The following is a 56,690-nucleotide window of genomic DNA, read 5'->3' as shown; positions in this document are numbered from 1 at the left end:
CAGCACCATGGCCGTGAAGACCAGCAGCAGAACGCCGGTGCCGATGAGAACCGTCGTATGAGCCATCGAGACGAGCCGGTCGACCCAGGTGCGATGGTCATCCAGCGTCGCCTGCGGGATCTGGGCCTTCAGCAGGCTGCGCATGGCTTCGAAATCCGGCGGATGCGTCTCGTCGATGGTGACGATGACGAGGCGTGGAACCGGCAGTTCCTTTATGTCGAGGCCGGCGCCGAGCCAAGGCTCGAGAAGGCGGGCGGTGGCCGCCTCATCGACGATCTGGCCCGACTTCGTGCCGACGAAGCTGAGCGCGATATCGCGGGCGCTCGCCAGCGCCTTGTCCATATCGAGATTGTCGTCCGGCTTGATCTGGATCGTGATCTCGCGGGAAATCTGGCTTTCCCAGCTGGCGGCCGTTGCCCGCACCATGCTGACCGCGCCGAGCGTCAGGCAGGCGAGAAAGGCCATGATGGCGATGACGACGATCAGCGCGTTGCCCTGGATATTCGAGGAGGGCACGATCGGTCCAGTCGGGCGCACGCGCATCTCCGGGCGCTTGCGCTCCGGCTGCTGGCCGGTCGACGCCTGCTGCGGCTGCGGAGCTTTTGCGTTCGGGCTGTTCCTGCGGGGAGCTTGCTCAGTCATAGATATCGAGATGCCCTCCCGACAAGATCATGCGCCTGGCTTCGATCTGGTCCATCAACGCGAGGTCGTGCGTCGCGATGACGACAGCGGTGCCGAGACGATTGAGCTCCAGAAACAGATTGAGCAGCCGGCGTGCCATCGGCGGATCGACGTTGCCCGTGGGCTCGTCGGCGAGCAGGATTTCAGGACGGTCTATGAGGGCACGGGCAATCGCGGCGCGCTGCTTCTCGCCGCCTGACAGCACCGGCGGCAGCACATTGATGCGCTCGCCAAGGCCGACCCATTTGAGCAGCTCCAGCACGTCGGTGCGATAGGAGCTTTCGTCCTTGCCGCGTACGCGCAGGGGCAGGGCGACGTTTTCGTAGGTGGTCAGATGCTCGAGCAGCCGGAAATCCTGAAAGACAATGCCGACGCGGCGGCGCAGCAGCGGCAGTTCGTTGCGGGGGATCGACGAAATCTCGCGATCGAACATGCGGATCAGCCCACGGGTCGGCTGCAGCGACATGAACAGCAGTCGCAACAGCGTGGTCTTGCCGGCGCCTGAGGGGCCGGTCAGGAACTGGAACGATTTTCTCGGAATGTCGAAGCTCAGGTCGCGGAGGATTTCCGGACCCATGCCGTAGCGCAAACCGACGTTCTCAAAGTGAATCAACGGGCAGTCCAGTCTTCCGCAGTGTTCAATCAGGCGACTTGTTAACCACTGGCGTTAACAGCCGGTAAATTTTTCTGGAAAGGCGCCCGATTCATGGCGATCTTTGCGAAACATTAACCAATAAAATTTACGACTGGGCGGGATTCGTTTCAATGCCCAGACTAGGAATGGGCGTCGAAACCATGTGGATCACCGAAACGGGAGGTCATCATGGGCGCTTTTCGCCACCGTCAGCAGCGGGCGGAGCTGGTTTATGACCTTATCCCGCCAGAACGCGGACAAGGGGCCGGCCAGGTACATCGCTTTGCGCCGAAACCGGACATCGTCGATGCCGAGTTCGTCACGGTATCCGGTGGCCGTAACCGAGGCACCTCTGGCGTCAACATGCGCTATGAGCGGCCGGCCGAAACAAGGCAGCGGCTGCGACCGACACGTTCGAACTGGCTTTCACGCATCCTGGCTGCATTCCGATCTATCGAGAATATTCTGCAGCAGGCTTCGCGCCGGAGTTTCGTCGCGCTCATCGTCTCGCTCGCCGTGCTGATCTTCGGTCTCTCCGGTGGATTTTCCGGTCTCTCCAGCGCCCCGATCGACCCGAACGGGGAGCCGCTGCAATTTTCGCATGTGACGCTGACGCCGCGTGATGAAAACGGCCTGCGGGTGCTGACATTGAACGGCATTGTCGAGAATGCCAGCGGCGCGACGCTTTCCGTTCCGCAGGTCCGCGCCAATCTTTTTGCCGGTGATCATCTGGTCAGAAGCGTTGTCGTGAATGTTTCGATCGACCGGCTCGGGCCACACGAAAGTCGTGGATTCTCGACGCGATTGCAGCATCCCGGCGGAAAAACGCCGGATGTTCGGCTCTCGTTCATGCCTTAAGGCATGATGCCGAAAAGTGTCGCCAGTTTTCGGGCGATACTGCGAGGTAGCCATTCGAATCCCGGGTGGAATCGGATTTTAGGTCGAATCGGCCTAGAATCATCCGACTCTGGGGGTGTGTCGGGCTTGCTGATTGTGCTACGGGCTAGAGCTTGATCGGCGGCCAAGGGCCGCAAAGCCATGGAGCATGCCAATCAATGCCTGTCGTACGCGGGAAAAATATCGAGCCGCTTTTCACTGCCGAGCAGATTGCTGAGCGCAATCAAACCATGGCGAAGCAAATCGCCAGCGGGCCGACGAAGGATCTCCTCGTCATCGCAGTCCTCAAGGGCTCCTTCATTTTCGCAGCCGATCTGTTGCGTGCGCTGCACGAGACGGGCCTTGCTCCGGAGGTCGAATTCATCACTCTTTCCAGCTATGGCGCCGGCACGACCTCGCAGGGCGTGCGCATCGTCAAGGACATCGACAGCGACGTTAAGGATCGCGACGTTCTGCTGATCGACGATATTCTGGAATCGGGCCGCACGCTGCGTTTCGCCAAGGAACTGCTCTATGAGCGCGGTGCTCGCCACGTCAGCCTGGCCGTGCTGCTCGACAAGAGCGTGAAGCGCCAAGAGGAATTGGAAGCGGACTATGTCGGCTTCGAATGCCCGGATTATTTCGTTGTCGGATATGGCATGGACGTGGCTTATGCCTTCCGCGAACTGCCCTTCGTCGGCGTCGTCACCGGCGACGCTACCTCCTGAATCGACGTTAACGGAGACAGCTGTCACGGCTGTCCCATTCTGCTCCAGTGATGACGACTCATTAACCACGGAGCCCAATCGCCCCCTGTCGTTTACCTATCGCAAACGGAATTCTGGTGATTTCGGTCGCGGAACATGACGGACCAGGAGCATTGGGCCATGGCAAAAATTCTGATCACGGAAGACGAAGATTCGCTTCGCACCTTCGTCGCACGCGCGCTGCGCCTGGACGGCCACGAGACCGAAGAGGCCGCCGATGGCGCCGAAGGTTTGGAAAAGCTGCGGGAGGGCGGTTACGACCTGCTTCTTTCGGATATCCGCATGCCGGTCATGGACGGCATCGAGCTTGCGCACCAGGCGCATTCGACATGCCCAGGGATGAAGATCCTGCTGATGACCGGCTATGCTGAGCAGCGCGAGCGTGCCGACGACCTGATGGAAAAAATCGTCGATGTCGTCGCCAAGCCATTTGCACTGCCAGATATCCGTAAGGCCGTTGCACGCGCATTGGCTGCCTAAGGCTTTTCGACGTTTCCTCGAATCGCGACAACGTCCTAGCTATTATTTCTGCGCATGCCGGACGAAACACGGCGGCGCGCTTTTCCTGCAAATATTCTCGATGACAAGCTTCGAAGCGCTGATCCGTTCCAGCGCTTCGCGTTGACGCATGTCCGGACGGATGGCTCCGGGCGTCTCTCTTGAGATTGATCCAAGCCGTTCCCGCTTGTCCTACTGACCCAGATTCAGCAGTCGTTCGAGATAGCGCCGTTCGTCGCTCAAGGTAGGATTGTCGCTTAACCGTTCGCGTATTGCGTCGAGGATTTGGCGGGCGCGTTGGGCATCGATGACATTCGGGACCATCTCTCTGTCAGGATGATCTATGGGACCATCCAGCGGTCGGCCCAGCGGATCACGGTCGTTCTGACCCTTTGGACCCGTTGAGCCTGGCATTTGGCCCTGACCTTGGCCCTGTTGCTGCATCTGCGCCATCAACTGGTTCATCATGTCGCGGGTGCCCTTGCGCAAAGCGTCAAGTGCACGCCCCTGGCCCTGCACGGCGCCTTCGCCGTTGCCTTCAGTCAGCTGGCCTGATGCGCCCTTCATTTCCTGCTGAGCCTTGCCGTAATTCTGGTTCGGCTTCATACCCAGCGAGCCGAGGTTTTTCTGGAGTTCGCCGAGCTGCTTTGCGAGATCGTCCTGCTGCTGGCGCAATTGTTTCAGTGCGTCGCGCAGCTGATCGGCTGTCATACCATCGGTCGGGTCGTTGCCCTTCTGACCTTTCTGATTCTGGTCTTGCTGGGGATCCTGCTGAGCCTGGTTGCGTTGCCCCATGTCCGGCCGCGCCTGGTCACCGAGGTTGGGTAGCGGCTGGTCCATCAAGCCGTCGCCGTCCTCGTTGGAATCGCCGCGCTGCATGCGGTCGCGCATGGCCTGATCGAGCTTGAAAGTCTGGTCCATCAGCTTCTGCTGGTCGCGCATGATGCGGCCGAGCTTGTCCATCTGCTCGCGCATCTTGTCATTCGCCTGGCCCTGCTGCTGCTGTCCGGGTTGCGGCTTGCCGGCCTGCAGGCTGTTCATCAATTGCTGCAGCTCGGAGAGCATTTGTTGCGCCGCTTGGCGATTCCCGGAGCGGGCAAGGTTTTCGATCTGGTCCATCATGCGCTGCAGGTCCTGCTGGCGCAGGATGTTGGCGGAGCGCTGGTTAGGTTGAGCCGGCATGTTGCGCATGCGCTCGGCCAGTTCTTTCATATAGGCGTTCATCGCCTTGCGGAGTTCGTCGGTGAGCTTCTTGATTTCCGCATCGGAGGCATTGCGCTGCAGGGCGTCGGAGAGCTTCTGCTGTGCGTCGCGCAGCGCCTTTTCCGCATCGGTCAGCTGTGCGTCTTCCATGCCGAGTGCGATCTGCCAGAGATAATCGGCCGCATCCTTCAGCGAAGCGTCACCACTTGCGAGCTTCATGCGCGTCAGCGCGGATTTGATCGCCAGGAAATTGCCGAGGCCGGGAATGGCTTCTTCCGGGCGAATGGTCAGCGACTTGTTGAGCTCGATCGCCTCCGGCATCTTGCGGGTATCGAGGGCGAAGACCTGGCGCTCTTCGGCAACGGCAGCCGCCAGTGGCTGGCTGAAATTGCGTGAGGGAAGTACCATTTCATAGGGAGCGCTGCGGCCGGTCTGTCCTGCGCCGTCCTTGGCGACAAGCGTGAGGCGAACGCGCTTGCCGGCAAGCGGATCCTGCGTCAGGTCGTGGCTTGCCAGGCCCTTGCCGTTGCGGCGGTCGCGACGGGGAACGTCAAGCTTGTATTCGGGAAGGCCGTAGAGCGGGGTGGCTGCCGCATCGGACTCCACCGGCACGATCTCGGCATGGGCTTCTTCGACGCCGTAATCGTCCTTGACCCGGAAGCCGAGTTCCAGGGCGCCGCTGGCAGACGCATGCGGAATGCCGTCAAAGGCGATCTCGGGCGGCTTGTCGACGACCACATTGAAGGTCCATGACCGGCCGTTGACGGTCAGGGAGCCGGCTTTTTCCAGTTTCAGGACATGGGTACGGGAAATCATCCCGTCAGCGGCAGGGGAAACGACATTGCCAGGAGCTGCGAGTTGCGCGGCGGCGGGACTGCTGCCGGTCGTCGACGCCTGCTTTTCGGCGTTGGTCGTCTGTTCCGGAACTTCGATTCCCTTGTCGGTGCCTGCCGTCTGGAACAGGACTTTTTCATCTGCGGAGGTGCCGGTTACACGCACCGTCAGCTCGGAGAATTGTGGCACGTTGAGGTTATCGCTGGCATTGGCGACATTGCCGGTGAGATAGACCGGCGCCTCGCCCGTATAGTAGGGCGGCGTGACCCAGGCATCGACACGGACATCCGGATTGCTCGACATGGAAGCCGGCGGTGTGAAGACGTCGCTCAGCGAGCCGCCGCTGTTGGACATCGAAAAGCTGAAGGCCGTCACCAGCAGCAAAGCCGGAATGGCGCGCAGGGCGAAACGGTCGTAGCGCGCAATATCCGGTCGGGGCAGGCCGGCATCCAGTGCGGCAATGCGCTCCGCCATGCGGGTCTGGTGTTCGCGCCAAAGTGCTCGGGCGAAGGGGGTGTCGAGCGCCGGCTCGTCCTCCTGCACGGTGACGGGCTGATGCGCAAGGCCGTTGCGTTCCTCCAGAAGCCGGTCGGCTTCGGCGATCGTCGGCCGACGCAGGCCGCGCAGCGGGTTGAGGGAGAAAACGAAACCGACAACGAAGACGGCGAGCAGCGAGAAACGCAGAACATCCGGCGCGATGCGGAAAATGCCGAACCATGCGGCAGAGAGGAACAGCGCAAGAATGGATGCCGGCAACAATAGCCGCGGCAGAAGCTGCTCCGAGACCAGCACGATCTGAGCAAACAGACGCTTGACCGCAACCATGCGCGCCAGCGCCGGACGGGTAGCGAAAGCACCCTTCTTAGGGTTGCTAGGGCTGGTCATCGGTCCGGTCTACTCCCGATCTGACGTTGATGGCCAATATATTTTCACAATTCCTCGAAATGCGAAGATATATTGGCGTCCTGCTTGTTTATGCATTCCGGACGGAAAACCGCTACGCACTTTTCCTCGAAATGCTCAAATTGCCTGTTGACTATGGCCGGGCGTCCCACACGTCCATGCTCGCGGCGCCCGGCTAGAGACCAATTGAACAAAGATAACATTCTTTGTGGCGAAGACGAGGGCAAGCGCCATGAAAGGCTGTTTTTTCATCGCACTTCGCCGAAACGTGATCGTTTCGGCAGGGTCGGACGGGATAGTTTGTTCCCGCCCGAATCCGTGGAACAAGCCGACTATCCCTCGAGCCAGGCGGGAATGGAATCCAGCGCGATCAACTCCTCGTAGGTGCCGCGCGGGCGGATAACGTGGAATTCACTGCCCTTCACCAGCACTTCCGGAACGAGAAGCCGGCTGTTGTAGGTGCCGGCCTGTACGGCCCCGTAAGCGCCGCCCGAGCTGACGGCGAGGAGATCGCCGGGCTTCGGCGCGGCCATGTCACGGTCAAGCGCCAGATAGTCGCCGGTTTCGCACACGGGGCCAACGACGTCTGCCTTGATGCGTGGGGCATTGGCATCGTCGAGCGCAACCGGGCGGATCTCGTGATAGGCCTCGTAGAGTGTTGGGCGGATCAGGTCGTTCATCGCGCCGTCGACGATGACGAAGCTCTTGTCGCCTGCATCCTTCACATAGATGACCTCGGTGACGAGAATGCCGGCATTGCCGACGATCAGGCGACCGGGCTCTGTGACGATCCGGCAGTTGAGGCCGCGCAGCTGGTTCTTGACGATATGCGCATAGGCTTCCGGCAGGGGCGGCGGATTGTTGTCGTCGCGATAGGGAATGCCGAGGCCGCCGCCGATATCGACGTGATGAATGTCATGGCCATCGCCGCGCAGCGTTTCCACGAGATCGCGCAGCAGCTTGAAGGCGTCGTCGAAAGGCTGAAGTTCGGTAATCTGGCTGCCGATATGCATATCGATACCGGTAACCTTGATCCCCGGCAGGCTAGCGGCGCGGTTGTACACGTCACGCGCCCGCTCCCAGGAAATGCCGAACTTGTTTTCCTTCTTGCCGGTCGAAATCTTCGCATGGGTGCGGGCATCGACATCGGGGTTGATGCGGAAGGAAACGGGGGCGATCTTGCCGGCGCGGACGGCGCGCTGGTTCAGTACTTCCAGCTCGGGCTCGGATTCGACGTTGAAGCAGTAGATGCCGGCTTCGAGCGCGACGTCCATTTCCTGTGCGGTCTTGCCGACGCCGGAAAACATGATGCGGCCTGCCGGGATTCCGGCGGCCAATGCACGGCGCAGCTCACCCACGGAAACCACGTCGACGCCAGCGCCGAGGCGGCCGAGCGTCTTCAGCACTGCCTGGTTGGAATTGGCCTTCATGGCGTAGCACACCATGGCGTCGACATCGTCGAACGCTTCGGAGAAGACCCGGTAATGCCGCTCCAGCGTCGCGGTGGAGTAGACATAGAACGGGGTGCCGACCGCCTTGGCGATCTCTGGAACCGGGACATCCTCAGCGTAGAGGATGCCATCGCGATACTGAAAATGGTTCACGGCCGATGCCTAATTAGAGAAGCGGATCGAGGAAAAACTTCTTGTCTTCGGTGCCTGGCTGTTTGGTCGCCTTGCTGCTATCGCCGCCCTTCGTCGCATGAACACTCGGCGGGTCGAGATCGCCTTTGCGGCCACATCCGACGACGGCAAGGCCGATGACCGAAAGCACCACGGTCATGCGGATGATATGCGGCATGTTGATCTGCATCGAAATCCTCTTGGGCGACAGAACGCGAAAGTCACCCTTCTTAGCGAAGTTTCCGCGTCTTGTGCACCCTGATTGTTGGAGTGCGGTTTCGGTACAGCATCGGCCCGAAAATCGGCATCGATTCTCGGAAAGCCTGATGCGTAGATTCAAATAGATAGAGCGTCCTTTGCGCTTCCGAAAGGAAGCGCGGCGCTCTAGTCTTTTCAGTTGCGAGCTCGCCAGAACGCGATCTGCTTGCGCACTTCGGAAGGTGCCGTGCCGCCGAAGCTCTTGCGGCTGGCGACCGACGCCTCGACCGTCAGGACGTCGAAGATCTTGTCGGTGATATCGGGATGGATCGCCTGCAGGTCCGCAAGCGAAAGCTCCGCCAGCTCGCAGGATTTGCTTTCTGCGAGTGCTACGGCGCGTCCCGTGACATGGTGAGCATCGCGGAAGGGCAGGCCCGCTTCGCGCACCAGCCAATCGGCAAGGTCCGTCGCGGTCGAATAGCCGGAGCCGGCAGCAGCCTTCATGCGGGCGGTATTGATCGTCAGGTCGCGTACCATGCCGGTCATGGCGGCAATCGCCAGTTCGAGGCTTTCTGCGGCGTCGAAGACCTGTTCCTTGTCTTCCTGCATGTCCTTGGAATAGGCGAGCGGCAGGCCTTTCATGATCGTCAGCAGGGCGATCAGCGAGCCGTTGATGCGGCCGGTCTTGGCGCGAACGAGCTCGGCTGCGTCCGGGTTCTTCTTCTGTGGCATGATGGAGGAGCCAGTGGAGAAGGCGTCCGACAGGCGCACGAAGCCGAATTGCGGCGTCGACCAGATGACGATCTCTTCGGCGAGGCGCGACAGATGCATGCCGGCAATCGCCGCTATCGACAGGAACTCGATGGCGAAATCGCGGTCGGAGACGGTGTCGATCGAGTTGCGGGTCGGTTCGCGGAAGCCGAGAGCCTTGGCCGTCATATGACGGTCGATCGGGAAGCCGGTGCCGGCAAGGGCGGCAGCGCCGATTGGGGATTCATCCATGTGCTCGATGGCGTGGCGCACGCGCGAACGGTCGCGGCCGAACATTTCGACATAGGCCATGCAATGATGGCCGAAGGTGACGGGTTGTGCCGTCTGCAGATGGGTGAAACCCGGCATGACGGTTTCGGCATGTTCTTCAGCGCGGTCGAGGAAAGCTGCGATCAGCTCGGTTAATGCCTGCTCGCACTTCTGCAGCTCTTCCTTCACCCAGAGGCGGAAATCGAGCGCCACCTGGTCGTTGCGCGAGCGGGCGGTGTGCAGGCGTCCGGCGGCGGGGCCGATCAGGGTCGCAAGCCGTGCCTCGATGTTCATGTGGATGTCTTCGAGGCGGCGCGAGAACTCGAAATTGCCGCTTTCGATCTCTGACAGGATCGTGTTCAGGCCGTGAACGATCTTGTCTTTATCCTCGGTCGAAATGATGCCTTGATGGGCGAGCATGCCTGCATGCGCGATTGAGCCGCGGATATCCTGTGCAAACAGCTTCTTGTCGAAACCGATCGAGGCATTTATCTCCTCCATGATCGCCGCGGGGCCGGAAGCGAAACGCCCGCCCCACATCTGGTTGGAGGATTTGGTGTCCGTGCCGTCAGTCATGAGATGCCCACCTGGAGAATGTAATGACAGCAAAGAAGCCGTTCGGTCTGCCGTCCATGAAACTCGTTCTGTTTGCCGCCGTCGCTGGGGTCATTGCCGGTGCGGCAGCGGTATACGTGAAGGAGGCGGGGTATGGCAATGGCATTGGTGAAACGGCCTCCGCCGATCAATGCGCGGCGGCCAAGGATCGCGGCGCGGCGCTGACGCCTTTCACCAAGGGGCAAGTCGCCGCGATGAGCGCCCCGCCCGCGCCGGTCTCGCTCCGCGACATCGCCTTCAAGGGGCCGGAGGGGCAGCCGCTGACGGTCGCGAGCTTTGCCGGCAAGACGCTACTCTTGAATGTCTGGGCGACATGGTGCGTGCCATGCCGCGAGGAAATGCCGGCATTGAACGCGCTGGAGAAGAGCGTCGGAGGCGACAAGTTCGAAGTGGTCGCCGTCAATATCGATACCGGCGACGAGGAAAAAACCAAGGCGTTCCGCACGGAATATGCCATCGACAAGCTCGGCCATTACCGTGACAACACCATGGGCGTGTTCAACGTGCTGAAGAAGCAGGGGCTGGCTTTCGGTCTTCCGGTGACGCTACTCGTCGACGACAAGGGCTGCCTGATTTCGGCAATGAACAGCCCAGCCGCTTGGGATAGCGACGACGCCAAGAAGCTGGTGAAGGCGGCTGCGGGGATCTGACGCCTTCCGTTCGTCGTCTTGGCGGGTGAAGCTCCGATGTCGGTTCATCTCGCTCCTCGAAAAGCTATGAGCGCTGTTCAAGGGGCTGTTGGCGACTGGTGGCGACTACTGATTGCCGTGCAGGTAGTCGCTTCCATAGTCGCTGAACTGACTGTTTATTTCGCGGCGACCCCATATGAGATAGCCGGGAACCTGGCGCGTGTGCTTGTGCTGCAAACTGGCCACGGCCGAGATCTCCGCGGCAAATTGCGCTCGCGTCAGTCCCGGGCCTTCACCTTTGTCAAAGCCCTTGGTTTGCGCCGATATCGCAAACCAAACGGGGCGCTCATAATGGTGTGCTTGAAGAGCCGACCAGATGTCGCTTACCGAACCGGCGCGATACGCCTGAGGCGAAATCCAATCGCTGCCTTTCAACAATGCGCCGTGGCTATTGAGATAAGTCTCTGCAACGCTTAATCCGAGCTGGCTGCGAGGAGATATCTCCCTTGTCATCGCAACGAGCTTTGCTTCCGCCTGCTGCGAATTGATCAGCGATTTACAGGATTTGCCAAGCGCTTTCTGAAAGCCATCGGTCCAGTTCGCCTCCATATCATATTCGATATCGACGGGCTTCTTTGCGTCTCGGGCTATCAGAAGCGGGCCATGGGCAAGGGAATCAAGATAGGTTTGCGTCGTCACCCAAGGGCTGATCGTCAATGCGACATGAAACCCGGCGGATTGCAGCGCCGCCACGAACTTGCCCGCTCTTTCCCGATTCCAGTCGCTGCTGTAAGCGAATGTCTGGTCGCATCGGATATCCCGTTGCGTCCGGGGCTGGTCATTCAACCAGATGTGAACCCGTTTGACGCCCATGGCTTTCAAGTCGGCGAGGGCCGCGTCGGGATTGTCGAGAGAAGCGCCGTCTAGGCCGTAGTTCCAACTATAATCCCAATAAATCCCTCGGTCTGGGGGTAGGGTTCCGGCGTATGAGCTGCTTGTGAGAAGTACACAGGTAAGAAGGAAATAAAATATACCGCGCATGCCGAGCCTCCGACATTCTTCTGGCGCCATATATATTCTCAGCTTGAAGCAAAAAGCCATACTCTCTGTGAAAGGCTTAAGTCTTTCACAGAGAGTATGGCTTTTCTATCACGTCACCCTCAGCGCGTCGGAACCGGCACTTCGCCGCGATAGTCGTAGAAGCCGCGGCCGGATTTGCGGCCGAGCCAGCCGGCTTCGACATACTTCACCAGGAGCGGGCAGGGGCGATACTTCGAATCGGCCAGGCCGTCGTGCAGCACCTGCATGATCGACAGGCAGGTATCGAGGCCAATGAAGTCTGCGAGCTGCAGCGGTCCCATCGGATGGTTGGCGCCGAGTCGCATGGCGGTATCGATGGCGTCGACCGTGCCGACACCTTCATAAAGCGTGTAGATCGCTTCGTTGATCATAGGCAGCAGGATGCGGTTGACGATGAAGGCGGGGAAGTCTTCCGCGACGGTGATCGTCTTTTCCAGCGAGCTGACATATTCCTTGGCAGCCGAGAAGGTGGTTTCATCGGTTGCGATACCGCGCACCAGTTCCACCAGTTTCATGACCGGGACCGGGTTCATGAAGTGGATGCCCATGAAGCGCTCCGGCCGATCCGTGGCGGAGGCCAGACGGGTGATCGACAGCGACGACGTGTTGGTGGCGAGAAGTGCTTCGGGCTTCAGCACAGGGCAGACCTGCGAGTAGATCTTGCGCTTGACGCTTTCGTCTTCGGTTGCGGCCTCGATGGCGAGGTCGACCTGGGCGAGATCGTTGAGATCGTTCGAGCCGGTAATGCGGGCGAGCGCTGCCTTGCGGTCCTCGTCGCTGGTCTTGCCTGACGTAACCTGCCGCGCAAGATTGCCGTTGATGGTGGCAAGCCCGCTTTCGATGCGATCCTGCGACAGATCGTAGATGTGAACCTTGTAGCCGGCCATGGCGGATACGTGGGCGATGCCACAGCCCATCTGGCCCGCGCCAATAATACCGATCGTCTTCAGCGAACTCATTGCCAACTCCCCGGCGCGCTCCTGGCCTTGCGCTATGCTCTTAACCTAAATTTGCCGGGCCATTTCTAGCCCGGCAAAGATTGATAGACCTATAAGAGACGATTTTCCAGTCTCTCGCAACTGCGAGAAAAATAATCGGCGCGATCAAAGCGCCTTTTGCAATTCCGGCAGCGCTTCGAAGAGGTCGGCGACGAGACCATAGTCGGCGATCTGGAAGATCGGCGCTTCCTCGTCCTTGTTGATGGCGACGATGACCTTCGAGTCCTTCATGCCGGCCAGATGTTGGATAGCACCGGAGATGCCGCAAGCGATATAGAGCTGCGGTGCAACCACCTTGCCGGTCTGGCCGACCTGCCAATCGTTCGGGGCGTAGCCGGCATCGACGGCTGCGCGCGAGGCGCCGACCGCGGCACCGAGCTTGTCGGCGACGGGCAGGATGACTTCCTTGAACTTCTCCGCAGAGCCGAGCGCACGGCCGCCCGAGATGATGATCTTGGCGGAGGTCAGTTCCGGACGATCCGATGTCGACAGTGCATCGCCGACGAAGGAGGAAAGAGCCGGGTCGGCAGCGGCCGATACGCTCTCGATCGCCGCATTGCCGCTTGCATCTGCCGCCGCGAAGGAGGCTGTACGCACGGTGATGACTTTCTTCGCGTCGGTCGACTGTACGGTCTGGATGGCGTTGCCGGCATAGATCGGCCGCTTGAAGGTGTCGGCCGAGATCACCTCGATGATTTCCGAGACCTGGGCGACGTCGAGCAGGGCGGCAACGCGCGGCAGCACGTTCTTGCCGACCGAAGTCGCTGCACCGATGATGGTGTCATAGGCGCCGGCAAGCGAAACGATCAGCGCTGCCAAAGGCTCGGCGAGATTGTTGGCAAGGCTTGCATCCTCGGCAACCAGCACCTTGGAAACGCCCGACAACTTTGCCGCCTGTTCAGCTGCAGCCTTAGCGCCTGCGCCTGCGACGAGCACATGTACGTCGCCGCCGATCTTGGCAGCAGCCGTCAGCGCCTTGGCGGTCTGGTCGGAGAGGTGGGCATTGTCGTGATCAGCCAGAAGAAGAATGGCCATGATGTCTAACTCCTCGTTCGGACTGGGTTACAGGACGCCGGCTTCGGTCTTGAGCTTTTCGACGAGCTCTGCAACCGACTTGACCTTGACGCCAGCCTTGCGGCCGCCCGGCTCTTCGGTCTTCAAAACCTTCAGACGCGGCTCGGTGGAGACGCCGAAATCGGCCGGCGACTTCTTGTCGAGCGGCTTCTTCTTGGCCTTCATGATGTTCGGCAGCGAGGCGTAGCGCGGCTCGTTCAAGCGCAGGTCCGTGGTGACAACGGCCGGCAGCTTGACTTCGATGGTCTGCAGACCGCCGTCGACTTCGCGGGTCACCTTTGCCTTGCCGTCACCGATCTCGATCTTGGAGGCGAAGGTTGCCTGCGCTGCGCCGAGCAGCGCCGCCAGCATCTGGCCGGTCTGGTTCGAGTCGTCGTCGATCGCCTGCTTGCCAACAATGATGAGGCCTGGCTGTTCGGCTTCGGTGACACCCTTGAGGATCTTGGCAACGGCCAGCGGCTCAACGGCATCGTCGGTTTCCACGAGAATGGCGCGGTCGGCGCCCATGGCGAGTGCCGTGCGCAGCGTCTCTTCGGCCTTGGCAGGTCCGATCGATACGACCACCACTTCTTCGGCCTTGCCGGCTTCCTTCAGACGCAGCGCCTCTTCGACCGAGATCTCGTCGAACGGATTCATCGACATCTTCACGTTCGACAGCTCAACGCCAGATCCATCCGGCTTCACGCGGATCTTAACGTTGTAGTCAACAACCCGCTTAACTGGCACCAGTATCTTCATGGAATCCTTCCTTCAACATGACCGCCCGAGAGCATGCGCTGTTTAGCGCCACTCCATTTGTCGAATGGCGACATGGATACGCGTTTTTTTCCCAATTACAACGCTTCCAGGCCGCAGAGAGACGAATTGCCCCAAAGGCATAAATAACGTTTACGTCAACGTCAATATGGCGATGGTAAGTAAACCAGGCCGGCCGTTAGCGATTCTGGCCGGGAACCCAGAGCACATCGTCGCGCCCGCAATCATTGGCATGGCGCGCCGCGACAAACAGGAAATCGGACAGCCGATTGACGTATTTCAGTGCCGCCGGGCTGACCCTCTCGCCTTCGCTGCGCGAAAGCGCCACCATCAGGCGCTCGCCACGACGCGCAATCGTGCGAGCAAGGTGCAAATGGGCCGATGCCGCGCTCCCGGCGGGTAGAACGAAAGACCTCAGAGGCTCAAGATCTGCATTCAGCAGATCGATGTCGCGCTCGATGCGCTCGACCTGATGATCGACGATACGCAACGGTTCATAGGCTGGCGGTTCGTCCGTTTCAGGTGTCGACAGATCGGCGCCGAGATCGAAGAGATCGTTCTGGATGCGTATCAGCATGGCGTCGAGATCGGGCATATCGGTGGTGTGCAGCCGCGCGACGCCGATGGCGGAATTGGTTTCGTCGATGGTGCCGTAGCTTTCGACGCGCAGATCGTGTTTCAGCCGTCTCGGGCCGGAGACGAGGCCCGTGGTGCCGTCATCGCCGGTCTTGGTATAGATCTTGTTGAGCTTGACCATCGTCTTCCTGCGGATAGAGCCTTTTCGCTTTACCTTCGGATTGCGAAACGCTCTATCCCTTTGTTTTCGCACAATTCCGGACGGAAAACTGCTCCGCACTTTTCCTGGAATTGCTCTAGGCCGGGCGGCCGCCGCCTGTCAGCCACAGCGTCAGCATGATCAGGATGACCGCGACTGCCTGCAGCAGAACGCGCAGCTGCATCAGCCGGTTCGAGAGATTGGGATTATCGCCTTTCATCATGTTCAGCAGGCCGCGAATGAGAACAATCGCGACGAGGCCCATGACAATGATGGCGGCAACATAAGTAACGGTCGACATGGCTCCTCCACCCTTGTCTGCGCGGCAACCCGGCTTTTCATGGAAGCTCGGAGTTGCGCTATATCATCGTTTCCGAGCAATCACGGAGGAAAACGCTCTGCAATTTTCCCTGGATTGCTCTAGTCCAGCCGGCGCATCAGACGATAGAAAAGATTAGCCGGCAATAGCCTTTTCAAGAGAACACCCTGCTTGGCGGGTGTCGTTACCAGATAATGTGGGCGTGGATTGCTCACATTCAAAGCTGATTTTAGCACATCATAGACCGCTTCGGGGCCCAATTTATGTTTGTTGATCGGCCCGGAACCATCCAGGCGCCGCAACTGCCGCCGATATTCGGCGGCATGGACAGAGCCTTCGAGGTCGATATGCTCGTGAACCTTGGCGAGTGCATTGGCGGTGAAGCGTGTCGCAATCGGACCGGGCTCGATCAGGCTCACATGGATGCCGCTATCCTGCAGCTCCATCCGGAGTGTGATCGTCAGTCCCTCCAGGGCGAATTTCGAGGCGGTATAGGCACCGCGGAAGCGATAGGGGATCAGGCCGAGAATGGACGAGCAATTGACGATACGGCCGTGACCCTGCTTGCGCATCAGCGGAATGATCTGGCGCGTCAACTCGTGCCAGCCGAAGAAGTTCGTTTCGAACTGCGCCCGCAGCACATCGGTCGAAAGGTCTTCGACGGCGCCGGTCTGGCCGTAGGCGCCATTGTTGAAAAGGGCGTCGATACGGTCGCCCGTGCGCTCGCGCACCGTTGCAACGGTTGCGGAAATCGTCTCCGGCCTGGTGTAGTCGAGGAGAAGCGCTTCGATGCCGTCGGCCTCCAGCGATGCCAGGTCCTCTTCCTTGCGCACCGTTGCAAAGACACGCCATCCATCTGCCTTCAGCGCCCGCGCGCAATAGGCGCCGATTCCAGACGAGCAACCAGTCAGCAGGATAATGCGTTGTTCCGTCATGGGATGATTCCTGTACAAAGCACGTCTCGTTTCCCATATTCAGGGACCTGATACAATCGACAACCGGCGGATGAATGCCGATGTCAGCGGAGATGGAATGCCGACAGCCCTGCGGACGATTTACAAGGTGATCTACGACGCGGTGTTCCACTTCGTCGAGGATGACGGGTTCGCCATGGCAAGCCATGTAGCGCTTTCGACGCTGCTGGCGGTTTTCCCCTTCCTTATCTTCGGCACGGCGCTGGCAAGCTTTCTCGGCGCCAGCCAATTTTCGTCGACGGCAGTGCATCTGATCTTCGATACCTGGCCGGAGGCGATCGCCAAGCCTTTGGCGGATCAGGTCGTGCAGGTCCTGACGATTCCGCGCGGCGGCCTTTTGACGGTCTCCGTGCTCGCGGCAGCCTACTTCGCCTCGAACGGCGTCGAGGCACTGCGCATATCCCTCAATCGTGCCTATCGCGTGCCGGAAACCAGACCGTGGTATTTCAACCGCCTCGCCAGTCTCGGCTATGTGCTGATCGCGGTGTTGATCTTTGCCATCCTCAGCATCCTGCTCGTCGCGGTGCCGCTTGCGCTCAACTACACCCGGCAATGGCTGCCGAAACTTGCCGATATCCTCGACATCGTCTTCAGCTGGCGGATTTACGGTACGATCTTCCTGCTTCTGGCAGGGTTGATGATCCTTCATCTTTGGCTTGCAGCCGGGCGAAGGCGATTGCTCGACGTCATCCCCGGCGTCTTGCTGACCTTGGTCTTCTGGTCGGTCGGGGCGCTGCTCTTTGCCTATTATCTCTCGACCTTTGCCAACTACACCGCCACCTATGCCGGCCTGGCGTCGGTGATGATCGTGCTGATCTTTCTTTATATGCTGGCGGTGATCTTCATCATGGGGGCGGAAATCAATGCGGCCCTGATGAAGTTCCGCGTGCGGCGGCTGCTCTTCGGTAAGGTGGCGAGTCGTGCGGTAGAAGGCCCACCGGAAAAGCCGGCGTCAGAGGCCGATGCGGCGGCGAAGCTCCGCCGGTGACCAGCCCTGCCGGCGCCATTCGGCAATGCCGGTATCGCCCATGCTCTTGGAGAGCTTCTTGCCGTCGCTGCCGAGGAGGAGGCGATGGTGGTGATAGAGTGGCTCGGGCAGGCCAAGCAATGTTTGCAGCAGGCGATGGATCGATGTGGCGTGGAAAAGGTCGAGCCCGCGCACGACATGGGTAATGCCCTGCGCCGCATCGTCGACGACGACTGAGAGATGATAGCTTGAGGGCGCATCGGAGCGCGACAGCACGACATCGCCCCAGGTCGCCGGGTCGGCAGAGATAGCGCCCCTCTCGCCATCGCCGCTCTCTTGCCAATGAAGCGGTTCGACTATTGCTGCCAGCGCCTTTTCCATGTCGAGACGCCAAGCATGTTTCACGCCTGACGCCAGCAAGCGCCGCCGTTCATCATCGCTGCGCTCGCGATCGTCGGGGGGATAGAGCGGTGTACCATCGGGGTCGAGCGGCCATGGCGCGCCATTCGCTTCAAGGGCGGCAACGCGTGCCTTGACCTCGCCGCGCGTGAGGAAGGCGGGGTAGACGAGGCCGCGCTCGATAAGGATCTGTAGCGCTTCCTGATAGGCAGGGAAATGTTCGGACTGGCGACGCACCGGCTCCTGCCAGCGAAGCCCGAGCCAGGAAAGATCAGTATAGATGTCCTTTTCGAAATCGGGTGTGCAGCGCGTCTGATCTATGTCTTCGATGCGCAGCAGGAAATCGCCGCCCGCCTTTTCCGCCATCTCGCAATTAAGGATGGCCGACAGGGCGTGGCCAAGGTGCAATGGGCCGTTGGGGCTTGGAGCAAAACGGAATTTCGGTTTTTGACGGGGAATCTCGATCATGCTTTCTTCTGCCACGAAATCGAGTCGGGGACTACGAGACACCATGCAGATCATACGCGACGACTGCGACATCGAACGGGGGCTGGCCGCACTCTTGGAGCTTGATCCGCGCCTGCGGCAGGTTGCCGCAGAGGCCGGCGCCTTGCCGCTGCGGCTGCGGCAACCGGGCTTCGAAGGGCTTGCCCATATCATCGTTTCGCAGGTCGTTTCGCGCGCCAGCGCCGATGCGATCTGGGGCAAGATGATTGCCGGGATGGGGCAGGTGACTGCCGAAGACTATGTCGGCCTCGAGCCGGAAGCCTGGCGAAGCTTCGGCCTGTCGCGAATCAAGCATGATACGCTGGCGCGCGTCGCCGATGCCGTTGCCGACGGCAGCCTCGATCTGCATGCGCTCAGCGCCGAAACGCCGGAAAAGGCGCTTGCCGAGCTGACGTCGATCAAGGGAATCGGCCCCTGGACGGCTGAGGTTTACCTGATGTTCTGCGGCGGTCACGCAGATGTGTTTCCGGCCGGCGATGTGGCGCTGCAGGCGGCCGTCGGCATGGCCTTCGGCCACCAGGTCCGGCCGGTTGCCAAGGCAGTTGCCCGGGAAGCCTTGATTTGGGCGCCTTGGCGCTCGGTCGCGGCCCGTCTTTTCTGGGCCTATTACGCCGTGAAAACGCGGCGGGATGCGCTGCCCATAGTCTAATCGACCGCCCTTGCGGATCGGCCTGTACGCACTGAATTTATTGGACTTCACAATCCTGTAACAACCGGCCTAATATACAGGTGTAGATGCCGAATCGATCAGGAGGGTTCCTTGACGATTGCAGTCTCCCCGCAGTCCCTGCCGGCGCTCGTGCTGAACGCTGACTACAGACCGCTGAGTTATTATCCCTTGTCGCTGTGGTCCTGGCAGGACGCGATCAAGGCGGTTTTCCTTGACCGTGTGAACATCATTGCAGAATACGATCACAGCGTTTCGTCACCGAGCTTCTCGATGCGGCTGCCGAGCGTCGTCTGCCTGAAAACATACGTGCAGCCGTCCCGCAATCCAGCCTTCACCCGGTTCAACGTCTTCCTGCGCGACCGGTTCGAATGCCAGTATTGCGGCACCCATGACGACCTGACTTTCGACCACGTCATTCCGCGCGCCCATGGCGGCGAGACGACCTGGGAGAACGTGGTGGCCGCCTGCTCGCCATGCAATCTGCGCAAGGGCAGCAAGCTACCGAAGCAGGCCGGTATGTTCCCGGCGCAGAAGCCATATCAGCCGACCGTGCAGGACCTGCACAACAACGGTCGTCTGTTCCCACCGAACTATCTCCACGACAGCTGGCTCGACTATCTCTATTGGGATTCGGAACTGCAGCCGTAAGGGCTTTTCTGTTGGTGCGAGTATCGTCTCGGCGGCTTTACGCAAGGAGAGTGTGGCGCGCCCCTTTGTCGCTGTCGCGACATCTCCCCCACAAGTGGGGAGGTCGGTAACTCGCGGTACCTTCCCGACCTAAATCGACATCGTATCTGCTGTTGTTGAGCTTATTTCGTTTTGTAGCGAGGTGCAGCTCATTCCCACCAATCTTCCCCTTGTGGGGGAGATGTCACGAAGTGACAGAGGAGGGTATCAGAGCTACCTCATACGAGAGGACCGTCGCTCGCCCAAAGATTCAAGCAGCCTTCTTTGCCCCAACAAAAGCAATGGCAGCCAGAATCACGCTTGCGATGACATTCCAGCCTGCCATGGACAGGCCGAGAACGCGCAGTGCCGCTTCCGTGCAGGACGGACCCTTGATGGTGCTGAGCTCGCTCAGGAGGTTGCCGGCGTTCTGCGTCATGCTGCTGGCTGTCGTCGAGCAGGTGGTAGGGCCTTCCCAGAAATGCCATTCGACGCCGGCGTGATAGACGCCGATGCCGCCGCCGACCACCATCATCAGACCGGCGATGATCAAAAGGCCGCGGGTGATCCAGGAGGGCAGGCCGGCGATTGCGCTCAGCGCGGCGACGATCGCGACCGGGATGCCGTAGTAATAGGGCTGACGCTGCTCCAGGCAGAGGGCGCAGGGGATATAGCCGCCCTTGTATTGGAACGCGAGCGCGGAACCGATGACGACGATCATGCCGATCGTCAACAGCGTGCTATAGCCGAGGCCGGCGCGGGAGGAGGTCGAGGTCGTGGACATGTGTGGGGCTCCTTGGTCAGCTTGCCAGGGCAAAATGGAAGACTGCGTAGAGGGCGATGAGAATGGCGGCGGCTGCCATGGCAATCTGGCCCAGGCGCTTCTCGATGAAATGGCGGATGGATTCGCCGTAGCGACGCAGCAGGAAGGCCAGCAGGAAAAACCGCGCGCCGCGAGCGACGATGGCCGAGATGATGAACAGGCCGAGATCAATATGGGCGACGCCGGACAGGATCGTCACCACTTTGATCGGCGGCAGATGCGCCAGGCCTGAAGTGACCAGCAGCAGCAGGACCCATTCATAGGTGACGCCGGCGCTCATCTGGTTGAAGGCGTCGAGCTTGCCGTAGAATTCGAGAATCGGCTTGGCAATGGTCTCGAAAGCGTAATAGCCAAGCGCCCAGCCGGCAATGCCGCCGAGCACGGAAGCGACCGTCGCCGTCAGCGCATAGCGCCAGGCGCGCTCAGGCTTGGCCAGCGACATCGGCAGGAAAAGCACGTCGGCCGGAACGAGAAAGATCGAGCTTTCGACGAAGGCGATAACAGCCAACCAGATTTCTGCCGATTTGCGGCCGGCAAGCGACATGGTCCAGTCGTAAAGTCTACGAAGCATGAAGGCCCCTTTTTGCTGCGTTGCAAACCTTTAGGGGGCAGGATTATGGCTGTAAATGGTCGGGGGCTGACGGAAGCCGCACAAAATCAAAATTTTTCGTGATGGAGGACCGCAGGCTCCGGAGTTTACCGAAGGTCCGGGCATGATCGATGGAAGCTATCGACCACCTGAAATGAACATGCTTGGTCACCGCATTCGCGTTTCGATCGTTCGACAACCGCAAGCCAATTCCTTGGCCATGCGGAATGGTCGATATGGAACCTAAACTGATAAAGGGGTTCGCGTGATCGCAGGCAGAGGTTGTTTTGCAGGTATCGGACTTCAACAAATCATGTTTGAAGTGGTGCCCCATGCCGGAGTCGAACCAGCACTTCTTTCGAAACTCGATTTTGAGTCGAGCGCGTCTACCAATTCCGCCAATGGGGCAACGGATCATGACGAGGCGGCTGTCTAGCATGTGATCGGCTCGGCGCGCAAGCCGGGTGCGGCAGATATTGCGAGTGTTTCCGCAGGGTTGCGGTTTGGCCCATGGCGCAGGTGGGCGCCATGGGTTTTTTGCCGCGTGAAGCTCAGTGAGCCATAGCCGGGCCTTTGCTGGTGGAGCCGGACTTTTGCAGCGTGATCGCGAGGATCGCGGCGAGCAGGCAGAAGGCGCCGGCGACGAAGAAGGCGGGCAGGTAGGTGTTCAGCTCCGTGCGGGTGAGGCCGGCGCCATAGGCGGCGGTGGCCGCACCCAGCTGATGGCCGGCAAAGACCCAGCCGAAGACGAGGCCGGCCTTTTCGCGGCCAAAACGGTCGGCGGCGATCTTGACGGTCGGCGGTACGGTGGCGATCCAGTCGAGGCCATAGAAGACGGCGAAGATCGACAGGCCGTAGAAGGTGAAGTTGCTGAAGGGCAGGTAGACTAGCGACAGGCCACGCAGGCCATAGTACCAGAAGAGCAGCCAGCGATTGTCGAAGCGGTCGGAAAGCCAGCCGGAGCCGATTGTGCCGAAGAAATCGAAGATGCCCATGACGGCGAGAACGCTGGCGGCCGCCACCGGCACGATGCCGAAATCGCCGCAGAGGGTGACGAAATGCGTCTGGATGAGGCCGTTGGTCGACAGACCGCAGATGAAGAAGGTGGCAAACAGGATCCAGAAGGTCGAGGTCGTGGAAACTTCCCGCAGAATGGCGAGCGGTGAGGCGAGCGCAGCCCCCAGGTTCCTTGTGGCCGCCGGTGGGGGGGTGATGTGGACCTCGCCGACCAGCGGCAGATTGACGTCCGAGGGGCGGTCGCGCATCAAAAGCAGCACGATCAAGGCGGCGACGACGATCATGCCGCAGACGAAAAGCACCGTGGTGCGCCAGCCGTAGCGTGTCGTCAGTTCCGCCATCAGCGGCAGGAAGACGAGCTGTCCGGTGGCAGAGCTTGCCGAAAGCATGCCGATGACGAGGCCGCGATGCTTGGTGAACCAGCGCGTCGACACGGTTGCCGCCAGCACCATGGCGGTGAGGCCGGTGCCGAAGCCGATGATGATGCCCCAGCACAAAAGCAGCTGCCAGACCTGCGTCATATAGAGCGAGCCGATGAAGCCGACGCAGATGGTCGCCAGCGCAAAGACGATGACCTTGCGTATGCCGAAATGGTTCATGAAGGCGGCGGCGAAAGGCCCCATCAGGCCGAACAGAACGAGGCGGACGGCGAGGGCCGACGAAATGGAGGATGTGCTCCAGCCGAACTCGTCTTCCAGCGGCTTGATGAGCACGCCAGGTGCGCCCATGGCGCCGGCCGTGACGAGCATGGTGAGGAAAGTGGCGGCGACGACGACCCATCCATAGTGGATGTTGCGCCGGGCGAGCGTCGAAGCAAGGGCAGTGGAAACCATGAGCTGCGTTCCGATAGGTTGTGTGGCTTGACGTCTGGTACGGGGTCGCTGCGAGAGCGCGAGATCACGGACGGCCAGGGGGTACCGTATCCGCTTCTAGCGTCTTGCCGTTCTCCCGGCTTGAACGTTTGTGCAAAGGCATTTACATGATTGCTATCATATTTGTTTTGTATTGATGATGGTCATCATGTAAATTGTCAATACAGATTTATTGATGCCCTGATGGAGTTTTTTGATGAGAGTGAGCCGGGAAAAATTCGCTGAGAATCGCGAAAAGATCCTTGCCGTGGCAGGTGAGCTTTTCCGCGAGAAGGGTTTTGACGGCATTGGCGTCGCCGAAATCATGAAGGCGGCGGGGCTGACGCATGGCGGCTTCTATGGCCATTTCGATTCGAAGGACGAGCTTGCCTGCGAGGCGAGCAAGGCGCTGGTGGCACGCTCGCTGGAGCGCTGGAAGCAGGTGGCGGCGAGCTCACCCGAGCAGCCGCTGGAAGCGCTGCTGGCCCATTATCTCTCTCACCGCAATGTCGTCGAACACGCAACGGGCTGCGTCTTTGCGGCGCTGACGCAAGAGGTCAGCCGCCACGGCCCGGAAATGCAATCCACCTTCACCGGCGGCCTCATCGGATTGGTAGAGGTGCTGGAGGATATCGTGCCGGGCGAAACCCCCGAGGATCGACGGCGCAAGGCGTTCGCCAGCCTCTCGGCCATGGTCGGTGCCGTCATTCTGGCGCGGGCGATGGATAGTCCGGAGCTGTCGCAAGAGTTTCTGGCGGCAACCCGGCAGGAGTTGACGCCGCAGCCGGGTACGAACGAGTCGGACAAGAGCGAGGCTTAGGCTGGCGACGAGCGGAGCAGCGAGAGGTTTCGCCCCACCGCTCCGCACCCACAAGTTCAATCGCGGAACGCGAGCAGCCCGTTCGCCTCGACGATCTCCGTGAATTTGCCATCGGGAGCGGCTGCAAGCAGCTTTTCACGAAGCGCCGCCTCGAAATCGACTGCCTTGTCGCCGAGCGCCTGTGGCGAGGTTGACGACATCGAAAAGACGCGGCCGACGATGTCCTCGATATCCCTTGTATATTCCGAGACGATGCCGATGCGCTCGAGATTGCGGAAGGGGGAGGCCAGCAGCATGGCCTCATGAGGTGCCCATGCCTTGCTCTTGCGCAGCAGCCGGTCGGCATTGCGTTCGGGCGAGTAGGTTTCCGCCAGCAGCTCGACGATCCCGCGCCAATCCGGCTCCGCCAGAACACTTTTGTCATGGAACAACACGACGGCGCCGCCGGGCTCGATTAGCCTGTCGAGCGCCTCAAGCGTTGCCGGCCTGTCCATCCAGTGAAAGGAGCGGCCCATGACGCAGAGGTGCAGTTCGCCGATATCAGGCCCGAGATCGTAGGAGGAACCTTGGCGAATGGTGACATCGACGCCGGCCTTCTTCGCGCCGGCCTCGACTTCGGCGAGCATTTCCGGTTCCGGATCCATGGCCGTAACGGCTGCCCCCCGCAGCCGGGCAAAGGCGATCCCGAGCTGGCCGGGGCCGCAGCCGAGATCCAGCACACGATCGCCGGCTTTCAGGCCGCTGCGCTCGGCAACACGGGCAATCAGCCTGTCCGGATAAGGGATGCGATAGCGCAGGTAATAGGCCGCGGTCGATTGAAAGCGCCGCGCTTCGAAGGGAACTGTGATCATAGGATATCATCCTCGGGGGGAAGGAATCTCGATCCAGTTAAGCCCCAACTATGACCTGCTCGTGAAGTCACTTTTGCGCGATTTGCCGCGGGCTCAATCGACTTCGGAGGGCTGGGCTGAGGGCCCCTGCGCGGCGATGCGTCATCATTGCCCTTGCTTGGCCGCCCTCGAAGCCCTCACTTGAACCCGGCGACCCCATGTGGAACGTAGGGGCTCTCCAGCGCCTCGATTTCCTCCGGCGTGAGTTTGACCTCCAGCGACGCCACGGCATCCGTGATGTGGCCGGGCTTGGAGGCGCCGACGATCGGTGCGGTGACGGCGCTCTTTTGCAGAACCCAGGCGGTTGCGACCCGGGCGCGCGGAATGCCGCGTGCCTTTGCGACAGCGCCGACGGCATCGACGACCCTGCGGTCGGCTTCCAGCGCCTGGGTGTAGAGCGTCTTGCCGAACTCGTCGGATTGGGTGCGGGCCGTCGCCTCATCCCAGTCGCGGGTCAGGCGGCCGCGGGCGAGCGGGCTCCAGGGGATGACGGCGATTTTCTGATCCTCGCAGAAGGGCAGCATTTCCCGCTCCTCTTCGCGGTAGAGCAGGTTCAGGTGGTCCTGCATGCTGACGAACTCCGTCCAGCCGTTGAGGCGGGAGGTGTAAATCGCCTTGGCGAATTGCCAGGCGTACATGGAGGAAGCACCGATGTAGCGGGCCTTGCCGGCCTTGACGACATCATGCAGTGCTTCGAGCGTTTCGTCGATCGGCGTCGTATAGTCCCAGCGATGGATCTGGTAGAGGTCGACATAGTCGGTGCCGAGGCGGCGCAGGCTGTTGTCGATCTCGTCGAAGATCGCCTTGCGCGACAGGCCGGCGCCGTTCGGGCCGGGTCGCATGCGGTTGAAGACCTTGGTCGCGAGCACGATATCCTCACGCCGTGCGAAATCCTTGATGGCGCGACCGACAATCTCCTCCGATGAGCCGTCGGAATAGGTGTTGGCCGTGTCGAGGAAGTTGATGCCGGCTTCGATCGCCTGGCGCAGCAGCGGACGGCTGTCCTCCTCCTTCAGCGACCAGGCATGCGTGCCCTTGTTCGGATCGCCATAGGTCATGCAACCCAGGCAGATGCGCGAGACTTCAAGGCCGGTCCTGCCAAACTTTACGTATTCCATCGATATTCTCCGTCCATTCGATCATTTGATGCAAGGAGACCCATCGTCGGAAGGGCGATGGGAATGGTGCGCCGCGAAAGGCAAATTGGCGGGTAACGCCGCCAGCGGACGCATCGGTTCGTGAAGAGCTTCGAAGTATTCTTCAATAAATAAGGCGATTCGCGCACGTGGGAAGACGGCAATTTCAAATGTTTCCTTGAACCCTGGAGGCGACAGGTGTTAGCTGCGCTGCACCATTTTTGGAATTCCGCATGAAATTGCCCCCGCGAGATACTTATGAAGCCCTCTATCGTGACTTTCGTTGGGAGATTCCGGCGAAATTCAACATAGGACATGCTGTTTGCGATGCCTGGGCGGAACGTGAACCCGATCGGGTCTGCCTCCAACATTTCAATCCGGACGGCAATCACTTTTCCATGACCTATGGGGAGTTGCGGGACCGTTCCGCGTCTTTCGCCAACGCACTCTTGGCGCTTGGTGTGCGGCGCGGGGACCGCGTGGCGCTGCTGCTGCCGCAAAGCTTCGAGACCGTCGTTGCACATGTGGCGATCTACAAGATGGGGGCGATCGCACTGCCGCTGGCCTTGCTGTTCGGTGCGGAGGCGCTGGAATACCGGCTCCAGGCGTCGGGGGCATCAGCTATCGTCACCAACCGCTTCGGTCTCGATCGGCTGCGCCCGATCAGGGACCGGCTGCCCGGGTTGACGCAGATCATCAGTATCGACGGTGCGGAAGATGGCATCTGCGGCTTTGCCGATCTGGTAGCGGCATGCCCGCCTCTTTTCGAGGTGGCGGATACAGCCCCTGACGATCCGGCGTTGATGATTTTCACTTCCGGCACGACTGGGCCACCCAAAGGCGCACTGCACGGCCATCGTGTGCTGCCGGGGCATATTCCGGGCATGCAGTTTGCCCATGAAGGCCTTCCCAAGGCCGGTGACCGGCTCTGGACGCCATCGGACTGGGCCTGGGCTGGCGGCCTTCTGAATGCGCTTCTGCCGAGCCTTATGCTTGGCGTTCCCGTCGTTTCCTCACCGGCGCAGAAGTTCGATCCGCATATGGCCTTCCGCATCATGGCCGAAATGGAGGTGCGCAATGCCTTTATCCCGCCAACGGCGCTGCGACTGCTAAAGGCTGTCGACAACCCGCGAGCCCGCTACGACCTCAAGCTTCGCACCATCGGCTCGGCAGGCGAGGCGCTAGGCCGCGAAACCTTCGAATGGGCGCGCTCGGTGCTCGGTGTCAGCGTCAACGAGTTTTTCGGCCAGACGGAGTGCAATTTCGTGCTCGCCTCCAGCGAAGTCTTCGGCGTCAGCCGCGCCGGAGCGACGGGGAAAGCCGCGCCCGGCCACCGTGTGGCGATCGTCGATGCCGATGGCGTCGAGGTTCCCATTGGGGAGAGCGGGCAAATCGCCATCAAGCGGCCCGATCCAGTGATGTTCCTGGGCTATTGGCAGAACGAGGCGGCGACGGAGGCGAAATTCGCCAATGATTGGCTGCTGACCGGCGATATCGGCCGGCAGGATGCGGATGGCTATATTTCCTTCGTCGGCCGCGATGACGATGTCATCACCTCGTCCGGCTATCGTATCGGGCCTAGCGAGATTGAAGATTGCCTTGGCGGCCATCCGGCCGTGCAGCTTGCCGCGGCGGTGGGCAAGCCGGATGCGGTGCGAACCGAAATCGTCAAGGCCTATGTCGTTCTCGTGCCTGGCCGCGAGCCGAGCGAGGTATTGGCCGCCGAAATCCGCGACTGGGTGAAAACGCGGCTCTCGATGCATGAGTATCCGCGCGAAATCGAATTCGTCGATGCATTGCCGCTGACCACCTCAGGCAAGGTCATCCGCCGCCTGCTGCGCGAGCGGGCGACCGAAGAAGTCCTACACGCCGAAAGTTAGCGCGACCCTCGTAGGTTCCGATGAGCGTGCAAGGACGTTCTATCCCGTCGTTTTCCTGCGTATTTCGCGCTGGGAAACGCTGGGTGCTTTTCCTGGAAACACTCTAGCGCTTCGTCAGCGACAGGATCTTTTCGCGCAGCAGTTTCGCCATGTTGCGGGTGCTGCGGTACATGTGCAGCTGTGTGGTGATCTGTCTGATATCGCGGTCGCCGTTCGGCGTCAGGCCGATGATCAGGGTGCCCATGTCCTCACGCTCATGCCAGAAGCGGCTCATGATCGGATGATCCGCGATGGCGCAGGAATCGGACCGGACGACGTTGGCGTCGTCGAGGTGCCATTCCGTCAATTCTCCCATCAGAAGCTTGCCCGGCGAATAGCGGGCATAGGCCTCGTCATAGGCCGTCTTCCAGGTATAGGCCTCGCCGCCCATGATCAGCACGATCATCGAGGCGATGGCCTTGCCGTTCAGATCGATCGTGTGAATACGAACGGCGTCGATCGCCGCGAGATTGGAGATGGCTTCGCGGGCGAATGCGGCGTGGTGGCGATCCGTGACCAGAGCCGTGCGTTTCTTGCCTTTCCAGCCGCTTGCCTCCAGCGCCAGGAATTCCTCCATACGCAGGTGAATGTCACGGGCTTGGCGCGCGACATTGTAGGAGACGTCGCCCTGGTTTTCCAGCAGCCGCCATTGCCGGCGCATTTCGCGCAGGTGCGCATTGGAAATGGTCCGCTTCAGGTATGCGATAGCATCCTCGTTACTGTCGAGCATGGGACGCTGGAAGGGGTTTGCAACGGCGAAGGGCAGGTTGCGGCCGATGGCCACGACCTTGGCCATCTGCGCAAAGCGGCCGTTCAAGCGCAGGTCGGGCAATACGAGCGCCGTCGGCAGGCGCAACTCAGGCCGTGCGAGCCCTTCGAAGAGATTGTCGAGCGTTTCCCCTGCATCCTCGGCATCGACAAGCGGCGTGCCCAGAGGGCCGAAGGAGTTGGACCAGATGCGAATGATCGAGGGGCCGATCGCAAAGCCCGGCTTGTCGACCGTAAACGGCATCAGCAGGCGGATACGGCTGCGGGTGCTGCTATTGTCGCGCATCAGGGCCAGACGGACGTGGCGGTCCTCCAGACGGGGCATGGCGGGCGCCAGAAAACGACCGGAGAAGAAGACGTTCGGCTCCATGGCGCGATTGGATAGAAAGTCCAGTTCGTCCTGCAATTCATAACCGAGCTTGCCGGGGTAGAGGCAAAGCTCACGGCCGGACCGGCCAACCTCGACCCTCGCTTCGGCCTTCGGCGTTTCGAAGTGCAGCGCTGCGAGTGTGTGCGTCAGAGCATTGACCTGGCTGTCGGTCGTTTGGGTATAAGGAGGGCGCGTCATGATTTAGGGGGCCCCGTGTGTTGTCGATGGCACCGCTGGGCGGCGAATGAGGGCGAAAAGTGTAATGCCGAGCGTTTTGCGCACGGCAATGTGCAGGAGCAAGGCTTCGAGCGCCATGGCAGCGGCTCCAGCCATGGCGGCGCCTTCGATGCCGAAACGAGGGATCAGGATGACGTTCAGGCCGATATTGGCGCCGAGCGCAGCGGCATAGAGATAGACGCAGATCATCTGCTTGTCTGCCATGGTCAACAATACCTCGGCTGGACCGACCAGCGCTTTCGCAAGAATGCCGGCGAGAAGGATAGCCATGACGATCTGCCCTTCCGTGAAGGCAGAGCCGAAGAGCGACAGCAGCAGCTGGCCTGCGGCCAAGACCGTGAGGCCGATGGCGAGGGCCGGAAAGAAGGTCCAGCGGGTTGCCTCGGTGGCGAAGGCGGCCAGTTTTGTCTGGTCCTTCTCGGCCATGATGGCCGCAAAGCGCGGGCCGATGGCGGCCTTGACGGCGAAATAGATGAAATGCACCAGAGCCATGGTCTTGGCCGCGGCGAAGTAGACGGCGACCTCGTCCGGATCGAGAAAGATCCCGACGACGATGACATCGGAATTGGTGAAGAGATAGCCGACGCCTTCAACCAGAAATATCGGGAAGGCGACGGACAGCCAGGCCTTGAACTCGATGGTCCGCGCGCCGTTCGGATAGTGGCGGCGCAGACGGAAGGTAACGGCGAGGTACTGAAGCAGGACGCTGGTAAAGGCACCGGCCACTGCAGCCATCATGGCCGTGATGGCGTCCCGCGGCGCACCGGCCAGAACGGCGATGACCATGAACAGCAGGATCAGCGACGGGCGGATGAGGAAGGTCGGGCTCAGTGCCATGATCGGCCAATGCTTGGCGCGGGCGGTGCCGTCGAGAACGTCCCCGAGCGCGATCATAGGCACGGCGATAAGGCCAAGCAGGATCGGCGTGAGATAATAGTGCTCGATCGTGCCGCGCAGGGCATAGGCCAGAGCGGCTCCGAGCAGTGCCAGCGCGCCCGAAAGCCCGACGACGAACAGGCGCGCCGTCGTGTTCAGCCCGCGAAGGGCGGCATGGTCGCCTCTTGCATCATATTGCGGCAGGAAGCGGATGATCGCGGTCGGAAAGCCGAGACAGGCAAGGTTGCCGAACAGGATCATCAGCACCCAGACGAAGACGAAGACGCCATAGTCGAAGCGGCCCATCAGGCGGGCGAGAATGATCTGCGACAAGAAGGCGAGGGCGGCGCCGACGATGCGGATGGTGAAGGCGATCAGCGCCATGCGCTGCGAAACGGCTTTTTCATCGTTGCTGGTAAGGATGTTGGCAAGTTTGCGCAGATATGGCGTCGCTACAGCCCGCAATGCGGACGGCAGCATTCTCTCCGCTGTTTGAAAGACCGCCATGATCAACACGCAATACTTTAAATATGATCCGAACCTCACGATAGTCTTGGCAGAGGAGGGTTAAGAATAGGTTCTTTCAATCCTTCGAAAGCAACGGGGCGAAGGGTCGTTCCAAAAACGAAAAATGCCGCCCTGAGGGCGGCATCCAATTGATTCTCCAAAAGGAACGAAGTCTCACACGACTTCGGTGCTTTCGAAGGCGCCGTGGCAATGCTTGTATTTCTTGCCGGAGCCGCAAGGGCAGGCTTCGTTGCGGCCGACGCGACCCCAGGTTGCCGGGTTGCGGGGATCGCGATTTTCCGGCGGCACGAAGTTTTCGCTTACCAGGCTGAGCGGAGAGAATTCGTCTTCGCCTGTCGTGGCGTCAATATGACGGCCCTGCATCGGCGGGGTTTCCGGTTCAGACGGCTGGTGGACGAGTTCGACGCGCGAAAGCTGGGCGGTGACTGCCTGGCGCAGGTTGTTCAGCAGGGACTGGAACAGCTCGAAAGCCTCGGCCTTGTATTCCTGTAGCGGGTCGCGCTGGGCATAGCCGCGGAAGCCGATGACCGAACGAAGATGGTCGAGGTTGACGATGTGCTCGCGCCAGAGATTATCAAGCGTTTGCAGGACGATGGAGCGCTCGACATAGGTCATGATCTCGGGGCCGAAGCGCTCTGCCTTTTCGGTCGCGGCCTTTTCGGCAGCTTCGGTCAGGCGGGCGCGGATGTCGTCCTCGGCGATGCCCTCTTCCTTGACCCAGTCATGCACGGGCATGTCGAGGTCGAAGAAGTTGGCGACGCCTGCCTTCAGGCCGTCGGCATCCCACTGTTCGGCATAGGCACGCTCAGGGATATGTCTCGTGACGAGATCCTCGATCACCTCATGGCGCATGTCGCCAACGGTTTCGGAAAGGTCGGTCGCATCCATCAGCTCGACGCGCTGCTCGAAGATAACTTTGCGCTGGTCGTTCAGCACGTCGTCATACTTCAGCACGTTCTTGCGGATATCGAAGTTGCGGGCTTCGACCTTCTTCTGGGCGCGCTCCAGGGCCTTGTTGATCCAGGGATGGACGATGGCTTCGCCTTCCTTGAGACCGAGCTTCTGCAGCATGCCGTCCATGCGGTCTGAGCCGAAGATGCGCATCAGGTCGTCCTGAAGCGACAGGTAGAATTTCGAGCGGCCAGGGTCGCCCTGACGGCCGGAACGGCCACGGAGCTGGTTGTCGATACGACGGCTTTCATGGCGCTCGCTGGCGATGACGTAGAGACCGCCGGCGGCAAGAGACTTCTGTTTCAGTTCCTTGATTTCTTCGGCGATTCTGGCGATTGCGGCGTCGCGCTCCGGACCGGGCTCGACGTCATGCAGATCGCGCTCGACACGCATTTCAAGGTTGCCGCCGAGCTGGATGTCGGTACCGCGTCCGGCCATGTTGGTCGCGATCGTGACAGTACCGGGAACGCCGGCCTGGGCGACGATATAGGCTTCCTGTTCGTGGTAGCGGGCGTTCAGAACCTGGAAATCGTTGAAGCCCTGCTTGCGCATGAGCTCGGCAAGAAGTTCCGATTTTTCGATTGACGTTGTACCGACGAGTACCGGCTGGCCGCGCTTATGCGCATCCAGGATCTCGGCGATGATCGCCTTGTATTTCTCTTCATGCGTACGATAGACCTCGTCGTCCTCGTCGATACGCTTGATCGGCAGGTTGGTCGGCACTTCGACCACGTCAAGACCGTAGATGTTGCCGAACTCTTCCGCTTCCGTCGATGCCGTACCGGTCATGCCGGCGAGCTTGTCGTACATGCGGAAGTAGTTCTGGAAGGTGATCTGCGCCAGCGTCTGGTTTTCCGGCTGGATCTGTACCCGTTCCTTGGCTTCGAGCGCCTGGTGCTGGCCGTCCGAATAACGGCGGCCCGGCATCATGCGGCCGGTGAATTCGTCGATGATGACGACTTCGCCGTTGCGGACGATGTAGTCCTTGTCGCGCTGGAAGAGCTTGTGGGCCTTAAGGGCATTGTTGATGTGGTGAACGATTGCGACGTTCTCGACGTCGTAAAGCGATTCACCCTTCAGCAGGCCGGCTTCGTTCAGCATGTTTTCCAGCTTCTCGGTGCCTTCTTCGGAGAAGTTGGCCGAGCGCTGCTTTTCGTCGATTTCGTAGTCTTCCTTCGCAAGGCGCGGGATGAAGGCGTCGATCGTGGTGTAGAGGTCGGAGCGGTCGTCGAGCGGACCTGAAATGATCAGCGGCGTACGCGCTTCGTCGATGAGGATCGAGTCCACTTCGTCGACGATGGCGAAGCTGTGGCCGCGCTGAACCATCTGTCCGCGATCATACTTCATATTGTCGCGCAGATAGTCGAAGCCGAGCTCGTTGTTGGTGCCGTAGGTGATGTCACAGGCATAGGCGTCGCGGCGCTCTTCGTCGGACAGACCATGGATGATGACGCCGGTAGTCAGCCCGAGGAAGCTGTAGAGGCGACCCATGGTGGCGCTGTCGCGCTGTGCCAGGTAATCGTTGACGGTGACGACGTGCACGCCCTTGCCGGCCAGCGCGTTCAGATAGACCGGCAGCGTGCCGACGAGCGTCTTGCCTTCGCCGGTCTTCATTTCTGCGATCGCATTGGAATGAAGGATCATGCCGCCGATGAGCTGTACGTCAAAAGGTCGCATGCCGAGAACGCGGCGCGATGCCTCGCGTGCCACCGCAAAGGCGGGAACGAGGAGGTCGTCGAGCGTCTTGCCGTCGGCGAGCTGCTTGCGGAACTCAACCGTCTTGGCGGCCAAAGCCTCATCGGACAGCGCACGCATCTGCTGCTCGAGTGCGTTGATGGCAACGACATTCGGCTGGAACGACTTGACGCGACGGTCGTTGGACGAGCCGAACAACTTGCGGGCAATTCCACCTAGGCTGACCATGTGACTGGTCCTTTCTGAGATTTCATCCGGCCGTTCCCTGCTTTATCCATTCCCAAAAAAACGGGACTATAGCACAAAACGGCCGGAAACTGTTCTGGACGCGAGGTTGCGTGACAGATAAGAGGGGGGTCGATTGATGTCAACGGGAATTGGCCGATACACAAAGGCCACATTCTCCTGCTGAAGGCTTTTTCACGCCGGATTCCCATCTGTCGAGCCGGTCGAGATCACCGAAGGGTTATTTTATGTTGAAGTACAACAAACTTGCTGCGGTTGCTTTCGCAACAGTCATTACCTTCCAGGCGCCGGCCTTTGCTGCTGACGCCAAGGATGCCGTCGTTGCCAAGGTTGGCAATGTCGAAATCCATCAATCCGAACTTGACCTGGCGATTGCCAACCTCGATCCGCAACTCGGCCAGCTCCCGGACGACCAGAAGAAGGTTGCTGCCCTTTCCGCTTCGATCGACGTGAAACTGCTGTCGCAGAAGGCTGCTGCCGAGAAGCTCGACCAGACTCCGGATTTCCAGGCGCACATGGCCTATCTGCGTGACCGCGAGCTGCACAATGCCTACTTCAAGGCACATGTCGCGGACGCCATCAAGGACGACGAAGTCAAGGCTCGCTACGACAAGGAAGTCGCAGCCCTGCCGAAGCAGGAAGAAGTTCACGCCCGCCACATCCTGGTGAAGACCGAGGACGAAGCCAAGGCGATCATCAAGGAACTCGACGGCGGCAAGGATTTTGCTGCACTCGCCAAGGAAAAGTCCACCGATCCGAACAAGGCTGACGGCGGCGATCTCGGCTATTTCGGCCATGGCCGCATGGTCAAGGAATTCGAAGAGGCGGCTTTTGCCCTTCCCGTTGGAACCTACACCAAGACCCCGGTCAAGACCGATTTCGGCTGGCATGTCATCAAGGTCGAGGACAAGCGCAACGCTCCTCCTCCGGCTTTCGATCAGGTCAAGGAACAGGTTCGTCAGCTCGTCATGCGCGACAAGTATCTTGAGCTGCTGAACAAGGCCAAGCAGGATGCCAAGGTTTCCATCAGCGACCCGGCGCTCAGCAAGGCCTACGAAGATGCGCAGAAGCAGCAGGATGCGGCCCCGGCAGATGATGCCGTCGCGCCTGACGCTCAGCCGCAGCAGTAAGCAATTGTAAGCAGGATCATCAGGGCCTGGGTTTCCAGGCCCTTCACTGGAGCCGGATGATTTTAGGTCGCATCGACCTAAAATTTGAATCCGCTCCAGAATTAAAGAAGCAGAGCATGATGCCGAAAACCGCATACGCTTTTCGGCATCATGCTCTTTTCAGGTGGCTCTCATGTCCGGTTCCGTTTCTCCGCTCGCTCCCAAAACCTTTGCCTCCATGCCCGCTCTTCGCGGCGTGCGCATGACCACGGCATCCGCCGGTATCAAGTACAAGAACCGGACCGACGTCTTGCTGATGGTTTTCGATAAGCCCGCAGCTGTTGCCGGCGTCTTCACGCGCTCGAAGTGCCCTTCGGCTCCCGTCGATTTCTGCCGGAAGAACCTGGCCCACGGCAGTGCCCGCGCCGTCGTCGTCAATTCCGGCAATGCCAACGCCTTTACCGGCCTGAAGGGCCGCCAGGCGACCGAGCTGACCGCCAAGTCTGCGGCTGCTGCCGTCGGCTGCGGTGAAAACGAAGTCTATCTCGCCTCCACCGGCGTCATCGGCGAGCCACTTGATGCCACCAAATTTGCCGGCGTGCTCGACGCCATGGCCAAGGGTGCCGTCAACGATTTCTGGTTCGAGGCCGCCAAGGCCATCATGACCACGGATACCTATCCGAAGGTCGCGACGCGCAGTGCCGACATCGGCGGCGTCAAGGTCACCATCAACGGCATTGCCAAGGGCGCTGGCATGATCGCGCCCGACATGGCGACGATGCTCTCCTTCGTCGTCACGGATGCCGATATTTCCTCTGCCGCTCTTCAGTCGCTGCTGTCCGACGGCGTCGGGCCGAGCTTCAACTCCATGACCGTTGATAGCGATACCTCGACCTCCGACACGCTGATGTTGTTCGCCACCGGTGCTGCCGCAGCCGACGGTCAGGCGCATATCGATCGCTCCGACGATCCGAAGCTTGCCGGCTTCCGCGCAGCGCTCAACGAGCTGCTTAAGGATCTCGCCATTCAGGTCGTTCGCGACGGCGAAGGCGCCACCAAGATGCTCGAAATCACCGTGACGGGCGCCGAGAGCGATGCCGCTGCCAAGCGCATCGCGCTGTCGGTCGCCAATTCGCCGCTGGTCAAGACCGCGGCTGCCGGCGAAGACGCCAATTGGGGCCGCGTCGTCATGGCTGTCGGCAAGGCCGGCGAGATGGCGGATCGCGACAAGCTCGCCATCTGGTTCGGTGACGTTCGCGTTGCTGTCAACGGCGAGCGTGACGCTTCTTACTCCGAGGAGGCTGCCTCCAACGTCATGAAACAGCAGGATATTCCGGTGAAGGTCGATCTCGGCCTCGGCAATGGTCGCGCAACGGTCTGGACCTGCGACCTGACGAAGGAATATGTTGCCATCAATGGCGACTACCGGAGCTGATATCTAGCAGATGCATGCGCAGTCCACGATAAACAAGCTGCCGCTGGTGCGCAGGCTCGAAGCCGTCGGATTTCGGGCCTGGCCGGCGTCGTCCGTGCAGTATGACGGCAGCTGGCAGGTGCGGCTGACGGCGGGTCATCCATCGAAGCGGCTCAACTCCGTTGTGCCGCTCGATCCGTCCGATCACCGCGATCTCGAAATCCGGCTAAGCAAGGCGCAGCGCAAGTTCGAAGCCTATGGCAGGCCGATGGTGGTGCGTCAAACGCCGCTCGCTTCGTCGCAGCTGATCGATCTCCTTCGGGAGCGCGGCTGGACGTGCTTCGACGAGACGATCGTCATGACAGCCGATCTGGTCAATCTTGAATTGCCCGATATGCTGGACCATCTGCCGAGCCACGATGTGGGTCGCTTCGTGGATGCCAGCCTCATCGTCGACGAGGCCGATCCCGCCTTGAAGCCGGCACTGGCCGAGGTGGTGAGCAGCATCAAGCCGCCGTCGGGGCTTTTCGTTATCGAGGATGCGGAAGCCGGCCCCTTGGCAACGACGCTTTGCGTTCAGGATAACGACCTTGCCGGCGTGATGTCGGTGGCGGTTTCAGTGCAGCATCGCCGTAGGGGGCTGGGTGCCGAAATCCTGACCTCGGCACTTCGCTGGGCGCGGATGCGTAGCGCCAAGACGGCCTGGCTCCAGGTCAGCGCCGACAACGCGCCCGCGATCGCGCTCTATGCCCGGTTCGGGTTCCGCGAGGCTTATCGTTACCGCTATTGGCGGTTGCCGGAGGAAGCATGAGCGAGACTGGCCGCAAGATCGTCCTCGTTGCCGCTTGTGCGCTCATCGATACGGATGGTCGTATTCTTCTGGCGCAGCGCCCCGAGGGCAAGTCGCTTGCCGGCCTCTGGGAGTTTCCCGGCGGCAAGGTCGAAGCCGGAGAAACTCCGGAAGAGACGCTGGTGCGTGAACTTGAGGAAGAGATTGGCGTGCAGACGAAGATCGCATGTCTCGCGCCGCTGACCTTTGCAAGCCATACCTATGAAACCTTCCATCTGCTGATGCCGCTGTACATCTGCCGGCGATACGAAGGAATTCCGCATGGTCGGGAAGGGCAGGCGCTCAAGTGGGTTCGGCCGCTGGCCCTGCGCGACTATCCGATGCCACCGGCCGACGAGCCGCTGATCCCGTTCCTGCAGGATCTGCTCTAAAGCCTTTCAGCTTTTCTACGAAACGCGAAAATGCTTTCTCTTTTTGTCATTACGCAATTCCGAACGCAAAACAGCGTCGCACTTTTCCTGGCATTGCTCTAAGGTCAGATATCCCTAAAACGGAATTTTGATTTCTCAAGCTGATCGAGGCTGTCGGCTGCTGGATCTCTGCCTGATGGATCTGCCTTTGGCGCTCTCCGCAGCAGCTCTGTCAACATTTCCGACTGCCTGACAGAATTATGGCGAATTGCCTCCAGATGCTCGAGCATGAGTCCAAAGGCAAAAATCGCGGCGCCCCAAAAAGCGTATACAAGGGCGGCGACCACCCCGGCAGTAAAACCTTGGATGCCCCCGATGAAGAGCATCAAAATTGCGACCAGGATCGCGAGAGCTATGACAAGGCCGCCGACAGCTTTAAACAGTCCTACCATACATTAGCCCTTGCGCAACTTAAGGTGATAAAATTTCCTCATAGGTTGCATCAAGGCGAGCAGACGTCAATCTCAATTTATTGGTGTTTGATGCGCCCGCCTGTTCTATTGCGTGTTGCTGTAGAAGAGATTTGGCGTTCGCTGATGCGCTGCATCTTTCTTGAACCCGCCGCGCCAACGTTTCGCGTGCCCAACGGCAACACACAGTAAGTATGGTTAACGAAAATTAGCCATTTGAAATCAGCTGCATAAGCCGAATCAGGCGGTGTCCCGGAATTTTACGTCTCATTAATTTGCATGTGGATATTAAGGGATCATTTATGACCTTCTGGCATTCAATGCTCTCAATCAAGCGGGTTGTTGGGTGCGTTAAAGAAGGCTTGACATAATGGACGACGATTTCTGGAAAGCTGTTCAAGAAAAAGAGCAGTCCTATTCCACGTCGCGCAGGACGGGCGCGTTGAATATCGCTTTGCTGTTTGGTACGGCGGCGGTCGCGCTTTCGCTCATTCTCACGCCGATGCTCTCCGACAAATCCAAGTCTCGCGTGCTTGCAAGCGCGCCGGATCTCGACAATATTACGACGGGTTCAATTCCTCAGACTGAAAACGGCAAGCGTTATACGATCCGCCGCAGCGTGCTGCAGCATGAGCCGGGTTCGGTCTGCATCGTTCAGGGATACGGGGCAGACAGCAGCTGCCAATAGCATGTGCATAGCCTGCCAGATGCCATGACAGCATCGGATTCACGAGGATGTTGATGTCCAATGCTGAGGCTGGGGAGCTTTGAGCGTATGCGTGTCGTACGACGTTTTTTCAGTGACAAGACCGGTGCCACGGTCATCGAGTATGGGCTGATTGCCGCACTGATGTCGGCTGCGATCATCAGTGGCGTCGGCGCGTTTGGCGGCAGCTTGGCGAACACGTTCAACCTGCTATCTAACACGGTTCAAAACTCGTCGCCCAACCAGAACTGAGATCATATTAGCCGGAGCCGATCGCCCAACGTGCTTGCCGGAGGTTTCGTGCGCGTCGATTCCCACGACTTCGCACGGCTGCGAAACAGTTGCCGACTTTCGCGCCGTATTTTCTATTGCTTCAGCTTGTGCTCTTCCACCTTGAGCGCATCGGCAAGCCGAGCCTTTGCCGAGCCCGGCTGAAGCGGCTTCTGCTGGCTTTCGTGCGGCGTCCATCCTGATACGTAGATGATCGAAAACGTCGCCCTGATCCTGCCGTCCGGGTCTGAATAGCGTTCGGCATAGAGTTCAGCCGCCCGCAGGAAGAAGGCGCGTGTCAGCGGTGCGCGGCTACGCTCGGCGAGCGGGTTGGTCATCCCCATGGCGCGAAGATCGCGCATCAAGGCGAATAGATTGTCGTAGCGCACCGTATAGGTCTCGGCGTCGATGACGGGCAGGGTAAAGCCGGCTCGCTGCAGCAGCCCGCCGACATCGCGGACATCGGCAAAGGGGATTACGCGGGGGCTGGCGCCGCCAGTCAGCTCGATCTCGGCGGCAAGCAGAACCTCGCGCAGTTCCTGCAGGGTCCCGAGGCCCGGGATCGCCGCCAGGAAGAGGCCGTCGGCCTTTAGCGCCCGGCGAATCTGAATGAAGACGCCCGGTGTGTCGTTGGTGACATGCAGGTTGAGGGGCGAGAGAACGAGGTTGACCGACTCCGCCTCCAGCGGCAACTCCTCGATAGGCGCTTCGATGACGGTTTCGCCAGGTGCGGCAAAGCCCGGCTCATTCTCGATCCTGCTGAGATGGCCGATCTTGCCGGTTGAAAGCGCCAGACGCGCCGCAACGCCGGTCGCGCCGTGAAGTTCGACCGCTTCGTCGAAATGACGTTCGGTTACGGCCAACCGCTCCGCCAGTTCGCCAGCGGCGATATCAAGCAGAAATGCGGCCTTTGGATCGCCCTGTCTCAGTGCCCGGCGCTTACGGGCGGCGAGCAGCGTTTGGTCGAAGACGATTTCCATGGCGTTTTCCTGCAATAAGTTCACTTCGGCGGGGCATGGCGGGCACGCGCGTTTTCCTTCGCAAAGCCTGCGGGAAAAAGCTAGTGTCAATCATATGGGGATGATGGGGCGCGAAATCACGTTATCTATGCTGACGGCTGGGCTGAAAAGGCCATGGGTCGCGCTCGCCGATCTGGTCTATCCGCCTGCCTGTCCCGGCTGCGGCGTTTCCGTTGGTGCGCATCGTGGCCTCTGCCCCGCCTGTTGGTCAAAGATCCGCTTCATCGAGCGGCCCTATTGCGAGATTCTCGGCAGTCCTTTTTCCCATGATCTCGGCGTCGGCATTCTCAGCGCCGAAGCGATCGCCGATCCACCCGTCTTCGATCGGCTGCGCTCTGCCGCGGTTCACGACGGCATCGTGCGCGACTTGGTGCTCAGCCTGAAATATCGCGACCGCACCGATCTGGCGCCGATGATGGCCGGGTGGATGCTGCGCGCCAGCGACGGCACGGTCGCCGCGTGCGACGCGATCATTCCCGTGCCCTTGCATCGGGCGCGGCTGTTTTCGCGCAAGTACAATCAGGCGGCCGAACTGGCGCGTCATGTCGCCCATCTTTCGGGAAAGCCGCTTCTTGCCGCGACGCTGTTGCGCATCAAGCGCACGAGCCGACAGGTCGGTCTCGGCGCCAAGGCACGGCAGGACAATGTGCGCGGGGCATTTGCCGTCTCGGAACATCGGGCGGCCGATATTTTCGGCCGGCGCATCGTGCTGGTAGATGACGTCTATACCACGGGTGCGACCGTGGCTGCGGCGACGCGCGCATTGAAGAAAGCTGGCGCGGCGGATGTCACCGTTTTGACCTTTGCAAGGGTCGTCGGCCATCTTATATGACACCAAAGCTAGGTTATTCCGGAGTGGATCATGGCATCCGTCGTTATTTATACGCGTGAGTTTTGCGGCTACTGCGCTCGTGCGAAATCGCTGCTCGAAGCCAAGGGCGTCGATTATGTCGAGCATAATGCGACCTATTCGCCTGAAGCGCGGCAGGAGATGATTGCGAAGGCGAACGGTCGTTCGACCTTTCCGCAGATCTTCATCAATGACGAGCATGTCGGCGGCTGTGACGATATCCACGCGCTGGATCGGGCCGGCAAGCTCGATCCGATGCTGGCCGCCTGAGCCGCTTAAGCGAGGGAGATGACGATGAGTTTCAAAGCCGCCGCCATTCAGATGTGTTCGGGTGTTGATCCGCTGAAGAACGCCGCCGACATGGCGCGTCTCGTGCGTGACGCCGCTTCGCAGGGTGCCGTCTATGTGCAGACCCCGGAGATGACCGGTGCGGTGCAGAAGGATCGGCCAGGCCTGCGCGCCGTCTTGCGCGATGAGGCCGGCGACATCATCGTCAAGACGGCGTCCGAGCTGGCAAAGGAACTCGGCATATATCTGCATGTCGGCTCTACGGCCATTGCGCTCGATGACGGCAAGATCGCCAATCGCGGCTTTCTTTTCGGTCCCGACGGCAAGCTCATCAACCGTTACGACAAGATCCATATGTTCGATGTCGATCTCGACAATGGAGAGAGCTGGCGCGAAAGCGCCGTCTATCGGCCGGGCTCAGAGGCGCGCATCACGTCGCTGCCCTTTGCTCAGCTCGGCTTTTCCATCTGCTACGATGTGCGCTTTCCGCAGCTCTTCCGCGCCCAGGCTGTTGCCGGCGCCGAGGTGATGACGGTGCCTGCCGCCTTTACCAGGCAGACGGGCGAGGCACATTGGGAAATCCTGCTGCGCGCCCGCGCCATCGAAAACGGCATGTTCGTCATTGCTGCTGCGCAGGCCGGCAAGCATGACGACGGCCGCGAAACCTTCGGCCACTCCATGATCATCGATCCCTGGGGCAAGGTGCTGGCGTCTGCCGGCGGCACGGGTGAGGCTGTCGTCATTGCCGAGATCGATGTGGCTGCGGTGAAAGCAGCCCATGACAAAATTCCCAACTTGAAGAATGCGCGCGAATTTTCGCTGGAGAAGATCGCGACGCCGGCGGCTGGAGGCGTCGCTGCTTGATCCGTTACTCGCTTAGTTGTGACAACGCCCATGAGTTCGAAGGCTGGTTTTCCGAAAGTGCCGATTTCGATCGCCAGGTTGCCAGCGGCTTCCTGACGTGCCCAGTTTGCAATTCCTCTGCAATTTCCAAGCTCCTGATGGCGCCTTCTGTCTCTACCGCGCGCAAGAAGGATGAGATGCAGACGCTTGCCATGGACGCAGCTCGCAAGGAAGCCATGACCAAGCTCAAGGAAGCCGTCGAGGCGATCAAGGCCAATTCCGAGGATGTAGGAGCAAAGTTCCCGGAAGAAGCACGTAAGATCCATTATGGCGAGGCGGATGCCCGCGGGATCATCGGTAAGGCAACGCCGGACGAGGCGCAAGCCCTCGTTGAAGAGGGTATAGAGATCGCCGCCCTTCCGGTGCTGCCTGACGATATCAACTGATGTCGGCTCAAGCTGGCAAACACCTCGCCATGTATAATTTCGGGCTGCATGTCGCAGCCTATGAAAGCCCTGCCGTCGAAGGATTTCGCCTGCGCGAGGCGGCGAATTTCGAGGCGGCGGCCCGTGCACACGGCTTCATCGGCCGTTCCGGATATGCCGGCGAGCAGGGCTCTGTCTGCTGGGGCGAGCAGGTCTTCCCGCGTTTCATCCAAGGCAGCGGCTTTGCCAGCGCGCCATCGTCGCTATCGCTTTGGGCCGATATCGAGGCGCTGATGGCATTTTCCTATAGCGGCGTGCATGCCGATGCGCTCAAACACGCGCGGCATTGGAACGTCAGGCAAAGCTGGCCGCCGCTGGTGCTCTGGTGGGTGGATGCAGGCGCCGTTCCGCAATGGAGGGACGGTGCGGAGCGGCTCGAATATCTTCACGATCACGGGGCCGGCGCCGCGGCGTTCACGTTCAAGCAGCCCTTTGGGCCTGATGGCAATTCCGTCGAAGTCGACCGAGGCCGGGTCAAGGATATCGCAGCGCTCAATGCGCAAGGCCAGGGCGATTTGCTGGCGCATGTACTGGCCTTGAAGGTCTAGGGATACGTCTCGCTCGACTGCGCGCCTTCAGCTGAATTTTGCCCGCTTCGCCAGCATCATGTAGTTGACGTCCATGTCTTTCGACAGGTTCCATCGATCCTGCAGCGGCGAATAGAACACGCCGGTGCGGGCGACGATCTCAAGCCCATCGGCGGTAAGCGGCTTTTCGATCTCTTCCGGGCGAACGAGCTTTTCGTACTGGTGCGTGCCGCGCGGCAGCCAGCGAAGCACGTTTTCGGCGGCGAAGATGGCAAGAGCCGCTGCCTTCATCGTGCGGTTGATGGTCGCGACGAACATCAGCCCGCCGGGGCGCACCATCTTGGCGCAGGTGGTGAGGAAAAACTCCACGTCGGCGACGTGCTCGACCACTTCCATATTCAGCACGATATCGAAGGTCTCGCCCGCTTCCGCCAATTGTTCGGCCGTCACGGCGCGATAGTCGACCGGAACGCCGGAAGCTTTCGCATGTGTTGAGGCAATGCCGATATTCTTCTCAGAGGGATCGGCGCCGATAACCTCGGCGCCCATGCGCGCCATCGGTTCGGAAAGCAATCCGCCGCCGCAGCCGATATCGAGCACGCGCAGACCCTCGAGTGGCCGGCTGCTCTTCGGGTCGCGGTCGAAATTCTCGCAGGCGCGGTCGCGGATATAGGCCAGGCGAACCGGATTGAACTTGTGCAGCGGTTTGAACTTGCCTGTCGGGCTCCACCATTCGGCGGCCATGGCGGAGAAACGGTCCACTTCGCTCTGGTCGATCGTGCTTTTCGCCGTTTCGCTCATGGCTCGCTCCTTGGTCGGCATCATACAATCCGCTCGCATGATTGCGAGGCATAGTTTCTGTCATCCGTGAAGTCGGACGATCGGAGGCCGATGTCAAGGGTGCAAGCTCTGCGGAGGTGTCGCGCAGTCATCTTCCATGTCTGCGCATGGCCGGCCAAGGTTGACAAGCAAGCGTGGCATGGCCGATCAATCGCCCGGGCTGTCAACTGGGCCTTCAGAATCGGGGAGCGACCGATTCTCCGGCCAATGGAGGAATTCCTCATGAAATCATTCCGTGTCGCGACCGCGATGGCCATAGCTTGTCTCGCGGTCGGTCATGCAAGTGCGGGGGACGGCAAAGGCTTTCGTCTGACGATCGATGGTGTCGAAGTGGGGATCAATCCCGGCGACACGCTGGATGTTACCACGAAGGACGGTCGCAAGCTCTCGGTGGAGCTGCAGCGCAGCGAAACCGTGACCTTTTCCGGTGGCAAATTCTCCTTCGATCACGACGGCAAGTTTTCTGTGGCCAGGACCGATCTTGGCAGCGGCGTGCAGCAATATGCGCTGATGACGCCGATCGGCACCGGCATCATCGTGCAGGAATATAAGGGGCTCAATCCCTCCGGCCTTACGGATTTCGTGCTGCAGCAGATGGTGCAGGAAAGCGTCAGCGCGGGTGCCAAGATCAAAAAGGAAGCCACCCAACGCAATCTTGCCGACAGCCGCGCGCTGAAAGGGGTCAAGGCCGAAACCACCACGGAAAGCGATGTCATGGATTATGAAGTGGTCGCGATGGGCAAACCCAGCGGCGGCGTATTGGTCGCCACCATCGTCAACAAGGAAAATATCCCCAAGGAAGGCGGCATTTTCGATAAGTTCTGGTCGAGCTTAAAAGTTGACTTTTAAATGAAGCTTTATTGGCGCCTACTGCGCCAAGCTATTGCGCCCGCCTGCCAAACTCGTTAAGAGACGGCCCCATTGAGATCAAGCTTTTCCGGCTATCGAACCAGGAAAGCGATTTTGCATGCCGGGCTTATCGCATTTCGGCCGCCCGGCGCTGGGTACTGGTAGAGGCACATGGCACGCATCGTGATGAAATTCGGCGGAACCTCCGTCGCGGATCTGGACCGTATCAAGAACGTCGCACGCCATGTGAAACGTGAAGTCGACGCCGGCCACGAGGTTGCCGTTGTCGTTTCCGCCATGTCCGGCAAGACCAACGAGCTGGTCGGCTGGGTTCAGAACATTCCGAAGGTCTCAGGCGCCAATCATTCGATCTACGATGCGCGCGAATATGACGCCGTCGTTGCGTCGGGCGAGCAGGTGACGTCTGGTCTTCTGGCGATCGCGCTGCAGGCCATGGGCGTCAATGCCCGTTCCTGGCAGGGCTGGCAGATTCCGATCCACACGGATAATGCTCACGGCGCGGCCCGCATTCTCGAAATCGACGGCACGGAGATGGTCCGTCGCATGGGAGAAGGCCAAGTGGCTGTCGTCGCCGGCTTCCAGGGACTTGGTCCGGACAACCGTATTTCGACGCTTGGCCGCGGCGGCTCCGATACATCGGCAGTTGCGATCGCGGCTGCCGTCAAGGCAGACCGCTGCGACATCTACACCGATGTCGACGGTGTCTACACGACCGATCCGCGCATCGAGCCGAAGGCTCGCCGCCTGAAGAAGATCGCCTTCGAGGAAATGCTCGAAATGGCGTCTCTCGGCGCCAAGGTGCTGCAGGTGCGTTCGGTCGAGCTGGCCATGGTCTTTAAGGTTCGCACCTTCGTGCGCTCTTCTTTCGAGGATCCCGATGCTCCGGGCATGGGCGATCTGCTTAACCCGCCCGGAACGCTGATTTGTGACGAGGATGAAATCGTGGAACAGGAAGTAGTCACCGGCATTGCCTATGCCAAGGATGAGGCCCAGATCTCGTTGCGCCGTCTTGCCGACCGGCCGGGCGTTTCCGCCGCCATCTTCGGACCGCTGGCCGAGAGCCACATCAATGTCGACATGATCGTCCAGAACATTTCCGAGGACGGCTCCAAGACCGACATGACCTTCACGGTTCCTTCCGGCGATGCCGAAAAGGCGCTGCGCGTTCTCGGCGAGAACAAGGAAAAGATCGGCTACGATGTCGTCCAGAGCGAATCAGGTCTGGTGAAAGTTTCGGTCATCGGCGTGGGCATGCGCTCGCATGCAGGCGTGGCCGCGACCGCTTTCCGGGCACTTGCCGAAAAAGGCATCAACATCAAGGCTATTACGACGTCAGAAATCAAGATTTCCATCCTGATTGACGGTCCTTATGCAGAACTCGCAGTCAGGACTTTGCATTCCTGCTACGGTCTGGATAAGAGTTGAGTCAGGACTGCTGACAACGGACCGTGACGGAGGCGAGTTTCGGCCGGCCCTGACGTGGGCAAGAGTGGCATGATATCTTGATTCGGGAGCTAGAGACGCAATGAGAGACCTATCCGGCGGTCCACGCGTTCTGCTCAAGCGGCTGCGCGAACTTATGGCGGAGCCGCTGGAGCCGCAGGAGCGCCTTGACCGGATCGTTCGACAGATTGCCGGCAACATGGTCGCCGAAGTGTGCTCGGTCTACGTGCTGCGCTCCGACGGTGTGCTCGAGCTCTATGCGACCGAGGGCCTGAACAAGGAAGCCGTCCACCTCTCGCAATTGAAGATGGGTCAGGGTCTCGTCGGTACGATTGCCGCGTCCGCCCAACCGCTTAACCTGTCCGACGCGCAATCGCATCCCGCCTTCCGCTACCTGCCGGAAACCGGCGAAGAAATTTATCACTCCTTCCTCGGCGTGCCGATTCTGCGCACCGGCCGGTCGCTCGGCGTTCTCGTCGTGCAGAACAAGGCGAGCCGGAATTATCGCGAGGAAGAGCTGGAGGCGCTTGAGACGACGGCCATGGTGCTGGCCGAAATGATCGCCACTGGCGAGCTGAAGAAGATCACCAAGCCAGGCCTCGAGCTCGATCTGACGCGTTCCGTCACCATCGACGGCGACAGTTACAATGAAGGCATCGGCCTCGGCTATGTCGTGCTGCATGAGCCGCGCATCGTCGTCACCAACCTGCTGAATGAGGATGCGGACAAGGAAATCGGCCGTCTGGCGGAAGCCCTCGGCTCGCTGCGCATCTCGATCGACGACATGCTCTCGCGTCGCGACGTGTCCATGGAAGGCGAACATCGCGAGGTGCTTGAGACCTATCGCATGTTCGCGCATGACCAGGGCTGGGTGCGTAAGCTGGAAGAAGCCGTTCGCAACGGCCTGACGGCGGAAGCAGCCGTCGAAAAGGTGCAGAGCGATACCAAGGCGCGCATGATGCGCCTGACCGATCCCTATCTTCGCGAGCGCATGCACGATTTCGAGGATCTGGCGAACCGTTTGCTGAGGCAGCTCATCGGTTATTCCGGCCGCACGAGTGCCGAAGGCTTCCCGAACGACGCGATCATTTTCGCGCGTGCCATGGGTGCGGCCGAACTGCTCGACTATCCCAGAGCCAATATTCGCGGTCTGGTGCTCGAAGAAGGCGCGGTTACGAGCCATGTCGTCATCGTTGCGCGCGCCATGGGCATTCCGGTCATCGGTCAGGCGACCGGGATTGTCGCGCTGGCCGAAAACGGCGATTCGGTCATCATCGATGGCGATGGCGGCCATGTGCATCTTCGGCCGATGGCCGATCATCAGCGTTCCTACGAGGAAAAGGTGCGTTTCCGCGCCCGCCGGCAGGAGCAATTCCGTGCCCTGCGATCGGTCGAGCCTGTCACCAAGGATGGGCAGCGCATTTCGCTGCTGATGAATGCCGGCCTGCTGGTCGATCTGCCGCAGCTTGCCGAATCCGGCGCAGAAGGGATCGGCCTGTTTCGCACCGAGCTACAGTTCATGATCGCCTCGACCATGCCGAAGGCGGAAGAACAGGAAATCTTCTATCGTAACGTGATGAAGCAGGCGGGTGGGCGTGTCGTCACCTTCCGGACGCTCGATATTGGCGGCGATAAGGTCGTTCCCTATTTTCGCGCACACGAGGAAGAAAACCCGGCGCTCGGCTGGCGTGCCATCCGTCTCTCACTCGATCGCCCTGGCCTGCTGCGCACGCAGCTGCGCGCCATGCTGAAGGCCTCGGCCGACAACGAGTTGAAGATGATGGTGCCGATGGTCACCGAGGTCTCCGAGATCAGGGCCGTGCGCGAGCTGTTGCAGAAGGAGGTGCAGCATCTCTCGCGCTTCGGGCATAGCCTGCCGCGCAAGCTGCAGTTCGGTGCGATGCTGGAAGTCCCGGCGCTGTTGTGGCAGCTGGACGAGCTGATGGCCGAGGTCGATTTCGTCTCGGTCGGCTCCAACGATCTATTCCAATTCTCGATGGCGGTGGATCGCGGCAATGCCCGCGTCTCGGATCGCTTCGACCCGCTAGAGCGGCCGTTCCTGCGCATTCTCCGCGATATCGTGCGGGCCGGCGAGCGCAACAAGACGCCGGTGACGCTTTGCGGTGAACTTGCCGGCAAGACGATTTCCGCCATGGCGCTGCTTGGCATCGGCTTCCGTTCGGTTTCGATGTCGCCGGCCTCTATCGGTCCGGTGAAGGCGATGCTTATGGGGCTCGATCTCAAAGCTTTGTCCGAGGTCATGGAAGAAGCGCTGAACGACAAGCGTCCGACGACCTCGATGCGCGATATTCTTGCCCGCTTTGCCGAGAGCCACAATATTCCGCTTTAGCGTGGGATCCCGTAAGGCACACAGCGGTTTGCGGACGAGATCATGCGCGGAACATCACAACAGACATAATAAGAAGAATTGGAGTAGAGGGTGGCGAAGCTCCCCGTTGAAAAAATGCGTGAACTCGAGCGTCGATTCGGCGAAATCGAAGCGCGCATGTCTGCCGGCCCTGCCGCGGACGTCTATGTGAAGCTTGCTTCCGAATATTCCGAACTGCAGCCGGTCGTTACCAAGATCCGTGACTACGAACGCGCCCTTGCCGAAGCTGCCGATCTTGACGTCATGCTCGCCGACAAATCGGTGGACCGCGAAATGCGCGATCTCGCCGAGATGGAGCTGCCTGAGGTGAAAGAGCGTATCGCGTCGCTCGAACAGGAAATGCAGATCTTGCTGCTGCCGAAGGACGCGGCCGACGAAAAAAGCGCCATTCTGGAAATTCGCGCCGGTACGGGCGGTTCCGAGGCCGCCCTCTTCGCCGGCGATCTCTTTCGCATGTATGAGCGCTTTGCCGGCAGCAACGGCTGGAAGGTGGAAGTTCTTTCCTCCAGCGAGGGCGAAGCGGGCGGGTACAAGGAAATCATCGCGACGATCAGCGGCAAGGGCGTGTTCTCCCGGCTGAAATTCGAGTCCGGCGTTCATCGCGTTCAGCGCGTACCGGAAACCGAAGCTGGCGGCCGCATTCATACTTCAGCGGCAACCGTCGCCGTGCTGCCCGAGGCCGAAGAAATCGATATCGATATCCGGCCCGAGGATATCCGTATCGACACGATGCGCTCCTCCGGCGCCGGCGGTCAGCACGTCAACACCACCGACTCGGCGGTGCGCATCACCCACATTCCGTCGGGGATCGTGGTGACGAGTTCGGAAAAGTCGCAGCACCAGAACCGCGCTAAGGCAATGCAGGTCTTGCGCTCGCGCCTGTTCGACATGGAGCGTCAGCGCGCCGACAGCGAACGTTCCGCCGACCGCAAGAGCCAGGTCGGCTCGGGCGACCGCTCCGAGCGCATCCGCACCTATAACTTTCCGCAGGGCCGCGTTACCGACCACCGCATCAACCTGACGCTCTATAAGCTCGACCGGATGATGGAAGGCGAAATCGACGAAGTGGTCGATGCGCTTCTGGCGGATTTCCAGGCGAGCCAGCTCGCTCAGCTCGGTGAACAGGCATGAGCCGCGGGCAGGGGTCGACCGTCGCGGGGCTCCTGCAGGAGGTGCGGGCCCGCTTTGCCGAGGCCGATCTCGACGATCCCGCCACCGAAGCCCGCATCCTTGTCGGCGGTCTTCTGCATCTCTCGTCCACCGAGCTTGTGACGTGCAGTTCCGATGCGGTGCAGCCCGCTGTTGTCGAGCAGGCTCGGACGGCAATCGGCCGCCGGCTCAATCACGAGCCGGTCCATCGGATCCTCGGTGAGCGTGAATTCTACGGGTTGCCTTTGCGGCTGTCCCCGGCAACGCTTGAACCCCGGCCCGATACGGAAATTCTCGTCGATACGATACTTCCGCATGTCAGGCGGCTTGAATCTGAAGTCGGCAATGTCCACATATTGGATATCGGAACGGGAACGGGAGCCATCTGTTTGGCTCTTCTTCATGAATGCCCGCAAGCGACGGGTGTCGGTTCCGATATTTCCAGCGAAGCGCTGGAGACTGCTCGCGGGAACGCAGAGCGAAATGGACTGGCGGCGCGGTTTACGACTGTGCATGGAAGCTGGTTTGAAGCCATCCACGAACGATTTCATGTGATTGTCTCAAATCCGCCCTATATTGCGTCCAGTGTCATTTCCACTCTCGCTCCAGAAGTAAAGGATTTCGATCCTCCCGCGGCCCTTGACGGGGGCCTTGATGGGCTGGATGCATATCGGGCGATCGCAAAAGATGCGGCGCGGTTTCTGCACCCCAATGGAATGTTAGGAGTAGAGATCGGCTACGATCAGCGTGAAACGGTGACTTCGGTTTTTGAAGGAGCAGGATTTCTCCTTCTCGAAGCAGTTCGTGACTACGGCCAGAACGACCGGGTGCTTGTGTTTGAGTTTCGTCACTAGAGCCGGATGATTTTAGATCTGTTCGACCTAAAATCTGAATCCGTTCTAGAAACAAAGAAGCAGAGCATAATGTCGTTCGAAAACCGCTAACGCTTTTCGGCATCATGTTCTAACGCGACATTTTGCTGCAGATTTGTGAGATCCTTATTGTTATCGCGAAGAAAAAGCTTGGATTTCCTGAGGAAGCGATATAGGTTGCGCTCACGTGTTGGGCGGCTGGGAATAGGCGAGACGATTCGCCTATCTTGGACAGCCTCGGGGATCCGCTCTTTGGTAAGAGTGTCAAAGGTTGAAGATAACCCAATGCGTGATCAGTTAATCTGACGTAGTCGAGCGGCAGACCGGCGCTTAAAGCGCAGTTTGCTTGCGGCACGCAGGCCCTGGTTTCGGGAAAGTCCGAACCGCGGCGGCAGGTGTCGTGTATGAATTTTATCCCAACGAAGAGAATTCAGGTGAAGGATCTATGAGGCCAGGACAGCAGAATAAGCGCGGTCGGGGGCGTGGTAACAACAACGGCGGCGGTGGCGGCGGAAATAACAACAATAATTTCAACCGCAAGGGCTCCAACCCGCTGACCAGAACCTACGACAGCTCCGGTCCCGATGTGAAGATCCGCGGAACCGCTCAGCATATCGCCGAGAAGTATGCGGCTTTGGCCCGCGATGCTCAAAGCTCCGGCGACCGCGTCATGGCTGAAAACTACCTTCAGCATGCCGAGCACTATAACCGCATCATTGCCAGCGCCCAGGCGCAGATGCAGGAGCGCTATCAGCGCGACGAACACCACAATTACAATGAGCGTGACGCAGCCGACCGCGACATCGATGATATCGATGGTGGCGAGGTCGACGACCAGCCGCAGATGGCACCGCGTCCGCCGCGTCATCAGCCCGCTCCGGCTGCAGCAGCACCGGTACCGGCTCCCGAGCCTGATGTCATCGATGGCACCGGCCCGCAGCCGGTGATAGAAGGCATCCCTGCCGAAGTCGCGATCGAAGAAGAGACGCCTGCCGCAGCGACCGAGCGTCAGCCGCGCCGCCGCAATGCCGGCAGCCGTCCGCGCCGCCAGCCGCGTCGCACGGCCGGTGATGCGGAAGGCCAGGGTGAGGGCGCCTCGGACGAAGCCCCAGCTTTGGCAGACGCCACCTCGGAATAATCCTCTCTCCATTCCTGAGAGACGATTGGATACCCAAACGGGACCGGCAGCGCCGAATGCTGCCGGTCTCGTTTTTTGTTCCCGCGCTTGTTGTCGACTGCTGATCCCGCTGACGCGGGTTGTTTCCAACCTCTTGTCGCTGCTGCGTTGTTCGTAAAATTGCTGTCTTTTTTCGCTTTTCTCACCCTTTAAACTTTCAAGCGACCCTCCCATATTCTGCTCAGCTGCCTTGCCGCAAATCCCAATGGCGACAAGGCCGGGCCTGCCTCTTGAGGGGGCTCTATCTCAATCATCGATCTGCGCCGTTCCGGGCAGGACGATCCATGGAGGTCTAATATGAATATTGAAAAATACTCCGAGCGGGTACGCGGTTTTCTGCAATCCGCCCAAACTAATGCGCTTGCGCAGGGTAATCAGCAATTCACGCCCGAACATGTTTTGAAAGTGCTCCTTGACGACGATCAGGGCATGGCGTCTTCGCTGATCGAACGTGCCGGTGGCGATGCCAAGGCCGCTCGCATCGCCAATGATGCAGCGCTTGCTAAACTGCCAAAGGTTTCCGGCGGCGATGGCCAGGTCTATCTGGCACAGCCGCTTGCCAAGGTTTTTACCGCGGCTGAAGATGCCGCAAAGAAGGCCGGTGACAGTTTCGTCACCGTCGAACGCCTGTTGCAGGCATTGGCGATCGAGCCGACTGCCTCGACTTCGGCTACGCTGAAGAAGGCCGGTGTCACGCCCATTGCCCTTAATCAGGTCATCAACGAGATCCGCAAGGGTCGCACTGCCGACTCCGCCAATGCGGAGCAGGGCTTCGATTCCCTGAAGAAATATGCCCGCGACCTCACAGCCGAGGCCCGCGAAGGCAAGCTCGACCCGGTGATCGGCCGCGACGATGAAATCCGCCGCACCATTCAGGTCCTGTCTCGCCGCACCAAGAACAATCCGGTGCTCATCGGCGAGCCCGGCGTCGGCAAGACGGCGATCGTCGAAGGCCTGGCACTGCGCATCGTCAACGGTGACGTTCCGGAATCGCTGAAGGACAAGAAGCTGATGGCGCTCGACATGGGTGCCTTGATTGCTGGTGCAAAGTTCCGCGGCGAGTTCGAAGAGCGGTTGAAGGCTGTCCTCAACGAGGTCCAGTCGGAAAACGGCGAGATCATTCTGTTCATCGACGAGATGCACACGCTGGTCGGTGCCGGTAAGGCCGATGGCGCCATGGATGCGTCCAACCTCCTGAAGCCTGCCCTTGCCCGCGGCGAGTTGCACTGCGTCGGGGCGACCACGCTCGATGAATATCGCAAGCATGTGGAGAAGGATCCAGCCCTTGCCCGCCGCTTCCAGCCCGTCATGGTTGAAGAGCCGACGGTTGAAGACACGATCTCGATCCTGCGCGGCCTGAAGGAGAAATACGAGCAGCATCACAAGGTGCGCATCGCCGATGCCGCGCTGGTGGCGGCTGCAACCCTGTCGAACCGCTACATCACCGACCGTTTCCTGCCGGATAAGGCCATCGACCTGATGGACGAAGCCGCAGCGCGCCTGCGCATGCAGGTGGATTCCAAGCCGGAGGAGCTCGACGAACTCGATCGTCGCATCATCCAGCTGAAGATCGAACGCGAGGCATTGAAGAAGGAAACCGATCAGGCTTCGGCTGACCGGCTGAAGCGGCTGGAAACGGATCTTGCCTCTCTGGAAGAGGAAGCCGATGCGTTGACAGCGCGCTGGCAGGCCGAAAAGCAGAAGCTCGGTCTTGCCGCCGATCTGAAGAAGCAGCTTGACGATGCCCGCAACGAACTCGCCATTGCCCAGCGCAAGGGTGAGTTCCAGCGTGCCGGTGAGCTCGCTTATGGCGTCATCCCGAATCTGGAGAAGGAGCTTCACGCCGCGGAAGAGCAGGATAGTGCCCGCGATTCCATGGTGCAGGAGGTCGTTACCGCAGACAACATCGCCCAGGTCGTTTCCCGCTGGACCGGGATTCCAGTGGACAAGATGCTGGAAGGCGAGCGCGACAAGCTGCTCAGGATGGAAGACGAACTGGCAAAGTGGGTCGTCGGCCAGGGCGACGCCGTTCAGGCGGTTTCCCGAGCCGTTCGCCGTTCGCGAGCCGGCCTGCAGGATCCGAACCGGCCGATCGGCTCGTTCATCTTCCTCGGCCCGACCGGTGTCGGCAAGACCGAGCTGACCAAGGCGCTCGCCCGCTTCCTCTTCGACGACGACACCGCGATGGTGCGTATCGACATGTCGGAATACATGGAGAAGCACTCCGTGGCCCGGCTGATCGGTGCCCCTCCCGGCTATGTCGGCTATGAAGAGGGCGGCGCGCTGACCGAAGCCGTTCGCCGCCGGCCCTATCAGGTCGTTCTGTTCGACGAGATCGAAAAGGCGCATCCCGATGTCTTCAACATTCTGCTCCAGGTTCTGGATGACGGACGGTTGACGGACGGGCAGGGCCGCACGGTCGACTTCCGCAACACGATGATCATCATGACCTCCAATCTGGGTGCTGAATATCTGACCCAGCTGAAGGACGGCGATGATAGCGATCAGGTGCGCGAGCAGGTGATGGATGTGGTCCGGTCGCATTTCCGGCCGGAATTCCTGAACCGTGTCGATGAGATCATTCTGTTCCATCGCCTGAAGCGCGATGAAATGGGTGCGATCGTCGACATCCAGCTGGAACGGTTGCTGAAGTTGCTGTCGGAACGCAAGATTACGCTCGACCTCGACGAGGACGCCCGCAACTGGCTCGCCAACAAGGGTTACGATCCCGTTTACGGCGCAAGACCGCTGAAGCGGGTGATCCAGAAATATGTCCAGGATCCGCTCGCTGAGCAGATCCTTTCCGGGCAGATTCCGGATGGATCTCTGGTCAAGGTCACGAGCGGTTCGGATCGCTTGCTGTTCCGCCCGCGTCAGGCTGCGAACGAAGCGGCATAATGCTGGCGATGTCCTGATGAACACAAATGGCGGCCCTTGGGTCGCCATTCTTTTCCGGGTCTGTTTCGAAATCACCGTATCAGAGCCGGTCGGCGCCAAAACGAACGGCGCGACTACTTGCTGGCAACCTGTTTCGTCTTGTCGTCGCTGAGCAGCGTGTCGATGCGCTTGCGCTCTTCCTGGAACTTGGCGAGAGCTTCGCCGTCGAGCGACTTGCCGCCGGGAAGGCGAATGCGCAAGGGGTCGACCTTGGTGCCGTTGACGATCAGCTCATAGTGCAGGTGAGGGCCGGTCGCGAGACCCGTCGAACCGATGAAGCCGATCACCTGGCCCTGCACTACCTTCGCGCCGGGTGTGACGCCTTTGGCGATGGCGCTCTGGTGATTGTAGGAGGAGACGTAACCATTCGCGTGGCGGATCAGCGTCTGGTTGCCGAAGCCACCGGAATCCCAGCCGGCCTTTTCGACGATACCGTTGCCGGCGGCGATGATCGGCGTTCCGCGCGGTGCGGACCAATCGACGCCGGTATGCATGCGGGCAAAGCCGAGAATGGGGTGGCGCCGCATGCCGAATCCGGATTTGAAGATGCCCGTCGGAACCGGGTTGCGCAGCAGGAACTGCCTGATGCTCTTGCCGGCCTCGTCGAAATAGTCGATCGAATGATCTGTCGGATCCTCGAAGCGATAGAAGCGCGTCACGGTATCGCCGAACTTGGCGTTGACGTAGAGCAGCTCGGAATCAGCCGTCGCCTGTCCCTTGCTATCCGCGACCGAGAAGAAGGCTTCAAGCGAATCCGTTGGTTTAAGCTGGGCCTGGAAGTCGACATTGCTCGCGAGCAACTTGACGACCTGCGCTATCATTTCCTTGCTCATGCCGTAGGAAAGTGCAGCGCGATAGATGCCGTCATAGACGCTCGGCAGATCTCGTCCGGCCGTCAGAACCGGCGCGTCGTTATCGAAAGCGGTGGCTATGGCGTCAAGCATGGGCGGCGCGCTGCCGGCGATGAAGTCGCCGCGGTCGTTCTGCGCAATGGTCAGCAGATGCTTGGTGCCACGATAGATACTGGCGCGAATGATCTTGGCCTGCTCGCCCTTCTGCAGGATGCCGATACGAAGCACATCGCCTGAAGATACGTCGGACGAGCCGAAGACCGGCAGGATTTTGGCGCTGATGCTGTCGGCGTCGGCCTTCGGGTAGCCGGAATTAGTCAGCGCCGTGGCGATCGGCATGTTCTGCCTGACAGGGATGATGTCGTCGGCGAATTCTTCGGTCTGCGCGGTCACCGCCTGCGACGCGGAGACGGACATGTTTTCCTCGACGATGCGGGCCGCCAGCCCGGCCGTCAGATCGACGTCGTCGTCATCATTGGCAAAGCGGCGTGGATCCACATAATACAGTGCCGAGACCTGGGTGTTGCTGTCGGCAAGGACCGAGCCGTTGGAACGCACGTTTTCCTCGACCTCCTCGCGCGACATGGAGCCGGCGAGCTGGAAGGGAATGTCTTTGGTCGGAAAGCTTATGGTTTTCAGGCTGACCTCGGATTCCACATCCGATCCATAGATCGCCCCGGTGCGATTGGCGGGCGGGGGTATGTTCTCGTCGGCGGAAAAGATCGCCAGGGGATCGAAGGGCGGATAGCTTTCACTGGCGACGCGATTGGTCGCGAGTGCGATCTTCACATGTGCGAAGGGCTGGCGGCGCACCACTTCCTTGTCGCCGTCGCGCACCACGGTCGATACCTCGAGGATGTTACGGTCGGAAGGCTTCGAGGCGATCGTTCTCGAGATCAGGCGACCGCCGCGCGTAACCTGATTATCCGTGGCATTATGATTGTCCGTTGTCGCATAGGCCTCGGCCGGGATGGCCAATTGCTGGCGTCCGTCGAGCGCTGCGAACAAGGCGACACCCATGAGTATGCTCGAGGTGACACCCGTGAGGAAGGTGCCGGAAAGCCATCGCAAGGAAACCTCGCGCCGGTCCGGAGCTCGCCTGCCATCGGCCAGGATCGGCGGCTCGTTGCCGAGCGATCGGAGCATCATCTTGTCCGTTATCATGCCGATCGAGATCCGCTTCCTTCTATATGCGAGCCGCAGGCTGGGGGCGAAGATGTGCATATTTATGACAGGGGAGTCAAATCTGGCCACCGTATTTTGCGCTTGCAAAGTGCCGTTTGCATGAAATGCATACGGGCGGAATGCATGATCCGGGGAGGTGCAATCCTCGTCATTGTCAGGTCTTTCCGCGCGCTGCGGGGGCTTTCAAGGGCTTCGACCAGCAAAAAAAGGGGGATATCCGGGTGTTCCAGCCAGCCATCTCGGCCAATTCGAAGGAGCGTCATAATTGTTTCATAAAAATCAATCGCTTATCTCTTTTTCGAGATTTTTCAAAATCGGGCTGTTGACTAGTTCGATGGGTAGGGTCTATAAGCCCGATCACTGACGAGGGCGGCGGCGCTGCTGGCGACGAAGACCTTCGCTCTAGTGTTTCCTT

At 60.2% G+C, this 56,690-nt stretch carries 53 protein-coding genes and 1 tRNA gene (1 of these 54 running past the window's edge); 27 read left to right on the top strand and 27 right to left on the bottom strand.

What is annotated here, in order from left to right:
* Positions 1-543, bottom strand: partial view of a cell division protein FtsX gene (locus GGD46_RS27835; protein WP_184710034.1) — the 5' portion only. The gene continues 405 nt to the left of window position 1, outside the view; the window shows 543 of its 948 coding nt (coding positions 1-543); its start codon is at positions 541-543; its stop codon lies beyond the left edge, outside the window.
* A gap of 91 nt (positions 544-634) precedes the next feature.
* Entirely contained in the window at positions 635-1,294 is a 660-nt protein-coding gene (gene ftsE / locus GGD46_RS27830; protein WP_015341323.1) for a cell division ATP-binding protein FtsE, read from the bottom strand.
* 210 nt (positions 1,295-1,504) lie between these two features.
* On the opposite strand from ftsE, the gene GGD46_RS27825 reads away from it, so the two are divergent.
* From GGD46_RS27825 to GGD46_RS27815, 3 genes are all read left to right on the top strand, one after another.
* Positions 1,505-2,173, top strand: a complete 669-nt coding sequence (locus tag GGD46_RS27825) for an FxLYD domain-containing protein (RefSeq protein ID WP_184709970.1) — start codon at positions 1,505-1,507, stop codon at positions 2,171-2,173.
* Between the two features lie 197 nt (positions 2,174-2,370).
* A complete protein-coding gene (hpt, locus tag GGD46_RS27820) occupies positions 2,371-2,919 on the top strand; it encodes a hypoxanthine phosphoribosyltransferase (RefSeq protein WP_184709968.1) in 549 nt (182 codons plus the stop codon).
* Positions 2,920-3,078: 159 nt separating this feature from the next.
* Complete coding sequence (locus GGD46_RS27815) at positions 3,079-3,438, top strand: response regulator (RefSeq protein WP_184709966.1); 360 nt, start codon at positions 3,079-3,081, stop codon at positions 3,436-3,438.
* 210 nt (positions 3,439-3,648) lie between these two features.
* Here GGD46_RS27815 and GGD46_RS27810 read toward each other — a convergent pair whose 3' ends face one another.
* The 4 genes from GGD46_RS27810 to argH all read right to left on the bottom strand — a co-directional run bounded on the left by GGD46_RS27810 (position 3,649) and on the right by argH (position 9,812).
* Entirely contained in the window at positions 3,649-6,378 is a 2,730-nt protein-coding gene (locus GGD46_RS27810) for a TIGR02302 family protein (RefSeq protein WP_184709964.1), read from the bottom strand.
* A 350-nt stretch (positions 6,379-6,728) separates the two neighbouring features.
* The gene (gene lysA, locus GGD46_RS27805) at positions 6,729-8,000 is read right to left on the bottom strand and encodes a diaminopimelate decarboxylase (protein WP_184709962.1); all 1,272 of its coding nucleotides are present in this window, start codon (positions 7,998-8,000) and stop codon (positions 6,729-6,731) included.
* 13 nt (positions 8,001-8,013) lie between these two features.
* The gene (gene lptM / locus GGD46_RS27800; protein WP_184709960.1) at positions 8,014-8,208 is read right to left on the bottom strand and encodes an LPS translocon maturation chaperone LptM; all 195 of its coding nucleotides are present in this window, start codon (positions 8,206-8,208) and stop codon (positions 8,014-8,016) included.
* A gap of 203 nt (positions 8,209-8,411) precedes the next feature.
* Positions 8,412-9,812, bottom strand: coding sequence for an argininosuccinate lyase (argH, locus tag GGD46_RS27795; RefSeq protein WP_184709958.1), 1,401 nt, complete (start codon positions 9,810-9,812; stop codon positions 8,412-8,414).
* A gap of 23 nt (positions 9,813-9,835) precedes the next feature.
* Here argH and tlpA point away from each other — a divergent pair, with 23 nt between their 5' ends.
* On the top strand, positions 9,836-10,501 hold the full coding sequence (gene tlpA, locus GGD46_RS27790) for a thiol:disulfide interchange protein TlpA (RefSeq protein ID WP_184709956.1): 666 nt from the start codon (positions 9,836-9,838) through the stop codon (positions 10,499-10,501).
* 105 nt (positions 10,502-10,606) lie between these two features.
* Here the strand turns inward: tlpA and GGD46_RS27785 are convergent, their stop codons facing one another.
* From GGD46_RS27785 to GGD46_RS27755, 7 genes are all read right to left on the bottom strand, one after another.
* Entirely contained in the window at positions 10,607-11,521 is a 915-nt protein-coding gene (locus tag GGD46_RS27785; RefSeq protein WP_184709954.1) for a hypothetical protein, read from the bottom strand.
* A gap of 119 nt (positions 11,522-11,640) precedes the next feature.
* Positions 11,641-12,519 (bottom strand): 3-hydroxybutyryl-CoA dehydrogenase, encoded by an 879-nt coding sequence (locus GGD46_RS27780; protein WP_184709952.1) that lies wholly within the window; start codon positions 12,517-12,519, stop codon positions 11,641-11,643.
* A gap of 144 nt (positions 12,520-12,663) precedes the next feature.
* Entirely contained in the window at positions 12,664-13,593 is a 930-nt protein-coding gene (locus GGD46_RS27775; RefSeq protein ID WP_184709950.1) for an electron transfer flavoprotein subunit alpha/FixB family protein, read from the bottom strand.
* 27 nt (positions 13,594-13,620) lie between these two features.
* Complete coding sequence (locus GGD46_RS27770; RefSeq protein ID WP_184709948.1) at positions 13,621-14,370, bottom strand: electron transfer flavoprotein subunit beta/FixA family protein; 750 nt, start codon at positions 14,368-14,370, stop codon at positions 13,621-13,623.
* A 196-nt stretch (positions 14,371-14,566) separates the two neighbouring features.
* On the bottom strand, positions 14,567-15,145 hold the full coding sequence (locus GGD46_RS27765; protein WP_184709946.1) for a cob(I)yrinic acid a,c-diamide adenosyltransferase: 579 nt from the start codon (positions 15,143-15,145) through the stop codon (positions 14,567-14,569).
* Positions 15,146-15,260: 115 nt separating this feature from the next.
* Positions 15,261-15,464, bottom strand: coding sequence for a twin transmembrane helix small protein (locus tag GGD46_RS27760; protein ID WP_015341309.1), 204 nt, complete (start codon positions 15,462-15,464; stop codon positions 15,261-15,263).
* A 119-nt stretch (positions 15,465-15,583) separates the two neighbouring features.
* A complete protein-coding gene (locus tag GGD46_RS27755) occupies positions 15,584-16,417 on the bottom strand; it encodes an SDR family oxidoreductase (protein WP_184709944.1) in 834 nt (277 codons plus the stop codon).
* Between the two features lie 97 nt (positions 16,418-16,514).
* On the opposite strand from GGD46_RS27755, the gene GGD46_RS27750 reads away from it, so the two are divergent.
* Positions 16,515-17,444, top strand: a complete 930-nt coding sequence (locus GGD46_RS27750; protein WP_184709942.1) for a YihY/virulence factor BrkB family protein — start codon at positions 16,515-16,517, stop codon at positions 17,442-17,444.
* Here the strand turns inward: GGD46_RS27750 and gluQRS are convergent.
* A complete protein-coding gene (gene gluQRS / locus GGD46_RS27745) occupies positions 17,409-18,290 on the bottom strand; it encodes a tRNA glutamyl-Q(34) synthetase GluQRS (RefSeq protein ID WP_184709939.1) in 882 nt (293 codons plus the stop codon). The two genes, GGD46_RS27750 and gluQRS, sit on opposite strands and share 36 nt — an antisense overlap.
* On the opposite strand from gluQRS, the gene GGD46_RS27740 reads away from it, so the two are divergent.
* On the top strand, positions 18,289-18,978 hold the full coding sequence (locus GGD46_RS27740) for a DNA-3-methyladenine glycosylase (RefSeq protein ID WP_184709937.1): 690 nt from the start codon (positions 18,289-18,291) through the stop codon (positions 18,976-18,978). The two genes, gluQRS and GGD46_RS27740, sit on opposite strands and share 2 nt — an antisense overlap.
* A 111-nt stretch (positions 18,979-19,089) precedes the next feature.
* Complete coding sequence (locus GGD46_RS27735) at positions 19,090-19,647, top strand: HNH endonuclease (RefSeq protein WP_113347946.1); 558 nt, start codon at positions 19,090-19,092, stop codon at positions 19,645-19,647.
* Positions 19,648-19,936: 289 nt separating this feature from the next.
* Here the strand turns inward: GGD46_RS27735 and GGD46_RS27730 are convergent, their stop codons facing one another.
* The 4 genes from GGD46_RS27730 to GGD46_RS27715 form a co-directional block, all read right to left on the bottom strand.
* On the bottom strand, positions 19,937-20,449 hold the full coding sequence (locus tag GGD46_RS27730) for a disulfide bond formation protein B (RefSeq protein ID WP_184709935.1): 513 nt from the start codon (positions 20,447-20,449) through the stop codon (positions 19,937-19,939).
* A gap of 16 nt (positions 20,450-20,465) precedes the next feature.
* Positions 20,466-21,059: a YqaA family protein gene (locus tag GGD46_RS27725; RefSeq protein ID WP_184709933.1), complete on the bottom strand. Its 594-nt coding sequence runs from the start codon at positions 21,057-21,059 to the stop codon at positions 20,466-20,468.
* A gap of 341 nt (positions 21,060-21,400) precedes the next feature.
* Positions 21,401-21,485: transfer RNA gene (locus GGD46_RS27720), tRNA-Leu, on the bottom strand.
* Positions 21,486-21,628: 143 nt separating this feature from the next.
* A complete protein-coding gene (locus tag GGD46_RS27715; RefSeq protein ID WP_184709931.1) occupies positions 21,629-22,927 on the bottom strand; it encodes an MFS transporter in 1,299 nt (432 codons plus the stop codon).
* A gap of 235 nt (positions 22,928-23,162) precedes the next feature.
* Between GGD46_RS27715 and GGD46_RS27710 the strand changes: the two genes are divergently transcribed.
* Positions 23,163-23,765 carry a TetR/AcrR family transcriptional regulator gene (locus tag GGD46_RS27710; protein ID WP_184709929.1) on the top strand — a complete coding sequence of 201 codons (603 nt, stop codon included), beginning with the start codon at positions 23,163-23,165 and terminating at the stop codon, positions 23,763-23,765.
* 56 nt (positions 23,766-23,821) lie between these two features.
* On the opposite strand, the gene GGD46_RS27705 is transcribed toward GGD46_RS27710, so the two are convergent.
* Positions 23,822-24,616 (bottom strand): class I SAM-dependent methyltransferase, encoded by a 795-nt coding sequence (locus GGD46_RS27705; protein ID WP_184709927.1) that lies wholly within the window; start codon positions 24,614-24,616, stop codon positions 23,822-23,824.
* Between the two features lie 176 nt (positions 24,617-24,792).
* Positions 24,793-25,773 carry an aldo/keto reductase gene (locus GGD46_RS27700; RefSeq protein WP_184709925.1) on the bottom strand — a complete coding sequence of 327 codons (981 nt, stop codon included), beginning with the start codon at positions 25,771-25,773 and terminating at the stop codon, positions 24,793-24,795.
* Positions 25,774-26,024: 251 nt separating this feature from the next.
* Here GGD46_RS27700 and GGD46_RS27695 point away from each other — a divergent pair, with 251 nt between their 5' ends.
* The gene (locus GGD46_RS27695) at positions 26,025-27,671 is read left to right on the top strand and encodes an AMP-binding protein (protein ID WP_184709923.1); all 1,647 of its coding nucleotides are present in this window, start codon (positions 26,025-26,027) and stop codon (positions 27,669-27,671) included.
* Positions 27,672-27,774: 103 nt separating this feature from the next.
* Here GGD46_RS27695 and GGD46_RS27690 read toward each other — a convergent pair whose 3' ends face one another.
* The 3 genes from GGD46_RS27690 to secA all read right to left on the bottom strand — a co-directional run bounded on the left by GGD46_RS27690 (position 27,775) and on the right by secA (position 33,363).
* Positions 27,775-29,046, bottom strand: coding sequence for a GNAT family N-acetyltransferase (locus GGD46_RS27690; protein WP_184709921.1), 1,272 nt, complete (start codon positions 29,044-29,046; stop codon positions 27,775-27,777).
* Between the two features lie 3 nt (positions 29,047-29,049).
* Positions 29,050-30,477, bottom strand: coding sequence for a lipopolysaccharide biosynthesis protein (locus tag GGD46_RS27685; protein WP_184709919.1), 1,428 nt, complete (start codon positions 30,475-30,477; stop codon positions 29,050-29,052).
* 165 nt (positions 30,478-30,642) lie between these two features.
* Positions 30,643-33,363: a preprotein translocase subunit SecA gene (gene secA, locus GGD46_RS27680; RefSeq protein WP_184709917.1), complete on the bottom strand. Its 2,721-nt coding sequence runs from the start codon at positions 33,361-33,363 to the stop codon at positions 30,643-30,645.
* A gap of 245 nt (positions 33,364-33,608) precedes the next feature.
* On the opposite strand from secA, the gene GGD46_RS27675 reads away from it, so the two are divergent.
* The 4 genes from GGD46_RS27675 to mutT all read left to right on the top strand — a co-directional run bounded on the left by GGD46_RS27675 (position 33,609) and on the right by mutT (position 37,125).
* Positions 33,609-34,511 (top strand): peptidylprolyl isomerase, encoded by a 903-nt coding sequence (locus GGD46_RS27675; RefSeq protein ID WP_184709915.1) that lies wholly within the window; start codon positions 33,609-33,611, stop codon positions 34,509-34,511.
* A 172-nt stretch (positions 34,512-34,683) separates the two neighbouring features.
* The gene (argJ, locus tag GGD46_RS27670; protein WP_184709913.1) at positions 34,684-35,925 is read left to right on the top strand and encodes a bifunctional glutamate N-acetyltransferase/amino-acid acetyltransferase ArgJ; all 1,242 of its coding nucleotides are present in this window, start codon (positions 34,684-34,686) and stop codon (positions 35,923-35,925) included.
* A gap of 10 nt (positions 35,926-35,935) precedes the next feature.
* Positions 35,936-36,715: an N-acetyltransferase gene (locus tag GGD46_RS27665; RefSeq protein ID WP_184709911.1), complete on the top strand. Its 780-nt coding sequence runs from the start codon at positions 35,936-35,938 to the stop codon at positions 36,713-36,715.
* Complete coding sequence (gene mutT / locus GGD46_RS27660; protein ID WP_184709909.1) at positions 36,712-37,125, top strand: 8-oxo-dGTP diphosphatase MutT; 414 nt, start codon at positions 36,712-36,714, stop codon at positions 37,123-37,125. Before GGD46_RS27665 ends, mutT begins: the two co-directional genes overlap by 4 nt.
* Before the next feature lie 104 nt (positions 37,126-37,229).
* Here the strand turns inward: mutT and GGD46_RS27655 are convergent, their stop codons facing one another.
* On the bottom strand, positions 37,230-37,556 hold the full coding sequence (locus GGD46_RS27655; RefSeq protein ID WP_184709908.1) for a hypothetical protein: 327 nt from the start codon (positions 37,554-37,556) through the stop codon (positions 37,230-37,232).
* A 388-nt stretch (positions 37,557-37,944) separates the two neighbouring features.
* Between GGD46_RS27655 and GGD46_RS27650 the strand changes: the two genes are divergently transcribed.
* Together GGD46_RS27650 and GGD46_RS27645 are read left to right on the top strand one after the other, a co-directional pair.
* On the top strand, positions 37,945-38,262 hold the full coding sequence (locus tag GGD46_RS27650) for a hypothetical protein (RefSeq protein WP_184709905.1): 318 nt from the start codon (positions 37,945-37,947) through the stop codon (positions 38,260-38,262).
* 87 nt (positions 38,263-38,349) lie between these two features.
* Positions 38,350-38,532, top strand: a complete 183-nt coding sequence (locus GGD46_RS27645; protein ID WP_184709903.1) for a Flp family type IVb pilin — start codon at positions 38,350-38,352, stop codon at positions 38,530-38,532.
* A gap of 113 nt (positions 38,533-38,645) precedes the next feature.
* On the opposite strand, the gene GGD46_RS27640 is transcribed toward GGD46_RS27645, so the two are convergent.
* Positions 38,646-39,530 carry a methyltransferase domain-containing protein gene (locus tag GGD46_RS27640; RefSeq protein WP_184709901.1) on the bottom strand — a complete coding sequence of 295 codons (885 nt, stop codon included), beginning with the start codon at positions 39,528-39,530 and terminating at the stop codon, positions 38,646-38,648.
* 94 nt (positions 39,531-39,624) lie between these two features.
* On the opposite strand from GGD46_RS27640, the gene GGD46_RS27635 reads away from it, so the two are divergent.
* From GGD46_RS27635 to GGD46_RS27615, 5 genes are read left to right on the top strand one after another with little or no spacing between them, the layout of a single operon-like run.
* Positions 39,625-40,401, top strand: coding sequence for a ComF family protein (locus tag GGD46_RS27635; RefSeq protein WP_184710032.1), 777 nt, complete (start codon positions 39,625-39,627; stop codon positions 40,399-40,401).
* 30 nt (positions 40,402-40,431) lie between these two features.
* Entirely contained in the window at positions 40,432-40,689 is a 258-nt protein-coding gene (grxC, locus tag GGD46_RS27630; RefSeq protein WP_184709899.1) for a glutaredoxin 3, read from the top strand.
* A 24-nt stretch (positions 40,690-40,713) separates the two neighbouring features.
* Positions 40,714-41,571: a carbon-nitrogen hydrolase family protein gene (locus GGD46_RS27625; RefSeq protein ID WP_184709897.1), complete on the top strand. Its 858-nt coding sequence runs from the start codon at positions 40,714-40,716 to the stop codon at positions 41,569-41,571.
* Positions 41,568-41,996 carry a DUF1178 family protein gene (locus tag GGD46_RS27620; protein WP_184709895.1) on the top strand — a complete coding sequence of 143 codons (429 nt, stop codon included), beginning with the start codon at positions 41,568-41,570 and terminating at the stop codon, positions 41,994-41,996. Before GGD46_RS27625 ends, GGD46_RS27620 begins: the two co-directional genes overlap by 4 nt.
* Positions 41,996-42,583, top strand: a complete 588-nt coding sequence (locus GGD46_RS27615) for a DUF3291 domain-containing protein (protein WP_184709894.1) — start codon at positions 41,996-41,998, stop codon at positions 42,581-42,583. The genes GGD46_RS27620 and GGD46_RS27615 overlap by 1 nt, the downstream gene beginning before the upstream one ends.
* Positions 42,584-42,610: 27 nt before the next feature.
* Here the strand turns inward: GGD46_RS27615 and ubiG are convergent, their stop codons facing one another.
* A complete protein-coding gene (gene ubiG, locus GGD46_RS27610; RefSeq protein ID WP_184709892.1) occupies positions 42,611-43,363 on the bottom strand; it encodes a bifunctional 2-polyprenyl-6-hydroxyphenol methylase/3-demethylubiquinol 3-O-methyltransferase UbiG in 753 nt (250 codons plus the stop codon).
* Between the two features lie 261 nt (positions 43,364-43,624).
* Between ubiG and GGD46_RS27605 the strand changes: the two genes are divergently transcribed.
* The 7 genes from GGD46_RS27605 (at position 43,625) to clpB (ending at position 54,200) form a co-directional block, all read left to right on the top strand.
* Entirely contained in the window at positions 43,625-44,251 is a 627-nt protein-coding gene (locus tag GGD46_RS27605) for a hypothetical protein (protein WP_184709890.1), read from the top strand.
* Positions 44,252-44,422: 171 nt separating this feature from the next.
* Positions 44,423-45,697 (top strand): aspartate kinase, encoded by a 1,275-nt coding sequence (locus GGD46_RS27600; protein WP_184709888.1) that lies wholly within the window; start codon positions 44,423-44,425, stop codon positions 45,695-45,697.
* Between the two features lie 100 nt (positions 45,698-45,797).
* Positions 45,798-48,065: a phosphoenolpyruvate--protein phosphotransferase gene (ptsP, locus tag GGD46_RS27595; RefSeq protein WP_184709886.1), complete on the top strand. Its 2,268-nt coding sequence runs from the start codon at positions 45,798-45,800 to the stop codon at positions 48,063-48,065.
* A 90-nt stretch (positions 48,066-48,155) separates the two neighbouring features.
* Positions 48,156-49,235: a peptide chain release factor 1 gene (prfA, locus tag GGD46_RS27590; protein WP_184709884.1), complete on the top strand. Its 1,080-nt coding sequence runs from the start codon at positions 48,156-48,158 to the stop codon at positions 49,233-49,235.
* Entirely contained in the window at positions 49,232-50,107 is an 876-nt protein-coding gene (prmC, locus tag GGD46_RS27585; protein WP_184709882.1) for a peptide chain release factor N(5)-glutamine methyltransferase, read from the top strand. The genes prfA and prmC overlap by 4 nt, the downstream gene beginning before the upstream one ends.
* Positions 50,108-50,570: 463 nt before the next feature.
* A complete protein-coding gene (locus tag GGD46_RS27580; protein ID WP_184709880.1) occupies positions 50,571-51,263 on the top strand; it encodes a DUF4167 domain-containing protein in 693 nt (230 codons plus the stop codon).
* A 336-nt stretch (positions 51,264-51,599) separates the two neighbouring features.
* Positions 51,600-54,200, top strand: a complete 2,601-nt coding sequence (clpB, locus tag GGD46_RS27575; RefSeq protein ID WP_184709878.1) for an ATP-dependent chaperone ClpB — start codon at positions 51,600-51,602, stop codon at positions 54,198-54,200.
* Positions 54,201-54,313: 113 nt separating this feature from the next.
* On the opposite strand, the gene GGD46_RS27570 is transcribed toward clpB, so the two are convergent.
* On the bottom strand, positions 54,314-56,254 hold the full coding sequence (locus GGD46_RS27570; RefSeq protein ID WP_184709876.1) for a M23 family metallopeptidase: 1,941 nt from the start codon (positions 56,252-56,254) through the stop codon (positions 54,314-54,316).
* Positions 56,255-56,690 lie beyond the last annotated feature (436 nt).

The organism is Martinezella lusitana, assembly GCF_014207095.1.
Taxonomy (GTDB): Bacteria; Pseudomonadota; Alphaproteobacteria; order Rhizobiales; family Rhizobiaceae; genus Rhizobium; species Rhizobium lusitanum_B.
This window is presented reverse-complemented; position numbering and strand designations above follow the sequence as displayed.

Bases quoted from the DNA above. Each gene is read 5' to 3' on its own strand.
- GGD46_RS27825 (WP_184709970.1), top strand. From the start codon at position 1,505: ATGGGCGCTTTTCGCCACCGTCAGCAGCGGGCGGAGCTGGTTTATGAC.
- hpt (WP_184709968.1), top strand. From the start codon at position 2,371: ATGCCTGTCGTACGCGGGAAAAATATCGAGCCGCTTTTCACTGCCGAG.
- GGD46_RS27815 (WP_184709966.1), top strand. From the start codon at position 3,079: ATGGCAAAAATTCTGATCACGGAAGACGAAGATTCGCTTCGCACCTTC.
- GGD46_RS27810 (WP_184709964.1), bottom strand. From the start codon at position 6,378: ATGACCAGCCCTAGCAACCCTAAGAAGGGTGCTTTCGCTACCCGTCCG.
- lptM (WP_184709960.1), bottom strand. From the start codon at position 8,208: ATGCAGATCAACATGCCGCATATCATCCGCATGACCGTGGTGCTTTCG.
- argH (WP_184709958.1), bottom strand. From the start codon at position 9,812: ATGACTGACGGCACGGACACCAAATCCTCCAACCAGATGTGGGGCGGG.
- tlpA (WP_184709956.1), top strand. From the start codon at position 9,836: ATGACAGCAAAGAAGCCGTTCGGTCTGCCGTCCATGAAACTCGTTCTG.
- GGD46_RS27785 (WP_184709954.1), bottom strand. From the start codon at position 11,521: ATGCGCGGTATATTTTATTTCCTTCTTACCTGTGTACTTCTCACAAGC.
- GGD46_RS27780 (WP_184709952.1), bottom strand. From the start codon at position 12,519: ATGAGTTCGCTGAAGACGATCGGTATTATTGGCGCGGGCCAGATGGGC.
- GGD46_RS27775 (WP_184709950.1), bottom strand. From the start codon at position 13,593: ATGGCCATTCTTCTTCTGGCTGATCACGACAATGCCCACCTCTCCGAC.
- GGD46_RS27770 (WP_184709948.1), bottom strand. From the start codon at position 14,370: ATGAAGATACTGGTGCCAGTTAAGCGGGTTGTTGACTACAACGTTAAG.
- GGD46_RS27765 (WP_184709946.1), bottom strand. From the start codon at position 15,145: ATGGTCAAGCTCAACAAGATCTATACCAAGACCGGCGATGACGGCACC.
- GGD46_RS27760 (WP_015341309.1), bottom strand. From the start codon at position 15,464: ATGTCGACCGTTACTTATGTTGCCGCCATCATTGTCATGGGCCTCGTC.
- GGD46_RS27755 (WP_184709944.1), bottom strand. From the start codon at position 16,417: ATGACGGAACAACGCATTATCCTGCTGACTGGTTGCTCGTCTGGAATC.
- GGD46_RS27750 (WP_184709942.1), top strand. From the start codon at position 16,515: ATGCCGACAGCCCTGCGGACGATTTACAAGGTGATCTACGACGCGGTG.
- GGD46_RS27740 (WP_184709937.1), top strand. From the start codon at position 18,289: ATGCTTTCTTCTGCCACGAAATCGAGTCGGGGACTACGAGACACCATG.
- gluQRS (WP_184709939.1), bottom strand. From the start codon at position 18,290: ATGATCGAGATTCCCCGTCAAAAACCGAAATTCCGTTTTGCTCCAAGC.
- GGD46_RS27730 (WP_184709935.1), bottom strand. From the start codon at position 20,449: ATGTCCACGACCTCGACCTCCTCCCGCGCCGGCCTCGGCTATAGCACG.
- GGD46_RS27725 (WP_184709933.1), bottom strand. From the start codon at position 21,059: ATGCTTCGTAGACTTTACGACTGGACCATGTCGCTTGCCGGCCGCAAA.
- GGD46_RS27715 (WP_184709931.1), bottom strand. From the start codon at position 22,927: ATGGTTTCCACTGCCCTTGCTTCGACGCTCGCCCGGCGCAACATCCAC.
- GGD46_RS27710 (WP_184709929.1), top strand. From the start codon at position 23,163: ATGAGAGTGAGCCGGGAAAAATTCGCTGAGAATCGCGAAAAGATCCTT.
- GGD46_RS27705 (WP_184709927.1), bottom strand. From the start codon at position 24,616: ATGATCACAGTTCCCTTCGAAGCGCGGCGCTTTCAATCGACCGCGGCC.
- GGD46_RS27700 (WP_184709925.1), bottom strand. From the start codon at position 25,773: ATGGAATACGTAAAGTTTGGCAGGACCGGCCTTGAAGTCTCGCGCATC.
- GGD46_RS27695 (WP_184709923.1), top strand. From the start codon at position 26,025: ATGAAATTGCCCCCGCGAGATACTTATGAAGCCCTCTATCGTGACTTT.
- GGD46_RS27690 (WP_184709921.1), bottom strand. From the start codon at position 29,046: ATGACGCGCCCTCCTTATACCCAAACGACCGACAGCCAGGTCAATGCT.
- secA (WP_184709917.1), bottom strand. From the start codon at position 33,363: ATGGTCAGCCTAGGTGGAATTGCCCGCAAGTTGTTCGGCTCGTCCAAC.
- GGD46_RS27675 (WP_184709915.1), top strand. From the start codon at position 33,609: ATGTTGAAGTACAACAAACTTGCTGCGGTTGCTTTCGCAACAGTCATT.
- argJ (WP_184709913.1), top strand. From the start codon at position 34,684: ATGTCCGGTTCCGTTTCTCCGCTCGCTCCCAAAACCTTTGCCTCCATG.
- GGD46_RS27665 (WP_184709911.1), top strand. From the start codon at position 35,936: ATGCATGCGCAGTCCACGATAAACAAGCTGCCGCTGGTGCGCAGGCTC.
- mutT (WP_184709909.1), top strand. From the start codon at position 36,712: ATGAGCGAGACTGGCCGCAAGATCGTCCTCGTTGCCGCTTGTGCGCTC.
- GGD46_RS27655 (WP_184709908.1), bottom strand. From the start codon at position 37,556: ATGGTAGGACTGTTTAAAGCTGTCGGCGGCCTTGTCATAGCTCTCGCG.
- GGD46_RS27650 (WP_184709905.1), top strand. From the start codon at position 37,945: ATGGACGACGATTTCTGGAAAGCTGTTCAAGAAAAAGAGCAGTCCTAT.
- GGD46_RS27645 (WP_184709903.1), top strand. From the start codon at position 38,350: ATGCGTGTCGTACGACGTTTTTTCAGTGACAAGACCGGTGCCACGGTC.
- GGD46_RS27640 (WP_184709901.1), bottom strand. From the start codon at position 39,530: ATGGAAATCGTCTTCGACCAAACGCTGCTCGCCGCCCGTAAGCGCCGG.
- GGD46_RS27635 (WP_184710032.1), top strand. From the start codon at position 39,625: ATGGGGATGATGGGGCGCGAAATCACGTTATCTATGCTGACGGCTGGG.
- grxC (WP_184709899.1), top strand. From the start codon at position 40,432: ATGGCATCCGTCGTTATTTATACGCGTGAGTTTTGCGGCTACTGCGCT.
- GGD46_RS27625 (WP_184709897.1), top strand. From the start codon at position 40,714: ATGAGTTTCAAAGCCGCCGCCATTCAGATGTGTTCGGGTGTTGATCCG.
- GGD46_RS27615 (WP_184709894.1), top strand. From the start codon at position 41,996: ATGTCGGCTCAAGCTGGCAAACACCTCGCCATGTATAATTTCGGGCTG.
- ubiG (WP_184709892.1), bottom strand. From the start codon at position 43,363: ATGAGCGAAACGGCGAAAAGCACGATCGACCAGAGCGAAGTGGACCGT.
- GGD46_RS27605 (WP_184709890.1), top strand. From the start codon at position 43,625: ATGAAATCATTCCGTGTCGCGACCGCGATGGCCATAGCTTGTCTCGCG.
- GGD46_RS27600 (WP_184709888.1), top strand. From the start codon at position 44,423: ATGGCACGCATCGTGATGAAATTCGGCGGAACCTCCGTCGCGGATCTG.
- ptsP (WP_184709886.1), top strand. From the start codon at position 45,798: ATGAGAGACCTATCCGGCGGTCCACGCGTTCTGCTCAAGCGGCTGCGC.
- prmC (WP_184709882.1), top strand. From the start codon at position 49,232: ATGAGCCGCGGGCAGGGGTCGACCGTCGCGGGGCTCCTGCAGGAGGTG.
- GGD46_RS27580 (WP_184709880.1), top strand. From the start codon at position 50,571: ATGAGGCCAGGACAGCAGAATAAGCGCGGTCGGGGGCGTGGTAACAAC.
- clpB (WP_184709878.1), top strand. From the start codon at position 51,600: ATGAATATTGAAAAATACTCCGAGCGGGTACGCGGTTTTCTGCAATCC.
- GGD46_RS27570 (WP_184709876.1), bottom strand. From the start codon at position 56,254: ATGATAACGGACAAGATGATGCTCCGATCGCTCGGCAACGAGCCGCCG.